The organism is Nocardia sputorum (assembly GCF_027924405.1).
Taxonomy (GTDB): Bacteria; Actinomycetota; Actinomycetes; order Mycobacteriales; family Mycobacteriaceae; genus Nocardia; species Nocardia sputorum.
In genome coordinates, this window is sequence record NZ_AP026978.1 from 3,194,219 (window position 1) to 3,250,358 (window position 56,140).

Annotated in this window: 55 protein-coding genes and 1 pseudogene (2 of these 56 cut by a window edge); 21 read left to right on the forward strand and 35 right to left on the reverse strand. The window is 67.9% G+C overall.

Annotated features, from left to right (window positions below):
* From QMG86_RS14615 to QMG86_RS14655, 9 genes are all read right to left on the reverse strand, one after another.
* Positions 1-133, reverse strand: partial view of a methyltransferase gene (locus QMG86_RS14615; RefSeq protein WP_281880138.1) — the beginning only. It extends 896 nt beyond the left edge of the window; the window shows 133 of its 1,029 coding nt (coding positions 1-133); its start codon is at positions 131-133; its stop codon lies beyond the left edge, outside the window.
* 46 nt (positions 134-179) lie between these two features.
* Positions 180-1,952 carry a GAF domain-containing sensor histidine kinase gene (locus QMG86_RS14620; protein WP_281880139.1) on the reverse strand — a complete coding sequence of 591 codons (1,773 nt, stop codon included), beginning with the start codon at positions 1,950-1,952 and terminating at the stop codon, positions 180-182.
* Between the two features lie 145 nt (positions 1,953-2,097).
* Positions 2,098-2,754, reverse strand: a complete 657-nt coding sequence (locus QMG86_RS14625) for a response regulator (RefSeq protein ID WP_281880141.1) — start codon at positions 2,752-2,754, stop codon at positions 2,098-2,100.
* A gap of 192 nt (positions 2,755-2,946) precedes the next feature.
* Positions 2,947-3,603 carry a DUF2267 domain-containing protein gene (locus tag QMG86_RS14630; RefSeq protein ID WP_281880144.1) on the reverse strand — a complete coding sequence of 219 codons (657 nt, stop codon included), beginning with the start codon at positions 3,601-3,603 and terminating at the stop codon, positions 2,947-2,949.
* 164 nt (positions 3,604-3,767) lie between these two features.
* On the reverse strand, positions 3,768-4,775 hold the full coding sequence (locus QMG86_RS14635) for an Acg family FMN-binding oxidoreductase (RefSeq protein WP_281880145.1): 1,008 nt from the start codon (positions 4,773-4,775) through the stop codon (positions 3,768-3,770).
* Complete coding sequence (locus QMG86_RS14640; protein ID WP_281880146.1) at positions 4,772-5,182, reverse strand: hypothetical protein; 411 nt, start codon at positions 5,180-5,182, stop codon at positions 4,772-4,774. The genes QMG86_RS14635 and QMG86_RS14640 overlap by 4 nt, the downstream gene beginning before the upstream one ends.
* Before the next feature lie 88 nt (positions 5,183-5,270).
* Positions 5,271-6,266 (reverse strand): Acg family FMN-binding oxidoreductase, encoded by a 996-nt coding sequence (locus QMG86_RS14645; protein ID WP_281880147.1) that lies wholly within the window; start codon positions 6,264-6,266, stop codon positions 5,271-5,273.
* 10 nt (positions 6,267-6,276) lie between these two features.
* Complete coding sequence (locus QMG86_RS14650; protein ID WP_281880148.1) at positions 6,277-6,633, reverse strand: hypothetical protein; 357 nt, start codon at positions 6,631-6,633, stop codon at positions 6,277-6,279.
* A gap of 82 nt (positions 6,634-6,715) precedes the next feature.
* Positions 6,716-7,852 carry an epoxide hydrolase family protein gene (locus tag QMG86_RS14655; protein WP_281880150.1) on the reverse strand — a complete coding sequence of 379 codons (1,137 nt, stop codon included), beginning with the start codon at positions 7,850-7,852 and terminating at the stop codon, positions 6,716-6,718.
* A 62-nt stretch (positions 7,853-7,914) separates the two neighbouring features.
* Here QMG86_RS14655 and QMG86_RS14660 point away from each other — a divergent pair, with 62 nt between their 5' ends.
* The gene (locus QMG86_RS14660) at positions 7,915-8,886 is read left to right on the forward strand and encodes a helix-turn-helix transcriptional regulator (protein WP_281880152.1); all 972 of its coding nucleotides are present in this window, start codon (positions 7,915-7,917) and stop codon (positions 8,884-8,886) included.
* A gap of 14 nt (positions 8,887-8,900) precedes the next feature.
* On the opposite strand, the gene QMG86_RS14665 is transcribed toward QMG86_RS14660, so the two are convergent.
* A complete protein-coding gene (locus QMG86_RS14665) occupies positions 8,901-9,155 on the reverse strand; it encodes a VOC family protein (protein ID WP_281880153.1) in 255 nt (84 codons plus the stop codon).
* A gap of 575 nt (positions 9,156-9,730) precedes the next feature.
* Entirely contained in the window at positions 9,731-10,567 is an 837-nt protein-coding gene (locus QMG86_RS14670; RefSeq protein WP_281880155.1) for an MBL fold metallo-hydrolase, read from the reverse strand.
* A gap of 271 nt (positions 10,568-10,838) precedes the next feature.
* Here QMG86_RS14670 and phoU point away from each other — a divergent pair, with 271 nt between their 5' ends.
* Positions 10,839-11,504 (forward strand): phosphate signaling complex protein PhoU, encoded by a 666-nt coding sequence (phoU, locus tag QMG86_RS14675; protein WP_281880156.1) that lies wholly within the window; start codon positions 10,839-10,841, stop codon positions 11,502-11,504.
* 195 nt (positions 11,505-11,699) lie between these two features.
* Here phoU and katG read toward each other — a convergent pair whose 3' ends face one another.
* The 5 genes from katG to QMG86_RS14700 all read right to left on the reverse strand — a co-directional run bounded on the left by katG (position 11,700) and on the right by QMG86_RS14700 (position 17,755).
* Positions 11,700-13,931, reverse strand: a complete 2,232-nt coding sequence (katG, locus tag QMG86_RS14680; protein WP_281880157.1) for a catalase/peroxidase HPI — start codon at positions 13,929-13,931, stop codon at positions 11,700-11,702.
* A 36-nt stretch (positions 13,932-13,967) separates the two neighbouring features.
* Positions 13,968-14,411 carry a Fur family transcriptional regulator gene (locus tag QMG86_RS14685; RefSeq protein ID WP_281880158.1) on the reverse strand — a complete coding sequence of 148 codons (444 nt, stop codon included), beginning with the start codon at positions 14,409-14,411 and terminating at the stop codon, positions 13,968-13,970.
* Positions 14,412-14,859: 448 nt separating this feature from the next.
* The gene (locus QMG86_RS14690) at positions 14,860-16,029 is read right to left on the reverse strand and encodes a zinc-dependent alcohol dehydrogenase (protein WP_281880159.1); all 1,170 of its coding nucleotides are present in this window, start codon (positions 16,027-16,029) and stop codon (positions 14,860-14,862) included.
* Between the two features lie 12 nt (positions 16,030-16,041).
* Positions 16,042-16,563, reverse strand: coding sequence for an SRPBCC family protein (locus tag QMG86_RS14695; RefSeq protein WP_281880160.1), 522 nt, complete (start codon positions 16,561-16,563; stop codon positions 16,042-16,044).
* Between the two features lie 430 nt (positions 16,564-16,993).
* Positions 16,994-17,755, reverse strand: coding sequence for an enoyl-CoA hydratase (locus QMG86_RS14700; protein ID WP_281880162.1), 762 nt, complete (start codon positions 17,753-17,755; stop codon positions 16,994-16,996).
* A gap of 231 nt (positions 17,756-17,986) precedes the next feature.
* Between QMG86_RS14700 and gabD2 the strand changes: the two are divergent.
* The 3 genes and pseudogenes from gabD2 to QMG86_RS14715 all read left to right on the forward strand — a co-directional run.
* A pseudogene (gene gabD2 / locus QMG86_RS33715) lies at positions 17,987-18,184 on the forward strand (succinic semialdehyde dehydrogenase); the annotation flags it as partial.
* Between the two features lie 73 nt (positions 18,185-18,257).
* Positions 18,258-18,941, forward strand: a complete 684-nt coding sequence (locus QMG86_RS14710; protein WP_281880164.1) for a type 1 glutamine amidotransferase domain-containing protein — start codon at positions 18,258-18,260, stop codon at positions 18,939-18,941.
* Positions 18,942-19,283: 342 nt separating this feature from the next.
* On the forward strand, positions 19,284-20,243 hold the full coding sequence (locus tag QMG86_RS14715; RefSeq protein ID WP_434085685.1) for an ABC transporter substrate-binding protein: 960 nt from the start codon (positions 19,284-19,286) through the stop codon (positions 20,241-20,243).
* 13 nt (positions 20,244-20,256) lie between these two features.
* Here the strand turns inward: QMG86_RS14715 and QMG86_RS14720 are convergent, their stop codons facing one another.
* Positions 20,257-21,495 carry an MFS transporter gene (locus QMG86_RS14720; protein WP_281880167.1) on the reverse strand — a complete coding sequence of 413 codons (1,239 nt, stop codon included), beginning with the start codon at positions 21,493-21,495 and terminating at the stop codon, positions 20,257-20,259.
* Between the two features lie 257 nt (positions 21,496-21,752).
* A complete protein-coding gene (locus QMG86_RS14725; RefSeq protein ID WP_281880169.1) occupies positions 21,753-22,409 on the reverse strand; it encodes a hypothetical protein in 657 nt (218 codons plus the stop codon).
* Between the two features lie 18 nt (positions 22,410-22,427).
* Between QMG86_RS14725 and QMG86_RS14730 the strand changes: the two genes are divergently transcribed.
* On the forward strand, positions 22,428-22,676 hold the full coding sequence (locus tag QMG86_RS14730; RefSeq protein ID WP_281880170.1) for a hypothetical protein: 249 nt from the start codon (positions 22,428-22,430) through the stop codon (positions 22,674-22,676).
* Between the two features lie 21 nt (positions 22,677-22,697).
* On the opposite strand, the gene QMG86_RS14735 is transcribed toward QMG86_RS14730, so the two are convergent.
* Positions 22,698-25,496, reverse strand: coding sequence for an ATP-binding protein (locus QMG86_RS14735; protein WP_281880171.1), 2,799 nt, complete (start codon positions 25,494-25,496; stop codon positions 22,698-22,700).
* 216 nt (positions 25,497-25,712) lie between these two features.
* On the opposite strand from QMG86_RS14735, the gene QMG86_RS14740 reads away from it, so the two are divergent.
* Positions 25,713-26,069 carry a VOC family protein gene (locus QMG86_RS14740; RefSeq protein ID WP_281880172.1) on the forward strand — a complete coding sequence of 119 codons (357 nt, stop codon included), beginning with the start codon at positions 25,713-25,715 and terminating at the stop codon, positions 26,067-26,069.
* A 48-nt stretch (positions 26,070-26,117) separates the two neighbouring features.
* Positions 26,118-26,591 (forward strand): iron chaperone, encoded by a 474-nt coding sequence (locus QMG86_RS14745; RefSeq protein WP_281880173.1) that lies wholly within the window; start codon positions 26,118-26,120, stop codon positions 26,589-26,591.
* Between the two features lie 162 nt (positions 26,592-26,753).
* Here QMG86_RS14745 and QMG86_RS14750 read toward each other — a convergent pair whose 3' ends face one another.
* The 5 genes from QMG86_RS14750 to QMG86_RS14770 form a co-directional block, all read right to left on the reverse strand.
* Positions 26,754-28,022, reverse strand: coding sequence for a dihydrolipoamide acetyltransferase family protein (locus tag QMG86_RS14750; protein WP_281880174.1), 1,269 nt, complete (start codon positions 28,020-28,022; stop codon positions 26,754-26,756).
* A gap of 19 nt (positions 28,023-28,041) precedes the next feature.
* Positions 28,042-29,025, reverse strand: coding sequence for an alpha-ketoacid dehydrogenase subunit beta (locus QMG86_RS14755; protein ID WP_281880175.1), 984 nt, complete (start codon positions 29,023-29,025; stop codon positions 28,042-28,044).
* A 19-nt stretch (positions 29,026-29,044) separates the two neighbouring features.
* Positions 29,045-30,190, reverse strand: a complete 1,146-nt coding sequence (gene pdhA, locus QMG86_RS14760) for a pyruvate dehydrogenase (acetyl-transferring) E1 component subunit alpha (protein ID WP_281880177.1) — start codon at positions 30,188-30,190, stop codon at positions 29,045-29,047.
* A gap of 11 nt (positions 30,191-30,201) precedes the next feature.
* Complete coding sequence (lpdA, locus tag QMG86_RS14765) at positions 30,202-31,653, reverse strand: dihydrolipoyl dehydrogenase (protein WP_281880179.1); 1,452 nt, start codon at positions 31,651-31,653, stop codon at positions 30,202-30,204.
* Between the two features lie 167 nt (positions 31,654-31,820).
* Entirely contained in the window at positions 31,821-33,017 is a 1,197-nt protein-coding gene (locus tag QMG86_RS14770; protein ID WP_281880180.1) for a PucR family transcriptional regulator, read from the reverse strand.
* 310 nt (positions 33,018-33,327) lie between these two features.
* Here QMG86_RS14770 and QMG86_RS14775 point away from each other — a divergent pair, with 310 nt between their 5' ends.
* The 5 genes from QMG86_RS14775 (at position 33,328) to QMG86_RS14795 (ending at position 37,308) form a co-directional block, all read left to right on the forward strand.
* Positions 33,328-33,726 (forward strand): TOBE domain-containing protein, encoded by a 399-nt coding sequence (locus QMG86_RS14775; protein ID WP_281880181.1) that lies wholly within the window; start codon positions 33,328-33,330, stop codon positions 33,724-33,726.
* 5 nt (positions 33,727-33,731) lie between these two features.
* Positions 33,732-34,514 (forward strand): molybdate ABC transporter substrate-binding protein, encoded by a 783-nt coding sequence (gene modA / locus QMG86_RS14780; RefSeq protein ID WP_281880182.1) that lies wholly within the window; start codon positions 33,732-33,734, stop codon positions 34,512-34,514.
* 50 nt (positions 34,515-34,564) lie between these two features.
* Positions 34,565-35,323 carry a molybdate ABC transporter permease subunit gene (gene modB, locus QMG86_RS14785; RefSeq protein ID WP_281880964.1) on the forward strand — a complete coding sequence of 253 codons (759 nt, stop codon included), beginning with the start codon at positions 34,565-34,567 and terminating at the stop codon, positions 35,321-35,323.
* A complete protein-coding gene (locus QMG86_RS14790) occupies positions 35,320-36,369 on the forward strand; it encodes an ABC transporter ATP-binding protein (protein WP_281880183.1) in 1,050 nt (349 codons plus the stop codon). Before modB ends, QMG86_RS14790 begins: the two co-directional genes overlap by 4 nt.
* A 120-nt stretch (positions 36,370-36,489) precedes the next feature.
* Positions 36,490-37,308, forward strand: a complete 819-nt coding sequence (locus tag QMG86_RS14795; RefSeq protein ID WP_281880184.1) for a class II glutamine amidotransferase — start codon at positions 36,490-36,492, stop codon at positions 37,306-37,308.
* Between the two features lie 127 nt (positions 37,309-37,435).
* Here the strand turns inward: QMG86_RS14795 and QMG86_RS14800 are convergent, their stop codons facing one another.
* Positions 37,436-37,690 (reverse strand): hypothetical protein, encoded by a 255-nt coding sequence (locus tag QMG86_RS14800; RefSeq protein WP_281880185.1) that lies wholly within the window; start codon positions 37,688-37,690, stop codon positions 37,436-37,438.
* Here QMG86_RS14800 and QMG86_RS14805 point away from each other — a divergent pair.
* The gene (locus QMG86_RS14805) at positions 37,683-38,894 is read left to right on the forward strand and encodes a glycosyltransferase 87 family protein (RefSeq protein ID WP_281880187.1); all 1,212 of its coding nucleotides are present in this window, start codon (positions 37,683-37,685) and stop codon (positions 38,892-38,894) included. The genes QMG86_RS14800 and QMG86_RS14805 overlap by 8 nt on opposite strands.
* Before the next feature lie 108 nt (positions 38,895-39,002).
* Here QMG86_RS14805 and QMG86_RS14810 read toward each other — a convergent pair whose 3' ends face one another.
* Entirely contained in the window at positions 39,003-40,109 is a 1,107-nt protein-coding gene (locus QMG86_RS14810; RefSeq protein ID WP_281880188.1) for a class II histone deacetylase, read from the reverse strand.
* A 261-nt stretch (positions 40,110-40,370) separates the two neighbouring features.
* Between QMG86_RS14810 and QMG86_RS14815 the strand changes: the two genes are divergently transcribed.
* Entirely contained in the window at positions 40,371-41,207 is an 837-nt protein-coding gene (locus QMG86_RS14815) for a glutamate ABC transporter substrate-binding protein (RefSeq protein WP_281880966.1), read from the forward strand.
* 99 nt (positions 41,208-41,306) lie between these two features.
* Here the strand turns inward: QMG86_RS14815 and QMG86_RS14820 are convergent, their stop codons facing one another.
* From QMG86_RS14820 to rox, 4 genes are all read right to left on the reverse strand, one after another.
* Entirely contained in the window at positions 41,307-42,110 is an 804-nt protein-coding gene (locus QMG86_RS14820; RefSeq protein ID WP_281880189.1) for a MerR family transcriptional regulator, read from the reverse strand.
* Entirely contained in the window at positions 42,103-42,639 is a 537-nt protein-coding gene (locus tag QMG86_RS14825) for a VOC family protein (RefSeq protein WP_281880190.1), read from the reverse strand. Before QMG86_RS14825 ends, QMG86_RS14820 begins: the two co-directional genes overlap by 8 nt.
* A 188-nt stretch (positions 42,640-42,827) precedes the next feature.
* The gene (locus QMG86_RS14830; RefSeq protein WP_281880191.1) at positions 42,828-43,223 is read right to left on the reverse strand and encodes a nuclear transport factor 2 family protein; all 396 of its coding nucleotides are present in this window, start codon (positions 43,221-43,223) and stop codon (positions 42,828-42,830) included.
* Positions 43,224-43,429: 206 nt separating this feature from the next.
* Positions 43,430-44,866 carry a rifampin monooxygenase gene (gene rox, locus QMG86_RS14835; RefSeq protein WP_281880193.1) on the reverse strand — a complete coding sequence of 479 codons (1,437 nt, stop codon included), beginning with the start codon at positions 44,864-44,866 and terminating at the stop codon, positions 43,430-43,432.
* A 592-nt stretch (positions 44,867-45,458) separates the two neighbouring features.
* Between rox and QMG86_RS14840 the strand changes: the two genes are divergently transcribed.
* On the forward strand, positions 45,459-46,871 hold the full coding sequence (locus QMG86_RS14840) for an outer membrane protein assembly factor BamB family protein (protein ID WP_281880195.1): 1,413 nt from the start codon (positions 45,459-45,461) through the stop codon (positions 46,869-46,871).
* A gap of 154 nt (positions 46,872-47,025) precedes the next feature.
* A complete protein-coding gene (locus tag QMG86_RS14845; protein ID WP_281880197.1) occupies positions 47,026-47,493 on the forward strand; it encodes a hypothetical protein in 468 nt (155 codons plus the stop codon).
* 81 nt (positions 47,494-47,574) lie between these two features.
* Here the strand turns inward: QMG86_RS14845 and QMG86_RS14850 are convergent, their stop codons facing one another.
* Together QMG86_RS14850 and QMG86_RS14855 are read right to left on the reverse strand one after the other, a co-directional pair.
* On the reverse strand, positions 47,575-48,033 hold the full coding sequence (locus QMG86_RS14850) for a hypothetical protein (protein WP_281880198.1): 459 nt from the start codon (positions 48,031-48,033) through the stop codon (positions 47,575-47,577).
* A 351-nt stretch (positions 48,034-48,384) separates the two neighbouring features.
* Complete coding sequence (locus QMG86_RS14855; RefSeq protein WP_281880199.1) at positions 48,385-49,512, reverse strand: NADH:flavin oxidoreductase; 1,128 nt, start codon at positions 49,510-49,512, stop codon at positions 48,385-48,387.
* A 99-nt stretch (positions 49,513-49,611) separates the two neighbouring features.
* Here QMG86_RS14855 and QMG86_RS14860 point away from each other — a divergent pair, with 99 nt between their 5' ends.
* Both QMG86_RS14860 and QMG86_RS14865 read left to right on the forward strand, forming a co-directional pair.
* Positions 49,612-50,079: a MarR family winged helix-turn-helix transcriptional regulator gene (locus QMG86_RS14860; protein WP_281880200.1), complete on the forward strand. Its 468-nt coding sequence runs from the start codon at positions 49,612-49,614 to the stop codon at positions 50,077-50,079.
* 68 nt (positions 50,080-50,147) lie between these two features.
* Positions 50,148-50,516 carry a hypothetical protein gene (locus QMG86_RS14865; RefSeq protein WP_281880201.1) on the forward strand — a complete coding sequence of 123 codons (369 nt, stop codon included), beginning with the start codon at positions 50,148-50,150 and terminating at the stop codon, positions 50,514-50,516.
* A gap of 116 nt (positions 50,517-50,632) precedes the next feature.
* Here the strand turns inward: QMG86_RS14865 and QMG86_RS14870 are convergent, their stop codons facing one another.
* Together QMG86_RS14870 and QMG86_RS14875 are read right to left on the reverse strand one after the other, a co-directional pair.
* Positions 50,633-51,232 carry a hypothetical protein gene (locus QMG86_RS14870; protein WP_281880202.1) on the reverse strand — a complete coding sequence of 200 codons (600 nt, stop codon included), beginning with the start codon at positions 51,230-51,232 and terminating at the stop codon, positions 50,633-50,635.
* Between the two features lie 47 nt (positions 51,233-51,279).
* Positions 51,280-52,215 carry a hypothetical protein gene (locus QMG86_RS14875; protein WP_281880204.1) on the reverse strand — a complete coding sequence of 312 codons (936 nt, stop codon included), beginning with the start codon at positions 52,213-52,215 and terminating at the stop codon, positions 51,280-51,282.
* Between the two features lie 976 nt (positions 52,216-53,191).
* On the opposite strand from QMG86_RS14875, the gene QMG86_RS14880 reads away from it, so the two are divergent.
* Positions 53,192-54,871: an RDD family protein gene (locus QMG86_RS14880; RefSeq protein ID WP_281880967.1), complete on the forward strand. Its 1,680-nt coding sequence runs from the start codon at positions 53,192-53,194 to the stop codon at positions 54,869-54,871.
* Between the two features lie 209 nt (positions 54,872-55,080).
* Here the strand turns inward: QMG86_RS14880 and QMG86_RS14885 are convergent, their stop codons facing one another.
* Entirely contained in the window at positions 55,081-55,773 is a 693-nt protein-coding gene (locus QMG86_RS14885; RefSeq protein ID WP_281880206.1) for an NAD(P)H oxidoreductase, read from the reverse strand.
* A gap of 130 nt (positions 55,774-55,903) precedes the next feature.
* Between QMG86_RS14885 and QMG86_RS14890 the strand changes: the two genes are divergently transcribed.
* Positions 55,904-56,140: the beginning of an AraC family transcriptional regulator gene (locus QMG86_RS14890; protein WP_281880207.1), read on the forward strand. 699 nt of this gene lie beyond the right edge of the window; the window shows 237 of its 936 coding nt (coding positions 1-237); the start codon lies at positions 55,904-55,906; its stop codon lies beyond the right edge, outside the window.

Sequence of the window (56,140 nt, forward strand, 5' to 3'; positions counted from 1 at the left end):
CACCCGTGGTCTGTCTCCCCGCGGCGATGTGGTCGGCGAGCCGCAACGTCGCCGCCACCCGGATCGCCATCGGGGTCACGAGGTCGGCTGCAGCCCACAGCGCCCCACCCCATTCGACCGACTCCTCCGCCATGGCGTCTCCTCGCTCGACGACAGCTGGTCCTGACTGGGCTTCGCGGTCAGCGCAACGGCACTTGCCAGCACAGCCTGGTGCCCGCGGGGCTCCCGTCCGGCCCGGTAGCGGCAGCGACGGTGAAGGTTCCCGCCGCCTGTTCGGCACGCCGGGCCAGATTCGTCAGACCGCTCGGGGTGATGTCGGTGGGCACACCGCATCCGTCGTCTTCCACGACGACGGTGAGATCATCGGCCACCGTGACGTCGATCGAGACGGCCTCGGCGCCGGAGTGGCGCACGGCGTTGCTGACCGCTTCGCGGACGACGGCTTCGGCGTGGTCGGCCAGTTCCGGTTCGATCACCGAGAGCGGTCCGCTGATGCGCACGGAGGTGCGGATGTCGCTGGGAGCGGTTTGCTGACGGATGGCTTCCTCGATGCGTCGGCGTACTCCCGTGCTGTGGCCGTCGCCGCCGTGCAGGTCGAAGATCGAGGTCCGGATCTCCTGGACGACATCTTGCAGGTCGTTGATCGCTTCGGTGACGCGTTCGCGCACTTCGGGGACGCGGGTGCGGGGGACGGCGCCCTGCAGGCTCAGCCCGACGGCGAACAGGCGCTGGATGACGTGGTCGTGCAGGTCGCGGGCGATGCGGTCGCGGTCGGAGAGGATGTCCAGTTCCCGCATGCGCCGTTGCGCGTCGGCCAGCTGCATCGCCAGCGCCGCCTGGTCGGTGAAGGCGGCGGTCAACGCGAGGATCTCGTCGTCGTAGGGAGCCGACTCGGTCGCGCGCAACGCCACCAGCACGCCCACGGTCGAGTCGGAGGTCCGCATCGGCAGCACAAGGGCGGGCCCGGCATCGGGGAAGATCTTGCCGAGATCGGCGCGGCGCGCGTCGTCCACCCGCTGGGGCGAACGCTGCCGGAAAGCCTGGCCGATCGTGGTATCGCCCAACGGGAGCTGGAGCAGCCCTTGGTCATGCGGAGCGCCCGCGGCGTGCGTGACCAGCAGTTCGGTGATCTCTTCGGGCGGGCTCTCGGGATCCGGGACGACCGCGAGCAAGGTCCGCTCGGACCCGGTGAGCCGCTGAGTGGCCTCGACCAGGTGGGTCAGGACGCGGCCGGAGGCGGTGCCTGCGAGGAATTCGGTGGTGATGTCGCGAGTGGCTTCGATCCAGGCCTGGCGGGTGCGGGCGGATTCGTAGAGGTGGGCGTTGTCGATGGCGATGCCGGCAGCGGCGGCCAGGGCGCGCACGATGACTTCGTCGTCCTCGGTGAACGGCTGCCCGCCTGCTTTCTCGGTGAGATACAGGTTGCCGAAGACCTCGTCGCGGATACGGACGGGCACGCCGAGGAAGGTTCGCATCGGTGGGTGATGAGCGGGGAATCCGACCGAGGAGGGGTGATCGGCGAGGTTGTCGAGCCGGATCGGTTTGGGCTGGCTGAACAACAACCCGAGCACGCCGTGGCCTTGGGGCAGGTCCCCGATCTGCTCGCGGGTGGGTTCGTCGATGCCCTCGTAGATGAATTGGGTGAGCTGCTGGTCGTGGCCCCGCACGCCGAGGGCGCCGTAGCGGGCGTCGACCAGGGAGATCGCGGTGTGCACGATGGTGCGCAGGGTGCGGTCCAGGTCGAGGCCGGAGGTGACGGTGAGCATGGCCTCGATCAGGCCGTCCATCCGGTCGCGGGCGTCGATGATCTGCTCGATGCGATCCTTGACCTCGCCGAGCAGTTCGCGCAGCCGCAATTGCGAGAGCGTATCGCGCACGGAATAGGCATCGGCCGACGCGTAATCAGTCGTCTCCGCTGCTACCGGAACGTCGTCAGCGCGACTGCTCGCCATGGGTCCAGAATATTTCACCTGGTTCCGGAAATGAACGCCGGCGGGAAGCGGAAGAATACGCGGCGTTTCTCGGCATCGAAGTGGCCCGGAACAAAACACGGACCGGTCCGGCCCCGCGCGAAATCGTCCCGACCGTGGCCGACGGTCAGAAGTCGAGGGTGGAGCCGGACGGCCGGGACCGCAGTTTGGACGCGTAGACCGCAGCCTGTGTGCGCCGCTCCAGGCCGAGCTTGGCCAGCAGGCGGGATACGTAGTTCTTCACCGTCTTCTCGGCGAGGAACATGCGCTGAGCGATCTGGCGGTTGGTCAGTCCTTCGCCGAGCAGGTCGAGAAGTTTGCGTTCCTGGTCGGTGAGCGCGGCCAGCGGCCCGTCGTGGTGGGTGTTGGCACGCAACCGCTGCATCAAGGCGGCGGCTGCGCGGTTGTCCAGCAGCGAACGCCCTGCGCCGACCTCCTTGATGGCTTCGGCCAGCTCCATGCCCTTGATGTCCTTGACCACATAGCCGCTGGCTCCGGCGAGGATCGCGTCCAGCATCGCCTGTTCGTCGGTGAACGAGGTGAGAATCAGGCAGCGCAGATCATCGAGCCTGGACAGCAGTTCCCGGCACAATTCGATGCCGTTGCCGTCGGGCAGGCGCACGTCGAGAACGGCGACGTCCGGTCGGAGCGCGGGGATGCGGGCGAGGGCTTGGGCGACATTCCCGGCTTCGCCGACCACGGAGAGTTCCGGGTCGCCGGAGAGCAGGTCGGCGAGGCCGCGGCGGACGATCTCGTGATCGTCGACCAGAAACACCGTGATCATCGAGTGTCCAATCCGGGAGCAGGTGTGGAGTCGACACTACGTACCGGGCGGGTCGCCCGGTACGGACCAAAGTCCTTTCCCGCGCCCGCCGCGGGTTCGCGCGGGCGTGGTCACCTTACCGGCGCGAAGCCGCGGAGAGCTGGACGTGCGGCGCGCCGGGGACGCCGTCGGACCGAGACCGGCAGCGATCGGTCAGGGCGTCGTCGCGTCGGAGCGGGTGAGTCCTTCTCCGATGAGGATCCGGTGGACTTGCTGGGCGGCCGATACCTGCGCGGAGTCGGGTGGCGCGCCACCGGAAAGTCCTTCGAGGCTGTGCGCCAGGACCGCCACCGCGTCGGTGAGTGCCTGGAGCCGGGCGTCGACCTCGTCGAGACGAGAAGATTCCGGTTGCGTGACCGGCGCCGCGTCCTGCAACGTCCCCGCGAGGTCGCTTCCGCGCAGCACCGCGCGCAGATCCTCCGGCAGCAGCGCGAACACGTGATCGAGTTGCCCGGGCGAGAACAGATCGGCCAGCGCATCGGTCACCGCGCCGGCCAGGGCGTAGGCCTCGTCCCGGGACACGCCCGCTTCCCGCGCGAACTGATCGAGGAACGAGGGCACGTCGTGCGCGACGGGCACGTGCGCGGGCACCCAGCCCTCGTAGAAGATCCCGCGCAGCAGTTCGGGCAGCTGGGCGCTCAGGTGCGCGGCCGCGTTGACGCCGATGCGGTCACGCACGGTGTGCAGCCACGCCCGTAGGGCACGGTGCGCGAACGCCCGGTCTTCGGTGGCGAGTCCGTCGCTCAAAGTGCGCAGCCACTCGTGCGCGGTGTGCACCGCGGGTGCGAGAGGGTCGCGGTGGTAGCTCATGACGTGTGCCTTTCACGGATGGATCGCGGTTGATATCGACGAGACTTCTCGTCCGGCCCCGGACCGGTGAGAGGCGTCGTACCCGCACCGACGGGACCATGGTCACACCGAGGCCGATCACGTCGGCGCGGGCCTTGCCGGGTACCGCCGCAGTGGCAGCGGGTTCAGTGGGAGCCCGTGACCGTGAAGATTTCCGTCACCGGTCGGCGGGGGGTCGGCGGGATCGTGTCCGTGTCGTCGGGTGCGGAGCCGACCCGGAGGAGTACCTGCGAGATCGCCGGCCGGGGAACGAGGCTGCTGAGCAACCCACGGGTGGTGGGCAGTTCGGTGACGTGGGTCAGCGCGCAGGTCGCCAGCCCCGCGGCGGTGCATTCCAGCAGCACGGCCGACAATGCTTCGCCGGTGCGCAGCCACTGCGTCACAGAGTCCGCTTCGGTGGCGAGCACCACCAGCCGCGCGTGATCGTCGAGTCGGGCGCGTCGCATCGCATGCGGGGCCGGGGGAAACGCGCGTGCGACTCCGACTCGGGCGAGTTCCGCGTCCGACACCAGCGCGGAGGCGGGGACGCCGTCGGGTGCCTCCGAATGCCCTGCCCACCATTCCAATTCGGTTTGATAGAGCAGGTCGTGACGGCGTAGTGCGCCGACTTGCTGGGAGGCGGCGGCGAGCCGGGGCCGGGCGCTGTCGTCCAGCACGCTGAGTTCCACCTCGTGCGGGGAGGTCAGCATCCGCAGCCGGGGGAGAAGGTCGGCGAAGCCTTCCGGTTCGGTCATCGGCAGCCGATCGGTGCGGCGCCGGTTGATGACGAGTGCCCGGGTGTGGATGGCCTCGGGTGGGTCGGGCCAGTGCCGGAATTCGATCACCGCGAGATGATCGGGTCGCTGCCGGTCGGGTACGCGCGTCGTGTCGGTGTGCCAACCCTGGTCCGCGAAGGCGGTGCGCGCGTGATGCAGCACGGCTCCGCAGCTGATCACCAATTGGCGGCCGTGCGGGTCGGTGGAGGGCAGCAGGCGATCCGCGTCGGTGTAGAGATGCAGGCGCCTGCCGTCGAACACCCAGCGCCACGGCTGGGTGTTGTGGACCGAAGGCGCCCGGCAGGCGAGACGCAGCGCAGCCAGGAGGTCTCGGTGCCCGGGGACCGAGACAGCGGGTGCTTCATCGTTCGCGGTCATGCTCCCAGCCTTCGCGGGCCGGCGCCGCGAGAATACGGGCGTTCCGCCCGGGATACGAGGTCCTTGGTCCCTCTCGCGTCCGTCATGGCTTCGCCGGGCCGGGCCGGTGCGGTCGCCGCCGTGGTGTTCTTCATGGCGCCCTCCTCGTCGGTCTCCGGCACACGGGCACGCAGCATCGCCAACCCCCACCACAACAGCCGGACCGCGAGAGCGGAGTAGATCACGACAGCGAAGTACACCAGGCCCGCGCCGTAGTCGCGGGCCCAGTCGGGAAGCATCACGACCAGCGCCACGAGCATCCCGAGCAACATGATCGAAGCGAGCACCACCGCGGGAACCGCCAGGGGCACGGCCTCCGGGTCCGTTGCTCCGTCCGGCGGCCATCGGGGAATGAGACGCGGTGGCATAGAGCACAGCTTGCTCGAGCAGCGTGGCCGACGGGAGGGTACTGCTGCCCGGAAAGCGTGTGCCGAACGTCCCGATGCCGGTGGGACCTCAGTCCGCGCGCTCCGCGGACTCGGGCATGTCCAGGATCTCATCGAGCGCGCGGCGCGGCGTCTGAGGAGCGTGTTCCGCGGTCGCGGGTGTCGAGCCGACACGAACCAATACTTGGGGGACCTCGGAGCCCGCGAGCAGCGTGCGGACGGCGGCGCGGCTCTGCGGGACTTCGGTGAGGTGGGTGAGCGGGCAGGTCGCGTATCCCGCGAGGGTGCATTCCAAGAGCACCGTGGAGAGCACCTCGCCGCAGCGCACCAGGTCGTCGGCGGTGTCGTCGCCGGTGGACAGGACGAGGACGACCGAATGGTCGTCGGCGACCTCCGCACGCCGGTCGCCGGTGACGGTGGGGAACTTGCGGCCCACGCTCACGCGCTGCCGTTCCTGCTCGGAGATCAGAGCTTCCTCGGGGATCCCTGCGTCGGCGATGACGTGCCCTGTCCACCATTGCAGTTCGGCGTGGTAGCCAGGGTCGTAGCGGCGCAGGGACGCGCTCATCTCGGATGCCCGGGCCAGCGTGGGGCGGCTGTCGTCGTGCAGCACGGTCAAGGTGGCGTCGGCGGGGTCGAAGGTGCTGCGCAACACGGTTTCGAAATCAGACCATCCGGTGGGCGCCGCGAACGGCAACCGGTCGGTGTGCCTGCGCAGGATGGCATCGGCGCGGGCACGGTCCCCCTCGGTCACGAAGCCGGCCGGTTGGAACGTGATGGTGGCCAGATGAGTGCGACGGTTCGGATCCGGGAAGCGGGCGACGACGATCCGCCAGCCTGCGGCGGCCATGGCCGCGCGGAGATGGCCCAGTGCGATGCCGCAGCTGATCAGCATCTGGCGCCCGGCGGTGTCGGTCGCCGGGAGCCTGCGTTCGGGCACGGCGAACAGCCGTAGCGCGTGGCCGTCGAAGGTCCAGTGCCAGGGCTGGCTGTTGTGCAGCGACGGCGCCCGGCCGGCGAGGAGGACGGCCTTCTCGATGGTGTCTCCGGTGGGTAGCTCGTTCATATGGCCGACGTTAGGTGTCCGGCGCCGCGAGGAAAGGAGTCGTTGGTCCCCGATTCGTGTGGTCGAGACGACCGAAATAGTAGGAGAGCCCGAACGCCATCAGCGCGCCACCGGCCCCTGTCGCGACCTTCTCACCCGTCGTCCGCAGTCCGCCGCGCAACAGTGCGCTGCCGATCACGAGATTGATCGCACCCCACGCGACGTTAGCGGTCGGGGAGGACAGGCCGACCCCGGGCGGATTCGCGAACGGGGTGGGAAACCGTTCTCCGGCCAGGCCCTTGACGGCGTGCGGGACGGTGTTGACGAGCAGTCCTCCCGCCGCGAACCGTGCGAGCGTGCGTGTCGTGGAGCGAATTCCCGTGGGCATGTATCTCCTGGATGACGGCAGTAGCTCGGAGAATATCGGAGCTACTGCCGCCATCCTCGGGAAGAGCGCGCCGCCCGGCTTCCTACTTGCGGTATGCGCTGAACGTGGCGCGCAGATCGCCGATGATGAGGTCGGGTTCTTCCATGGCGGCGAAGTGGCCGCCCCGGTCGAATTCGGTCCAGCGCACGATGTTGTTGTTCTGTTCGGCGATGCGGCGCACGGGTGCGCCGATGTTGTGCGGCAGAACTGCTACGGCGACCGGAACGTCGGTGTAGGGCTCGGGCATGCCCCAGGTGGCGGCGCCCTCGTAGTAGTAGCGTGCCGAGGAGCCCGCGGTGCCGTTGAGCCAGTAGATCATGACGTTGGTCAGCATCGCGTCGCGGTCGACGGCGTCCTCGGGCGCGTTCGTGGAGTCGGTCCAGTCCTTGAATCGTTCGACGATCCAGGCCAATTGCGCGACCGGTGAATCGGTGAGCGCGTAGGACAGCGTCTGCGGGCGGGTGGCTTGCAGCATCGCGTACGCGCCGAGTTCGTACTCGTAGCGGCGGGCCAGCTCGACGGCACGCTGTTCGGCCGGATCGTCGGGGTCGGCGGTCTCGACGGTGGCCGAGGCCATATCCGTCAGGTGTACGGCGACGACGTGCTCGGCGTCGATCACCGCCAGTTCACGGGAAATGGCTGCGCCGGTGTCTTCACCGTGCGCGGCGTATCGGTCGTAGCCGAGGCGATCCATCAGCACCGCCCAGGCCCGGGCGGCCCGCGTGGTCGACCAGCCCACCGCGGGGCCGGACAACCCGTACCCGGGGATGGTCGGCACCACGACGTGAAAGGCGTCCTCGGCGTTGCCGCCGTGCGCCACCGGGTCGGTCAACGGCCCGATCACGTCGAGGAACTCCACGATCGAACCGGGCCATCCGTGCGTGAGCACCAGCGGCAACGCGTCGGGTTCAGCCGAACGGACGTGGATGAAATGCACGTCGTGACCGTCGATCTCGGTACGGAACTGCGGGAAGGAATTCAGCCGGGCCTCTTGGGCGCGCCAGTCGTAGGTGTTGCGCCAATAGTCGGCCAGCTCCCTGGTGTAGTCGAGCGGGATGCCCTGGGCCCAGCCCACTCCGGGAGCCGAATCGGGCCAGCGGGTGGCATCGAGCCGTCGATTCAAATCGTCGAGCTGCTCTTGGGGGACGTCGATCCGGAAGGGAGTGATCTCTGTGCTCATGGAAATCACCCTAGAATCCAGTTAGGACAACTTCCGCCCTAGCTTTCGGGCAGAATTTCAGTGTGTTGGAAACCTCGGCCCGACTGCTCGAACTGCTGTCCCTATTGCAGACACCCCGCGACTGGACCGGCGCGGAACTCGCCGAACGCCTGCGGGTCGATGTGCGGACGGTCCGCCGCGACATCGGGAAGCTGCGCACCCTCGGCTATCCCGTGCACGCGGTCGCGGGCGCAGCCGGATATCGGTTGGGCGCGGGAGCGCAGCTGCCGCCACTGCTGTTGACCGATGACGAGGCCGTCGCAGTCGTCCTCGGGCTGCGGACCGCGGCGGGCGGGACCATCGCGGGCATAGAGGAGAGTTCGCTGCGGGCGCTGGCCAAACTGGAGCGGATCCTTCCGACGAGGCTGCGCCACCGCGTCTCGGCGCTGCAGGCGGCCACGGTCAGCATGCCGGCCGGAACCCCGGCGGTGGACCCGGACGTGCTGACCGCTATCGCCGCCGCGATCCGCGACCACGAACAGCTCCGCTTCGACTACCGCACGCACAGCGGCACCGAGATCCGCCGGGCGGCGGAACCGCATCGGCTCGTGCACACCGGACGGCACTGGTACCTGGTCGGCTGGGATGTCGACCGGGCCGATTGGCGCACTTACCGGGTGGACCGCCTGCGTCCGCGCATCCCGAACGGCCCGCGGTTCGCTCCGCGCGAGGCGCCGGAGCCGGGCCTGTCCGATTTCGTCTCCCACGGCGTCAGCACCGCTCCCTACCGGTACCGGGCACGCGTCACCCTCGACGTACCCGCAACCGTGGCGGCCGCGCGCATCGCACCCACCGTCGGCCTCGTCGAGGCGATCGACGACGGGCACTGTCTGCTGCACACCGGCTCGAACTCGCTCGACGAATTGGCCGTTTATATAGGTCTTTTCGGCTTCGGATTCCGAGTCCACGAACCACCCGAACTCATCGACCACCTGCGCGCCCTGGCGGACCGCGTCGCCGAGGCCGTCTCTTCCGAAGATCGGCGATCGCACTAGGCAGTGCCTCGCCTTCAGGGAACGGCGGTGAACAGCTCGTAGCTGTGGCCGTCGGGGTCGCGAACGTAGATCCCGCGCCCGCCTGCCAGGTGGTTGATTCGACGGTCCCATCCGCGTTCCGGGCCGGAGCCGTACTCGACGGCGGGCCACTTCGTCAGCCGCCCCAGCACGGCGTCGAAGGTGTCGTCGTCGACGAGGAAGGCGTAATGACCGGGCTCGACCTGTCCACGGTCGTCGAAGTCGAACGTGAGATCGTCGTTGACTCGCACGGGCACGAACGGTCCGCTCGGAGCGGATACCGCCAGCCCCATCAGCTCGGCGAAAGAGTTGCCGAGGAGTGCTTGTCGGTCGCCGGGACGATCGTGTGATTGAGAACGATGGACATCGCCGCCTCCTGTGTAGCGCGCCGGGAAGGGCCACTTGTATCCCCCGGGCCACGGCCGGTTCCGCAGTGGCGGGCTCCGGCGATGTGGTCGACGGTGGCCCGGCGCTCTTCCGGCTGGTCCGTTTCTGGTCGCGCCGCTGGAGCAGCCAGGCATGCACGGGAGCTTCCCGGGCATCGGACGGAGAATCGCGGCGCGTGCAGCACATCCAGGTCGTGGAAGCCGTCGCCGCCGGGCTGCGGTCGAGCGCTGAGGCCACCGTCACCCGGGCGCGATCTTTCGGCAGCTGACCTACTCCGAGAACGCTCTCGCCCTCGGATCAGTCGCCGCACCGGCACTTGCGGTGCGCGCGGATGTTCGAAACGCTGCCGTAGGCCGGGCCGTCGGGCGTTTCGCCATACCTCGAGCACCAGGTGCGGTACCTCTGAAACCTTCGCCGAATTCGCGGGCCCCGCCGGATTTCAGCGTGGCGCCCATCTCTTCGCCGCAGCGTGGTCGTGTGTGGGAACGACCTCGATCCCCGGGGGCAGACGGTGCAGGCGGTGGATGGCGGCGAAGGCGGCGGATCGATCGTGATCGACGAGAAGCCCTGGCAGCGGCGGCTTCTGACGGAGCAGCGCGATCTGCTCCCGGCGCCAGACCGCGTCGCCTGCCAGCAGCACGTAGCCGCCGTCCTGCACGGCGAGCACGAGCCCGATGCTGCCCGGGGTGTGTCCGGCGAGGTCCACCGCCAGGACCGAGCCGTCACCGAACAGATCGTGGCTCCGGGCGAAACTCAGCACGGGGGGACCGTCGAGGTCGAAGCAGGGCATCGGCCGTGCGCCGATCGACTCGGCGACTCCCATGGGGGCCGTCGCGGGGTTCGTTGCCCATTCCAGTTCGGCCGTGGCGACCCGCAGCGCGAGTGATTCCGGTAGATCGAGCAGGCCGGCCACGTGGTCCCAGTGGATGTGCGTCGCGATCGCGAAGTCGATGCCCTCGACGGCGACGGCCGACATCGCCAGGGAATCCGCCAGGCCGACAAGCGCGTCCGGAGGAGCGACGAGCCCGCGATACGGGCGGCGCAGCTGCGGCAGGACCCGGGCGTGCACGTCGGTGCACATCGATGGATCGACCACGAAGCGAGCCTGTGGATGTTCGACCAGGAAACTGGTCATCGCGATCGCCACCGTGGACGGCCGCAGCGCTCCTTCGATCACTCCGTAGGCCGGGACCGGGCGCACGCCGTGGACCAGCGCGGTCAACCGGACCCTGGCCCGCGCCGGGGGCAGGTCCGCGTCTGTGATCGAATCGAGCAACTGTGTGTCGTGGCGGCGTGGGCGCAACGTACGCCACGGCATCGACACCCCGGCAGCGCAACACGACCACCATGTCTCGGCGGCCCCGGTCCGCGCCGTCAATGGTCCGGCAGATGGCAATCCCACATTCGCCCCTTCCGGCCCGACAGCGACACGGTCGACGAACAGCTTACTGAGGCAACGTGCTATCGACGGCGCGGCGGCCGGCCGCGCTGCTGTCGGCCCCCGCGAGCCTGCAGCGCGCTGCCCCGATGCGCGCGATGATGGAAGGGTGCGCACCCGCTATCACGATCACCTCGAGCAGCTGGCCGATCAACTGCGGGTGATGTGCGCACGCAATCGCGAAGCCATCGCGATGGCCACCGACGCTCTTCTCGGCGCGGACCTGGAACTGGCCGAGCGCACCATCGACTACTGCGCCGAAACCGTCGCGATGCGCGAGGACACCGAGCATGCCGCGATGACGCTCCTGGCGCTCGAAGCCCCTGTCGCGGGAGAACTCCGGCGGGTGGTGACCGCGCTGCAAATGGTCGACGATCTCACCCGCATGAGCGCACTGACCGAGCACATCGCCCGCGCCGCGCGGCGCAGGCATCCCGCCGACGCGGTCCCCGAACCGGTCCGAGATCTGGTGACCCACATGGGGGAGACCGCGGTCGACCTGGCGGATGCCGCGGTCGGCGTGCTGACCACCGCCGACCCCGGCGACGCCGCGGATCTCGACGCGCGCGACGACACCATGGACGACCTGCACCGCGACCTGCTCGCGGCGATCCTCGCCGACGAATGGGACAACGGCACCGCCGCGGCCGTGGACGTCACCCTGCTGGGTCGCTACTACGAACGTTTCGCCGACCATGCCGTAGAGGTCGGCCGCCGCACTCTCTATATGACCACCGGTCACCGCCCCGGCGACACACCCGCGCACTCCGGTTAGGTCGGGTCCCAGCTCTCTCGGCAACCGTGACCGCCCGCCCCGCAAGCCCGCGGCCCGGTACACGCTGATCACCCGCTACGGGGCAGATCACACGCCGGACCCGATGTGCCTGCCCACAGCCACCCGCCGATCGGCTGCGCATAAAGAAGTCCAGGCCGGCCCTTCAGGGCCGGCCTGGACTCCCATCGATGCCGATCAGGCGAGATCGAACCGATCGTTCTCGACCACCTTGACCCACGCGGCGACGAAGTCGTTCACGAACTTCGCCCCGGCGTCGTCCTGCGCGTAGACCTCGGCCACCGCGCGCAGCACCGAGTGCGACCCGAAGATGAGGTCGTTGGCGGTGGCGGTCCACTTGGCGGCGCCGGAGGCCCGGTCGAACCCTTCGTAGACGTTCTCCGCCGACTCCGACGGCTTCCACTCGGTGTTCTGGTCGAGCAGGTTGACGAAGAAGTCGTTCGTCAGCACGCCCGGCCGGTCGGTGAACACACCGTGGTCGGTGCCGCCGTAGTTGGCGCCCAAGGCGCGCAGGCCGCCGATGAGCACCGTCAGCTCCGGAGCGGTCACGTCCAGCATGTACGCCCGGTCGAGCAGCAGGCGCTCCAGCGGAGCCTTCTCGCCGGTCCGCACGTAGTTACGGAACCCGTCGGCCCGCGGTTCGAGAACCGCGAAGGACTCGACGTCGGTGTTCTCCTGAGTCGCGTCCGTCCGCCCGGGCGAGAACGGCACCGTGATCTGGTGACCGGCGTCCTTGGCCGCCTTCTCGACCGCCGCGGAACCGGCCAGGATGATCAGGTCGGCCAGCGAGACCTTCTTGCCGCCGGAGGCCGAACCGTTGAAGTCCTGCTGGATCTGCTCCAGCACGGGCAGCACCTTCGCCAGCTCGTCCGGCTCGTTGACTTCCCAGTTCTTCTGCGGCTCGAGGCGGATCCGAGCGCCGTTGGCGCCGCCGCGCTTGTCGGTGCTGCGGTAGCTCGCCGCCGCGGCCCACGCGGTCTTGACCAGCTGCGCCACCGACAGGCCGGACTCCAGCACCCTGCTCTTGAGCGCCGCGACGTCGGACTCGTCGATCAATTCGTGATCGACCTCGGGAACGGGATCCTGCCACAGCTGCGGCTCGGGGACCCACGGACCCAGGTAACGGGTGATCGGGCCCATGTCGCGGTGCAGCAGCTTGTACCACGCCTTGGCGAACGCCTCGGCCAGTTCCTCGGGGTGCTCCAGCCAGCGGCGGGTGATCTCGCCGTAGATCGGGTCCTCGCGCAGCGCCAAGTCGGTGGTGAGCATCGTGGGCGTCCGTGCGGGCCCATCGAACGGGTCGGGAATGGTGCCCGCGCCCGCGCCGTCCTTCGGCTTCCACTGCCATGCCCCGGCGGGGCTCTTGGTCAGCTCCCACTCGTAGCCGTAGAGGTTCTGCAGGAAGCCGTTGCCCCATTTGGTCGGGGTGGACGTCCAGACGACCTCGAGACCGCTGGTGATGGCGTCCTTCCCCTTGCCCGAGCCGTAGGCGCTCTTCCAGCCGAGGCCCTGCTGCTCGATGGGTGCGCCTTCGGGCTCGGGGCCGACCAGGCCGGCATCGCCGGCACCGTGGGTTTTTCCGAAACTGTGGCCGCCGACGATCAGCGCGGCGGTCTCTTCGTCGTTCATCGCCATGCGGCCGAACGTCTCACGGATGTCGCGCGCCGCGGCCACCGGATCCGGGCGGCCATTGGGCCCTTCCGGGTTCACATAGATCAGGCCCATCTGGACGGCGCCGAGGGGGCCCGCCAGTTCGCGGTCACCGCTGTAGCGCTCGTCGCCGAGCCAGGTGTCCTCCGGACCCCAGAAGACCTCTTCCGGCTCCCAGATGTCCGGGCGGCCGAAGCCGAAGCCGAAGGTTTGGAAGCCCATCGACTCCAAGGCCACGTTGCCGGCGAACACCAGCAGGTCGGCCCACGAGATCTTGTTGCCGTACTTCTGCTTGACCGGCCACAGCAGGCGGCGCGCCTTGTCCAGGTTGGCGTTGTCCGGCCAGCTGTTCAGCGGCGCGAAACGTTGCGCACCCTGACCGCCGCCGCCGCGGCCGTCGGCGATGCGGTAGGTGCCCGCGGCGTGCCAGCTCATCCGGATGAACAGGCCGCCGTAGTGGCCGTAGTCGGCGGGCCACCAGTCCTGCGAGTTGGTCATGATTGCCGCGACGTCCGCCTTGAGGGCGTCGACGTCGAGCTTCTTGAACTCTTCGGGGTAGTTGAAATCCTCACCCAGCGGGTTGGACTTGGACGAATGGGCGTGCAGCACCGAGACATCGATCTGCTCCGGCCACCAGTCCTTGTTGCTGCGGGGGCGATGGTCCGTCTTCGCGGTGGGGGACGGGATCGCCGGGTTCTCGCTCTCGCTCGCGCTGTGCGTCTGGGTGTCAGGATTGGGTGGGCGGCTATCGGATGACACAGCATTCCTTCCTGAAATGAGTGATGTGGGCTGCGATCACGGATGTGATCGGGAAGCTTGTCTTTCCACACAGTCGGGGCACAGGCCCCAATAGATGACCTCGGCCTCGTCGATCGAGAACCCGCTGTCGTCGGACGCGGTCAAACAGGGGGCGTCGCCGATGGCGCAGTCGACATCGGCGATCACCCCGCACGCCCGGCATACGACGTGGTGGTGATTGTCGCCGACCCGCGATTCGTAGCGGGCGACCGATCCGGACGGCTGGATACGCCGGACGAGGCCGGTGGCGGTGAGCGCGTTCAACGAGTCGTACACCGTTTGATGGGACACCTCGGGCAGCTCGGAGCGCACGGCGCGGATGATCGACTCCGTGTCGGCGTGCGGATGATCGTGCACCGCGCTCAGCACCGCGACCCGGGGGCGGGTCACTCGCAGGGCAACTCCTCGCAGCATCTGCTGGAAGTCCGAGGCCGTTGGCATGCACGGAAGTCTCGTCCGTTTTCTGGAACGAGTCAAGAGTTTGTTTCGAAGTCGCGATACCCGTTGTGCGGCGCCGGGCGACTGCCGCGCAGCGTACCCAGGGACGCCTTACGCCCGGGCGCGTTTGCGGAGATTCGATCTTGCCGCCGCTGCACGTAGTTGCCGGACCGGACGGGCGCCAAGAACTGCTCCCCGGGAGGAGCGCTGCGGTGCGGCGTCGGTCAAGGACGGGGGTCGCTGCGGGTCCACCGCCGGCTTTCCCGCCCCCCGGCAGCGGCACAGCGGCGACAGGTCACGATCACGTGGCCGGACGTGTCGGCCAACCACAGCGCCTCGCTCCACGGGACGTGCGGGAAGCGGGCCAGCCGAGCCCGGGAAAGGGGCACACCGCACAATCCGTCCCGCCATGTACGGTTGGTGCCCCGCTCTTCCCGCCCGGAACCCGGCATCAGGGCCGGAACACCGAACGGATGCACCCTTCTTTTTTGTGCTTGAAGATGTCGTAGCCATATACCGCATCGGTGAGCGGCATGTCGTGGGTGATCAGATAGGAGGGGTCGAGGTCGCCCTGCTGAATGTAATCGAACATCCGGGGCACGAACCGCTGGCCGGATTGCTGCGCGGTGCGAATGGTAAGGCCTTTGTTGGTCACCACGCCCATGGGGAATTTGTCGGTCAAACCGTAGATGCCGAGCACCGATACGACGCCGCCTTTCCGGCACGCGAGAATCGCTTCGCGCAGTGGGGTCGCGCGGTCGGATTCGAGCCGGAGCAGCTGTTTGGCTCGATCGTAGAGCTGCTGGATTCCGGTGCCGTGTCCTTCCATCCCGACGGCATCGATGCAGGCGTCAGGACCGCGGCCGCCGGTGCTCTCGCGCAGGGTCTCCTGGACGCTGTCGACCGCGGTGTAGTTGATCGTTTCCGCACCGAACTGCTCACTCGCCATGCTCAGCCGCTCGGGGAAACGGTCGATGACGAAAACGCGGTCGGCGCCGAGCAGGCGGGCGGTGTGTCCGGCCATCAGGCCGACGCCGCCGCTGCCCCAGACCGCGACGGTGTCACCCGGGTGGATGTCACAGAATTCGGCGCCCATCAAGCCCGTCGGCACCGCATCGGACAAGAACAATGCCTGTTCGTCGGTAACGCCTTCCGGAATCTGGAAACAGTTCACGTCACCGAACGGGACACGGACATATTGCGCGTGGGACCCCTGATAGCCGCCGAAGGGGTGGGTGTAACCGTAGATGCCGCCGGTCGGGTAACCGAAGAGCGGTTGTTGCAGGGCGCTGTTGGGATTGGTCGTGTCGCAGAGCGAATACAGTTCGTGGTCGCAGTACCAGCACGAGGCGCATCCGATGAACGACGGGACGACGACGCGGTCGCCCACCTTTGTCGAAGTGACTTCGGCGCCGATTTCGACGACCTCGCCCATGAACTCGTGTCCGAAGACATCACCTTCCCGCATTCCCGGCAGATAGCCGTCGATGAAATGCAGGTCGGAACCGCAGGTGGTGGTCAGACGGACCTGCACGATGACATCGTGCGGATTGACCAGACCCGGGTCGGGGACGGTTTCCACGGCGAGGTCGTTGACGCCGTTCCAGCAGAGCGCATGCATGTCGCCTCCTGTTCACCGAGCGGAAGAACGCGCGCTCGGATTGTGGGCCAGGGTGGGGATCTCGCCGGTCTGCAGGCGGGCTCGGGCCCGGTAGAGAGCGGTGAACATCGCCGCACCGGTCAGCAGATCGGGCAGCGGGGTGCGCGCCCGCATCGTCACCTCCGTCCCGAGGTCCTGCGGCGCGTCCCGGAAGCACAGCTCGATCTCGAGGCCTTCGGCGGACGGTGCGTCTTCCCCGGCCGAGCCGACGAACCGGAGGTGCCCCTCCTCCTCGCGCAGCGTGGTCTTCCAGGTTGTGCGGCCGTCGGTGCCCGACTGCAACGTCCACTCGTAGGTCGAGGGTTCCGTCGCCCGCACCTCGGCGACGTCGCCCAGCACCTCGGACAGCTTCGCCGGGTCGCGCCAGAATTGCTCGACTTCGGCCCGCGGACGGGCGATGGTCACCGTTTGACTGCTCGAGTAGCTGCTCGCCGACTCGATCACCCGTCCCACCAGATCGCTCAGCAGGTGTTTGGTGTCATCGATGTAGTGCATGAGCCCTCCTCTCGCTCTCCGTCGTCGCAGGGCCTCGCGCGCTCGAAAAGCGCCGTGCCCTGCGCTTGCGCGGACACGGAGTATCGGTCGCAGAGGAAACGCCGCTGCGCAAGTCCTATGCGGTCTCGGAGCGGCTACCCCCGGCTGCCGACGCCAAACCGCATTCGCGGCAAGCGTCGAATCCGGGAGCATGCGACGCCACTACACCGCGTCGAGACCGATGAGGCTTCGAGCCGACCGATAGCGGCAGGACCTGCCGCTCCGGCGAACACGTCAGGAGCCTGATCGTGGCACCACTCCGGGCGTCGGCCGACCTCGCGGGCTGCGCGGCGTGCAGGGGCAAGCGCCGGTCGCCGTATGGGTGCTTCGCACCGTTGCGTTCGGGGCGCCGATCGCGGGTGTGCGCGCGATCAGACGATTCGGTTGCCGATCACCGAGGACGGCCGATTTGGGCCTTCTTCGCCGCCAGCCGCGCGGTGAACTCGGGAGATTCGAGGGACGCGACCTGTGGCACGATCTCGGCGTCGACGGCGGCGGCGTGGGCGTCCAGGTTCGCGGTGTGACGCATGGTGCGCTTGGTGGTGATGAGCAGGTCGCGCGGCGCCTCGGCGGCGCCCGCGGCGAAATCGAGCGCTCCGGCGAGCAGCGCATCGTGATCGCCGTCGATCACCCGGTGCGCCAATCCGGCGTCGAGCGCGGCCTCGGCGTCGAGGATCTCCCCGAACAGCGTCATCGCGGCGGCCCGTTGCGGCCCTACGGCGCGTTGCAGCATCCACGTCATTCCGCCGCCGGGATGGAGGCCGAGCCGCAGGAACCGCGCGTCGAACCGGGCGCGGGGCCCGGCGATCCGGACGTCGGCGGCCAGCGCCAGATTGAGTCCCGCGCCGACCGCGGCACCGCCGACCGCGGCGATGGTGGGCAGTGCACAGCGCGCGACCGCCAGGAATCCGTCGTAGATCACCCGCAGACCCTCCTCGCGGGCCGCGCCGAGCGCGCTCAGATCGGCGCCCGCGCAGAACGCGGGCGGGGTTCCGGTGACGACTACGGCGTGCACGCCGGTATCGCGCTCGGCCTCGGCCACCGCGGCGGCGAGTTGCCGGGACAGCGCCGGTGTCAACGCGTTGCGCCGATCCGGATCGTGCACGGTGATGACCGCGACCTTGTCCCGCCGCTCACTCCTGATCTCCGCCATGACCGGATGGTAACCGTCTCAGCTCGGCCGATCGGTTCACGGCGGCACGGTTGTCGAGCCAGGAGCGGTAGCGGCGTAGCGCGTGCGCCGGGCCGGCGCCGAGGCGGCGAAGCTGTTGCCGCGCGCCACCTGTTCGGCATGGGGTTCGCTGACCACCTCCGCGCAGCGCGAGACGGTCACCGCGCACGTGGCCGACACTGTCGCCAAGGATGCGACCGCGCTCGCATCGACGCTCCCATGGGCGGCATGGGCGACTCCGGACGCGGTCGCAGGCACGGCGCCGACAGGCTGCTGAAGTACACCGAGCCCCGGAGCGTCGCGCAGCAGCGCCTGCAAGGTTTCAGCCCACCGCGCGGTGTCACTCATGACCGGTGGTCCCGGATCCGCACCGTCGCACTCCAGACCCTGCGACGAGTGGGCGCACACTGAATCGACCGAGTGCGCACCGGCGATGAGACCACGTGAAGAAGTAGAACCAACGACGCACGAAGGAAGATCACGCATGACCAAGCGCATCTTGAACGTCGTCACCAACGTCGGCCATTACGACGACCCGTCCCACCCGACCGGACTGTGGTTGTCCGAGCTCACCCATGCCTGGCATGTCTTCGAAGAGCACGGATTCGAGCAGACCATCGTCAGTCCGGCGGGCGGCCGCTGTCCCTTGGAACCACGGTCGCTGAAGTTCCCCAGCTACGACAAGACCGCGAAGGCGTGGCGGGCCGATCCGGCGCGGATGGCGCTGCTGGAGAACACCGCGAGCCCCGACCGGATCGACTCCGCCGACTACGACGCCATCTACTTCACCGGCGGGCATGCGGTGATGTACGACTTCCCCGACAGCGAGGGCCTGCAGCGCATCACCCGAGAGATCTACGAACGCGGCGGCATCGTCGCCTCGGTCTGCCACGGCTACTGCGGCTTGCTCAATACGAAGCTCTCCGACGGCACCTACCTCGTCGCCGGACGCAAGCTCACCGGGTTCGCCTGGCAGGAGGAAGTCCTCGCGCGAGTGGACAAGCTGGTGCCCTACAACGTCGAGGACGAGGTGCAGAAGCGCGGCGCGCTCTACGAGAAGGCCAAGCTGCCGTTCGTCCCCTACGCCGTGGTCGACGCGAATCTCGTGACCGGGCAGAACCCCGGATCAGCCAAAAAGACCGCGAAGAAAGTCGCCTCTCTCCTGTGACTCCGCATAGCCGCCCGGCCCACCTGTGGCCCATGCGGACGGTGCCGGCAACGGACCGCCCGGCGGATTCTGTCGCGGAGCCGGACCAACCGCCGGTAGGCGGGCAGTCACTTCATAGGACCTCTTCGATTCGCACCGAGTCGAACGGTTGCTGCCTATAGGGCAGAAAGGTGCCGGCGAGCCTTTCGGATCGTGCCGAGGACAACCCTCGACACGAAATTGCGCATGCTCAACGATCGCTGGACTGCGACGCGCCGGTGCGTTGCTGATCTATGAGGGAGAGTGAGCGTGAAAGCGCGCAGCAGATTTCTAGTAGGCGCGATAGTCGCGACCACCGTGGCGATGCTCCTGAGCGCATGCGGCGGAGGGGAGGTCCGGAAGTCCGGCGGCGTGCCGGTTCTGCGATATCAGGGCTGGGCCTCGCAAGTCGTCATTCCGGAACTCGCGGAGGAGCTCGGCTTCTTCGACGGCAAAATCAAGCTGGAATGGCAGGGCAACACCATCAGCGGCCCGCAGGACATCCAGTCGGCGGCCACCGGGCAGGTCGACTTCGGCGGCGCGTTCGGGGGAGCGGTGGCCAAGCTGGCACAGGGTGGTGCGCCGATCACGGCGGTGGTGAACTACTACGGATCCGACGAGAAGACCTTCACCGGGTTCTACGTTCCCGAGAACAGCCCGATCAGAACTCCGAAGGATCTGCTGGACAAGAAGATCGGGGTGAACACACTGGGTGGTCAGTCCGAGGCGGATATCCACACCGCGCTGAAGAAGGTCGGTTTCACCGACCAGCAGATCAAATCGGTTCAGCTGGTGGTGTTGCCCCCGCCGAATACCGAGGACGCCGTCCGGCGCGGGCAGGTCGACGTCGCGGCGTTGAGCGGGCAGTTCCAGCAGCGTGCGATCGCTAATGGCGGACTGCGCCCGGTGTTCACCGATTACGAGGAGTTCGGCCCGTTCAACGGCGGGCAGTACGTTTTCCGCAACGACTTCATCGCCAAGAATCCCGACAGCGTCCGGGCGTTCGTCGACGGGGTCGCCAAGGCCATCGAATGGCAGAAGACGACTCCCCGTGACCAGGTCATCGCGAAGTTCACCGAGATCATCGAGAAGCGCAAGCGTTCGGGCGAGGACGCTTCGTCGGTGAAGTACTGGCTGTCGGTCGGCGTCCCCGCCACCAACGGCGTGATCGTCGATGCCGACTTCCTGCGCTGGGAGGACTGGCTGCGGGATACCGGTGCGATCAACGGCGCGTTCGAGCCGTCGAAGTTCTACACGAACAAGTACAACCCCTACGCGAAGTAGTGCGTGAGACAGATCAGGCTCCGCTGCCGCGAGAGCCTGATCTGTGTCCAGGCCATGGGATATATATCGGGATGTATCGAGCCATAACCCCGGCCCCGAGCGCAGATACGCCGCCGATGGTCAGGACCGCTACGGCCAGTGGACTGATCGCTGTCAGTCCACTGATCGCCAACGGCCCGACGAAATAGCCGCCGTCATGGGTGAGCCGCCACGCCGCGAGGAACTCGGCACGGCCGACGGCCGGCGCGATGTCGGCGCCGATGGTCATGATGACCCCGTTGCCTATTCCGTTGCCGATCCCCATGACAATGGCCGCGATGCTGAGCGTCAGCGCCGAATGCGTCAGCGGCACAGCGATATACCCGAGTGCCAGAATAACCAGCGAAGGCACCGCGACGAATCGCCTGCCGAAGCGGTCCATCAAATGGCCGGCCGGATAGGCGCACACCACATCGAGCCCCGCCCCGATACCGAAGATCAGACTCGCGGTGGCGGCGTCGATTCCGAGGTGATCGGCCCACAGGGGCAGCACCGCCTCCCGCGACGAACGCGCCGCACCCATCAACAACGAACCGCTGCCCAATGTCAGCAACAGTCGATGATGGGAGCGGACGATTCCGGCAAGAGACAGCGGAGGGAGCGGATTCACTCCGGCTGCCGAACTCTCCGGGTCCGGCAGCCGGGCCATCAGCCATCCGGCGACCACGATCGCGATCACCTGGACCACGAAGCCGCCGCGTGTGCCGAAGCCGATGATCGCGGCCGCCCCGAGAAACGGTCCAGCGAAGAAGCCCAGGCGCATGGCTCCGCCGAACAGCGACATCGCGCGCGCTCTTCGCTCGAAGGGAACGACCTCGGACAAATAACTCATCCGGGCGAGTCCCCACACCGCGTTGGACAATCCGGCAATTGCCAGACCGATGCACAAGACCGGCACGGTCGGCGCGAACAAGCACAACAGCACCCCGATCGCACCCGCGGCGCTGGCGGCGATGATCGATATCCGCTCGCCGAGCCGGGCAACGATCTGTCCGGCGGGAATATCGCCCAGGATCTGGCCGAGGCCGACCAGCGCGACGGTCAGGCCTGCGACGGCCGACGACGCGCCCAGGTCGAGGGCGGTGAGCGCCATGACCGGCGCCGCGGCTCCCATGCCGATCCCGTACGCCGCCGCGGGTACGTAGACGGTGAACAACAATGGTCGAAGCGAAGCAATTTCGACCGAAGTCTCATCCTGCCGCGATGCGGTCATATGCGAACTCGGATATTCGCGGCCAGAACTGTGCCGCATTTCGGGTCATGCCGAGGACTCATCGAGACCCGAAAGTATTGGGCGTCAAAGCTTCACAACCTTCAGAGATAGGATGATGGGACCACATGGTCCGCAACTGTACGGATATCCTTATCGCTGCCACATTGTGAAAATCGGCGTGATTCCAACCGGAGACCGCCGGAACAGCTCGGGAGAGCTGTTCTCCGGTCCCTTTCCTCGCCGTGCGAACCCCGGTATCAGGAATCCGTCCGAGGCGGCGTCCGGACGGCGATTTCGCCACTCAGTGTGTAGTCGCCGGACAGCCGCAGCCCGTCTCCGCTCCAGAATCGGCCTGGGTCGTACCAATCCGGGCTGCGGTGCTGGGGCAGCAGTCCCATGGCTTGATAGGTGGCGGCGACGATTTCGGCGCAGTACGCGTTCTCCAGTTCCCGTGCGGCCGATCGGTCCCTCGTGCGGCGGGGGAGACGTGCGCGGCCGCGTAGCCAGCGTCCCGCCATGCCCGCGGTGGAGGGGAACGGGGTGCCGTCGAACCGGGCGATGGCGCGCAGCACGCTGTCCTCCATCTCTCGCCCGGCAGGAGGGTTCAGCTGCCGCAACCATGCCTGCTGACCGTAGCGGTGGGCCCACACCAGCACGGCGTCGCGCAGGTTGTGCAACTGGGCGCCGCGGTGCGCGGTTCCCGACCACATGTCGGGTAAGGATCGTCCGAGTTCCGCGTGCCAGATCAGCGCGGGCAGATCGTCGATCACGACGGACATCCCCACATGGTTCACCGGACTGTTGGTCGTCATGCGGATCACCCGGTCGGCCGTGGAATGTCCACGGAACAGCCAGATGTCGCCCGTTCTGGTGACCTCGACCGCACGGTCGAGACTGATGCCCGTCCCCGTCATGGTCGTAGCCTATGCGGTATGAGGTGGTGGAAGGCAGTGGGATTGGCGGGTGTGGCCGGTGTGGTTGCCACCGGTGTCGTGGTGGTGCGCGCGGAGCGCCGCCGCCGTGCCTACACCCCGGACCAAGTGCGCGAACAACTGCACGCGCGGTTCGCCCAGGTGACTCCGGAGACCGTCGAATCCGCCGCTGCGCAACCGCGGGGCGCGTTCGCTGTCCGTGGGCTGGTCGGCCGCTTGTTCCGTCGCCGGGCACGGCAGCGGAAGTAGCTGCGCCGCTGCGTCGAGGCCCTACAAGGCGATGCGAGCCATCGGGGCGAAGCCGAGATCGGCGAGCGCGGCCGCGCCGCGGTCGGCATGGTCGCCGCCGGCCAGCACCCTGGTCCGCGCCGCCTGGTAGGGGCAACCGGCTGCCTCGAACGCATCCGCCGTGGCGAGCAGCCGTTCGTGGTCCGCGGAGAGCAGTGCTTCGGCTCGCTCCACGATGGCGCCTGCGATGGGGTTTCCGGCGACGACGGTCCGGGCCTCGGCCAAGCGCTCGACGGCATCGGAGGCCCCCGCGAGCACACCGGCTTCGGCCCGCAGCGCCACATACCAGTGCAGCCAGATCCAGGTGACCCATCGCCACACCTCCCGCGGCTCGGTCGCCATCCGTTCGAGCGCCTCGTGCACCTGCCCACGGTGGAGCAGGGCGAGCGCGTCGAAGACGGCGCCGTACCCGTGCGTGCGCGCTGGTGACGTACCGAGCCCACGAACGAGCGCGTCCCATTCGCCGCGAGCTTCGTGGTCGCCACGGAGGTCGTGAATCATCGCCACACCTGCCACCGCCGGACCGAGGCCGGACTTGGCGGGGTCGCCGATCCGTTGCCACGCCTCGAGGAAACGGACGCTCTGGGTGCGAACGTCATCGACGTTGCCCGCCAGCGCGTCGGTCACCAGCAGCCAGCTCGTCGCACGATGTCCGACCTCGGCCAGCAAGGGATGATCCGCGAGCTGTTGTGCCCATCGGCGGGCGCCCCGCAGGTCCCCGGCGCCGAGTTCGGCCTCGGCGGCCTCGCCGAGCGCGTCGATCAGCTCAGGGGTGCCGACCGGAGTATTCGGGGTGGACTCCAGCAGCGCCATTCGCCGCCGTGCGATGGCCGCGGCGGTGAAGGTGTCGCCGGCCAGGCTGTGGGCGCCCGCGAGTGTGTCGAGTGCGGCGGACTCGGCAAGCGGATCGCGTGTGCGGTGCGCGAGTTCGACCGCACGCTCGGCACATGCCACGGTCGCCGGCACGCGGTCGCCGGACGAGTGCTGGTCGGTGAGCGCATCGGTGAGCGCCCGCCCGGCATCGGCCAGGGCCACAGCGGCTATAGCCGCCGGGTGGTCACCGGCGAGTTGCCGCGCCTCGGTGATGAGTGCGACCGCTTCCTCCGGTGGCAGGGGACGGACGAACTTGCCGGCGAACCGGTATGCGTTGGCGGCGGCGGTCGCCAGGTCGCGGGCCGCGCCGGCGGAATCACCGGACCGGAGGGCGGCCTCCGCGGCCGCGCGGTGGAGGCGATGCATGTCGTCGCCCCGCATCTGGCATCCGGCCGCGGCCGCGGCGTGCCGGAACAGCACGGCGGCGATGGCCGGGTCCTCCGCGAGCGCGGCCGCCTGCTCGTAGCGCATCTGGGACTCGCCGATCAGATTCCGGGTGAAGCACAGTTGCGCCATGTGCTGGGCCAGGCGGGACGCATCCGCGCGCCGCTCCGGCCGGTCGGCCGCCCACGCCATCGCGGCGCGGAAATCGTCGGCCACCGCGTCGAATCGCGGCCGCCACTCCGCGCGTACCACCGTCAGATCAGCGGCCACGGCCAGGCACCAGCTCAGGTGACGGGACCGGATATCGGCGAGCTCACCGGCTTCGGTGAGCTGCTCCGTTCCGTACTGACGAATGGTTTCCAGCGCCCGGTATTCGGTACCGTCCGGGCCCGCCGTCACCGCCAGCAGGCTCTGCTCGGCGAGCCGGGCCAGTCCGTCGGCGACAACGCCTTTCCCGGTCGCGGCCACCTGCGCGGCGGCCGCGACGGTGAACGACGTCTTGAACACCGACACCCGCCGCAGCAGCGCGCGATCGTCCGGCTCCAGCAGAGCGTGGCTCCAGTCCAAGGCCGCTCGCACCGAGCGGTGCCGCTCCTCGGTGCGCGAGCCCCCGGCCAGCATCCGAAGTTGATCGGAGAGCCCGGCTTCGAGGCCGTCCAGCCCGAGTGTGGTCCAGCGGGCGGCGGCCAGTTCGATCGCCAGCGCGACGCCGTCCAGCCGCGCGCAGAACGCGGCCACCTGGTCGCGCAGCGCGTTGTTCGGCGGCCAGCCGCCCGCCTCCGCGCGCTGCATGAACAACTCGACCGCATCCGACGCACCCTCGCCGGCCAGCGACATCGGTGGGACCGTGTACGCCCGTTCGAACGGCACCATCAGCCGCGCCCGGCTGGTCGCGAGCACCGTCACGCCGGGGCACGTCGCGAGCAACCGTTCGAGGAACGGCGCCACTCCGTCTCGCACATGCTCGCAGTTGTCCAGCACGAGCAAGACCTGCCGGTCGGCCAGCGCGGCAGGCACCGATTCGTCCATCGCGCGGCCGGGCTGCTCCCCGAGTCCGAGGGCGAGGGCGACCGTGCCTGCGACCGCGCAGGTGTCGGGGCTGGTGACGGGGACCAGGTCGACGAACCACACGCCGTCGGAATACTCGCCGGCCAGCTCCGCGGCGACCGTCAGCGCGAGCCGGGTCTTGCCGACTCCGCCGGGACCCACCGCGGTCACCTGCCGGTGTTTCCTGATCATTTCGGTGAGCTCGGCTCGCTCCCGGCCGCGGCCGACGAACGTGGTCAGCGGGGTCGGCAGCACCGGCGCCGGCTGTGACCGGTCGGGGCGAGCCGGAGCGGCCGCGCGCTGGGCCAGCGCCCGCCGATCCGGAACCTCCAGCTTGCGCAGCAGCGAGGAGACATGACTTTCGACGGTGCGCACGGAGATGAACAGACGCGCACCGATCTCCGCGTTGCTGAGATGTTCCCCCACCAGCGTCAGCACCTCGGCTTCCCGAGCCGAGATCTCCACCGTCGCCGCCATGGCACCGATTCTGCCGTATTCCCGTCGCGCTCAGACTGTGCGGTCGGTTCTGCCCTGGGGATATTGCCGTGGACGATCCGTGCGTCGATCCGTGGCCGGTTCCGTGGTCGCCACGGATGTGGATCGGTGGCGCCGGAGGAGATGCTGTGAGCACGTCCGGTTCACCTCGGCAGACGAGGACGGGGACCACCTGACCGACGACTCGAAGGAGTGATCGTGCCCAACTCTCCCACGCAGGGAATCAAGACCGTGCTGCATCCCGTGTCGGACCTGGCGGCGGCCAAGACGCTGTTCACCGCCCTGCTCGGCGTGGCGCCGCAGACCGACACGTCCTACTACGTCGGCTTCGACGCCGAAGGCCAGCACATCGGGCTGGTACCGGACGGCGGGCCGCAAGGGATGACGGCGCCGGTGGCCTACTGGCACGTGCCGGACATCGAGGCGAAGCTCGCGGAGGTGACCGCGGCGGGCGCCACCGTGACCGAGCCCGCGCACGACGTCGGCGGCGGCCGCCTGGTGGCCACTGTCACCGACACCGACGGCAACGTCCTCGGGCTCATCCAGGACCGCTGAGCGCCGAACTCCACCCCCTCATCCGAACGCCACGAAGGAAACCAGCTCATGACCGCGCAGAAGACCACCGTACGCACCAGCGCCAAGACCAAGGCCTCCGTCGGATTCACCGACGAGGAACGAGCCGCGATGAAAGAGCACGCCGCAGAGCTGAAGACGGCCGCGCGCCGGGGCTCGCGGGCGGCGAAGGCGGACGGGGAGAACGACGTGCTCGCGAAGATCGCCGGGATGTCGGAATCCGACCGTGTCATGGCGGAGCGGCTGCACGCCGTCGTCAAAGCCAGCGCTCCGGACCTGTCCCCGAAACTCTGGTACGGCATGCCCGCGTACGCCAAGGACGGCAAGGTCGTCTGCTTCTTCCAGAGTGCGGCGAAGTTCAAATCGCGCTACGCCACCTTCGGTTTCAACGACATCGCCAACCTCGACGACGGCACCATGTGGCCGACGACTTTCGCCCTGACGAAGCTGACCGCGGCCGACGAGGCGAGGATCGGCGATCTGGTGAAGAAGGCGGTGAGCTGACCACCGCGCCCGCCACTGCCGCAGCGCTGTTCGGTTCCACACTCTCACGCCTGGATGGAACCGAACTTGCGTGCCGCGCGTCCTACTGAGTAGCTATGGAAGAGGGCGATCGCTGCGGTGCGGCGTTCGCTGGAACCGCGGCGGGCGAACGGTCGGCCGACGTCAGGTCACGATGCGGAGGGGATGTTCGAGCAGCTCTTTCAGCTGCTGCAGGAACTGCGCGGCCACGGCACCGTCGATGACGCGGTGGTCGGCGGACATGGTGACGCGCAGGATCTTCCGGGTCACCACATGGCCGTCGTCCAGGCGCAGTTCGTCGGTGGCGGCCCCGACGGCCAGGATGGCGGCCTCCGGCGGGTTGATCACGGCGGTGAAGTGCTCGATACCGAACATTCCCAGGTTGGAGATGGTGAAGGTGCCGCCGCTCATTTCGTCGGCGCGCAACTTGCGCTCGCGGGCGCGTTCGGCTTTCTCACGACTTTCGGCGGCGATCTGCGACACGCTCTTTCGATCCGCGTCGCGCAACACCGGGACGAGGAGCCCTGCGGGCGTCGCGACCGCCATGCCGAGGTGAACGCCATGGTGCCGCAAGAGCTTCTCACCCGCGAACGAGACATTGACCGAAGGATTGCTCCGCAGCGTCACGGCGACGGCTTTGATCAGCAGATCGTTCACGCTGACCTTCGTGCCGGTCGGTGCCAGGGTGTCGTTCACCTGGGCACGGAACCCGAACAGCTCGGTCACATCGATCGCGGCGGTTAGATAGATGTGCGGAGCCTGCTGTTTGCTCTCGGTGAGTCGCGTGGCCGACACCCGTTGGATGCCGGTCAGCGGAACTTCCTCGTAGTCGCCCTGGGCCGAAGCCGAGAATTTCGCCGTGGGAGCGGGGGCGGCTGGGGTCGGTAGGTCGACTTGGGCTGCGCGGTGGGCGGACTCGACGTCCTGGCGAATGACACGTCCGCCCGGACCGGTGCCCACCACGCGCGAGATGTCGACACCGAGTTCGTCGGCGATCTTGCGCGCCAGCGGCGACGACTTCTTCCGGTCCGCCGTTCCGCGGGAGTCGGCGACGGATTCGCGGACGGGGGCAGCCGCAACCGCACGAGTATCCGGCACGGCCCCGTTATCGCGGGCAGCCTGCGCGATGACGGCCGGGGCGGGTGCGCTAACGCTCGAGCCGTTCGCGGCGGCTCCACTGCCGTCGCCGATGAGCCCGATGGGCGTCCCGATCGGCACCCGCGCACCCTCTGCGGCGAGGATCTGCTCGAGCACGCCGTCGTCGTAGGCCTCCAGTTCCATGAGGGCCTTGTCGGTTTCGATCTCCGCGAGGACTTCGCCTCGCTCGACCGGCTCGCCCACCTGCTTGAGCCAGGAGACGATGACGCCTTCCTCCATGGTGTCGGAGAGGCGGGGCATGGTGATTTCGGGCATGTATGCGTCCTCTGGTGTCTCAGCGCCGCTTGCCGACGGCCGTGAGGGTTTCCACGGCGGCGGTGTACAGCGAATCGGCCGACGGCAGGGCGAGCCGTTCGAGCGGCTTGGCGTAGGGGAGCGGCACTTCGGCCATGGCCACCCGGCGCACCGGGGCGTCCAGATAGTCGAAGGCGCCGTCGGAGATGGAGGCGGCGACCTCTGCGCCGATACCGTAGGTGAGCCAGTCGTCCTCGCCGATCACGGCGCAGCCGGTCTTGCGGACGGACTCGACGAGGGTGGCGCGGTCCAGCGGACGAAGGCTGCGCAGGTCGACGACCTCGGCCGAGAAACCGTCGGCGGCGAGGCGTTCGGCGACCTCCGAGCACACCGTGGCCATACGGGAGTAGCCGATCAGCGTGATGTCGGAGCCGGTCCGCGTAACCGCGGCCTTGCCGATCTGCGCGGCCGGAAGATCCTCCGGCACTTCGCCTTTGGTGTTGTAGAGCGAGAGGTTTTCCAGGAACAGCACCGGATCGTCGTCTTCGATGGCGGCCTTGAGCAGCGCTCGCGCGTCGGCCGGGGTGCTCGGCGCGACCACTTTCAAGCCTGGCACGAACGCGTAGTACAGCTCCACGTTCTGCGAATGCGTCGCGCCGAGCTGTTGGCCGCCGCCGCCCGGGGTGCGGATGACCATCGGCACGCTGGTCTGGCCGCCGAACATGCCGTAGATCTTCGCGGCGTGGTTGACGATCTGATCCAGCGCCAGCAGCGAGAAGTTGATCGTCATGATCTCGACGACCGGACGCAGGCCGAGCATGGCGGCACCGATGGCGGCGCCGACGAAGCCCTCTTCGGCGATGGGAGTGTCGCGTACCCGCTTCTCGCCGAATTCGGCCAGCAGTCCGGCGGTGATCTTGTAGGAGCCTTCGAAGACGCCGATCTCCTCCCCGATGAGGAAGACATCGTCGTCGCGCCGCATCTCCTCGCGGAGGGTTTCGCGCAGCGCTTCACGATAGGTCATGACAGCCACGGTGAGGTCCTTAAGCGGTGAAGAGCGGGTCGGCGGGCAGGCGGCGCGAGTCGCCGGCCACGGGCGTCGCGTAGGTGAAGTCGAACAGGCTCGACGGCTCGGGATGCGGGCTGGCGTCGGCGAATTCCACCGCCGCGGCGACCCCGGCGGCCACCTCGGCGTCGAGCGCGGCCACGGACTGATCGTCCAGCACACCGGCGGCCAGCAGTGCGTCACGCCAGCGGTCGACGGGATCGTTGCTCCGGGCGGTCGCCACCGCTTCCTCGGTGCGATATTTCGCCGGGTCGACCACGGAATGACCCTTGAGACGGTGACTGACCGCCTCGAGCAGCGCGGGTTTGCGCTCCCGCCGCGCGGTTTCGATCAGCTCACCGGCCATCTCGCGGACGGCGAGGACATCGGTGCCGTCCACGCGCTCGCCACGCATGCGGTAGGAGGCGGCGCGCTTCCACAGATCCGGTTCCGCGGAGGAGCGTTCGACCGTGGTGCCCATCCCGGTCTGGTTGTTGATCACCAGGAACACCACCGGCAGGTTCCACAGGGCCGCGATGTTCAGCGACTCGTGGAAGGCACCGATGTTCGTCGTGCCCTCGCCCATCTGGCACACCACCACGTCGTCGCCGCCGCGGTAGTCGATGGCCAGCGCCGCGCCGACGGCCAGCGGAACCTGGCCGCCCACGATGGCATAACCGCCGAGCATGCGGGTCGCGGTGTCGTACATGTGCATGGAACCGCCCCAGCCCTTCGAGGTGCCGGTGGAACGGCCGTACAGTTCCGCCATGACCCGGCCGGGCTCGATGCCTTTGGCCAGCGCGTAGCCGTGCTCGCGGTAGTTGGTGAACAGATAGTCGGTGGGGCGCATGGCCGCGCCGAGCCCGACCACGGTGGCCTCTTCACCCAGGTTGAGATGGCAGTATCCGCCGATCTTGGCTTGCTGGTAGCTCTGCGCGGTGCGCTCCTCGAAGCGGCGCACGAACAGCATGTCGCGGTAGAGCCCGCGTAGCGTATCGGGATCCTCGGCAGCGAGGCGTGCGTCGGCCTGATCCATCGAGGTTTGCGCGGGGCCGCCGTTCGTCCGGCTCGGTGCGGGGGACTGTATGGCCTCGGGCCGCGTCGTCTTGCGGCTCGTTTTGCGAGAGGTGGTGCTGGTGGTCACGGCGGGTCTCCTCAACGCTTCCTGGGCGCGATGTGCACGGGCAGTCCGAGTCCGGCCAGGGCCGCCTCCATGCCGATCTCGCCGAGGGTCGGGTGGGCGTGGATGGTGTCGGCGAGTTCGTCGAGGGTCGCCTCCAGCGAGATGGCCAGTGCGCCTTCGGCGATCAGGTCACTGGCCGACGGGCCGATGATGTGCACGCCGAGCACTTCGCGATGCCGCCGTCCGGCAACGATCTTGACGAAGCCCTCGGTGTCGCCGAAGGTCTGGGCCCGGCCGAGTGCCGCGAAGGGGAAACGCGCGGTGACGACGTCGTGCCCGGCGGCGCGGGCCTTCGCCTCGGTGAGCCCGACGCCGGCGATCTCGGGGTGGGTGAAGGTGGCGGCGGGGATCGCGGTGTAGTCGATGCGCGCCGGCTGACCGGCGATCGCATCGGCGGCTGTGAGCCCCTGATGCGAGGCGACGTGCGCGAGCAGGGCGCGTCCGGTGACGTCTCCGATGGCGTAGACGTGCTCGACTCCGGTACGCAGTTGCTCGTCGACGGGGATGAAACCGCGAGTGTCGGTGCTGATTCCGGCGATGTCCAAGCCGAGGTCGGCGGTGTTGGGACGGCGTCCGACGCCGACCAGCACCACGTCCGCGTCGAGTTCCCGAGCGTGCTCGCCTGCCACGGTCACCCGCAACGCGTCGGTCTGCGCGATCGACTCGACCGTGGAACCGGTGAGCACGGTGATGCCCCGCTTGGTGAACGACCGCCCCAGGGCGGCGCCCACCTCGGCGTCCTCCAGCGGGACCAGGGTGTCCTGCATCTCGACGATGGTGACCTGGGAGCCGAAACCGGCGAACAGGCTGGCCCATTCCGCGCCGACCGCGCTGCCGCCGATGACGACCAGTCGTGCGGGCACCTCGGTCAGCCCGAAGGCGCCGTCGGAGGTGATGACGCCCGGCAGGTCCGCGCCCGGAATCGGCAACCGCGCCGGCACCGATCCCGTCGCGATGATCACATCCTTCGCGCTGATCGTGCGGGTGGCGGTCGCGGTCGGTGCGGCGGCATAGCGGGGGCCGCCGGGGAAGATCGGTGATCGACCCGTCTCGAACACTTCGACACCGGTCGGGCCGGTGAAGCGGGCGTGCCCCTCGATCACCGTGACACCGTTCGCGGCGAGCAGGCTCGCCACACCGTCGGTGAGTTGCTTGACGATGCCGTCTTTGCGCTGGCGCACCGCGGCGAAGTCATAGCGCACGTTGTCGGCGTAGACGCCGAAATCCGCTGCGCTGGTGAGGGTCTGGAAGATCTCCGCCGAGCGCAGCATCGCTTTGGTCGGGATGCAGCCCCAGTTCAGGCAGACTCCGCCCGGACGCTCCTTCTCCACCAAGCCGACGCGCAGGCCGCGTTGGGCCGCGCGGATGGCCGCGACATATCCGCCCGGCCCGCCGCCGACCACCAGTAGATCGAAATCCGGCACTCGTGGTGCTCCTCGTCCTCGATGATTGGATCCTCCGCCGGTTGTGGGGTGGATCATCGCTATCGAGTGTTGCCGCAGCGGAGTGCACAAACAATCGCCACGAAGCCCAGCAGTGCGGTTTCCGAATTGGGCGCTGCGCCCAATCGGGCAACGTAGCCGCGACGGGATCAGGCTCTGTCCGGTTCCTCGGCGAGGTCGAGCGCGGCCAGCGCCAGGGACAGTTCCACATAGTTGCGCTGGCCTTCGAGCGGGCGGTCGAGCAGGGTCGAGACGCGGTGGAGCCGATTGATGACGGTGTTGCGGTGGCAGTGCAGTCGCGCCGCGGCATGGGCCGCGGAGCAGTCGTGCGCCAGCCAGGCCGCCAGGGTGTCCAGCAGAGTCGTGCGTTCGGTGGCGGGCAGGGCCAGGACCGGCCCGAGGGTATGCGCGACCAGCATGTCGGTGAGATCGGTCGAGCGCAGGAGCAGCGCGTGCTGGAAGCGCTGGTGCAGCGGCACGAGTCCGGTCGCGTCCCGGGGCAAGGTCTGCAGTGTGAGCAGTGCCCAGCCGTGCGCGGTGCCGACCTGCGCGAGCCCGCTCACCGTGGGGGAGGCGCCCGCTCGTCCGCGGATGCGGGGTTCGATACGTCGTAACACCGCGGCCACGTCGTGGCGCTCGACTGCTATCAGCCCCACCGTCGAGTCGACGCGATCGTGCCACACGGACCGGATACCGACTGCGGCCAACGCGGCTTCCGTGCCGGTGTGTACCGCCTCTCCGCCACCGTCGACAACGACGACGAGGTAGGCGCTGGCGACCGGAAGGTTCAGCTCACGGGCGGCACGCGTGGCGAAGGTCGTGTCGTGGGCGCGGCCGGCGAGCAGATCCTCGAGCAGAGCGTGGCGGCGGCGTTCGTCGCTGCGCAGCTGTTCGAGTTCGGTATTGCGGTAGGAGGTGACCAGCGACGAGGACAGGCCATCGATCGCCGCCCACAACGCGGTGCCGACCGCACGAATCTCGCCGGGAGCGAGTTCGTCCGCCTTGTCCAGCAGGACCTCCCACACGATTCGGCCGCCCAGCCGGAAGGTGCGCAGCATGGCTTCGAGCGGCACGCCCTGTTCGGCGCGGCGGCGGCCGATGGACGCGGCGACTTCGTCGTCGAACGCGGTCGTCGGAGTACCCAGCAGGTCGAGGATGCGGGTCACGTATCGGCGGCAGCCGTCGACCAGGTCGGCACGGGCGACCGTCGAGTAGTCGGTCCACTCCGGGTTGTCGGTGAAGATCTCCGCTATCAGCCGGTCGGTCAGAGCCGGAATCTCCGCACGGCAGGCGGCGACCAACTCCTGCGTGCACGTCTCCGGGATCGCCTTCTTCGATGTCGACATGTCGCTCGGGGCCCTTCTCGTCGGCCGTACCCACGACTGCGGGGCGGCGGCATAGTCACGACCGTATCGCCGGCGGGAGGCGGCATCCACGGCGGTATCCGTGGGAACTACCTGCTCATAGCGGAATGCTCAGCGTCCTTCCGGGCCCGGGTCGACGGCCACCGCACTATCGCGCCGATGTGCCTTCCCCGCTCATGGGCGGCCGGCGCACTGCGGAGACCTCCGCCCGGTGAGCGTTCGGTGACGGATGGGCAATACGCGGTTCGAGTCCCGCTTCTACATCCGTGGATGCGGCAATATGCTCTATCTTGTGTCGAATCTACGGATCAGTGAAGCGGCCGAGTTGCTGGGAGTCAGCGACGACACGGTACGTCGATGGATCGATCAGGGCCGTCTCACCGCGACGCAACTCGACAACGGCCGCAAAGGAGTCAGCGGCCGCGAGCTCGCCCAATTTCTGCGGGCCAATGCCGAGGCGCCCGCACCCGGTACGACGGTCGCCGCGTCAGCGCGCAACCGGATGCGCGGAATCGTGACCCGGGTCGTGAAGGACACCGTGATGGCGCAGGTGGAGATGCAGGCCGGACCATTCCGGCTGGTGTCGCTGCTGAGCCGGGAATCGGTCGACGAACTCGGTCTGGAAGTCGGCAGCGTCGCTGTCGCGTCGGTGAAGTCCACGCACGTCGTCGTGGAGATACCGGAAAGTTGACGAGGATGGCAATTCGTAAGTGGTGTGTCGCGGTCGCGACCGTGCTGGTTGTCGTGACCGCGGCGGCCTGCGGTTCGGACGACGCGACCGAGCACGCCGACGGACGTCAGGTGTCGGGCACGGTGACCGTGTTCGCCGCGGCCTCGCTCACCGAGACGTTCGGGGAGCTCGGCAAGCAGTTCGAGGCCGCGCACCCGGGCGTCGAGGTGGTCTACAGCTTCGGGGCGAGTTCCGCCCTTGCGCAACAGATCATCCAAGGCGCACCGGCCGACGTGTTCGCCTCGGCCGCTCCGAAGAACATGCAGCAGGTCCGCGACAAGGGCGAGGTCGCCACCGCGCCGGTGACTTTCGTGCGCAACCGGCTCCAGATCGCGGTGCCGAAGGGCAATCCGGGACGCATCACGGGGCTGACCGATTTCGGCAAGACGGAGCCCAAATTCGCGTTGTGCGCGGAGCAGGTACCCTGCGGCGCCGCTGCCGCGAAGGTCTTCGAGACCGCGGGCATCACCCCGCAACCCGACACCCGCGAGCAGGACGTCAAGGCGGTGCTGACCAAGGTCACGCTCGGGGAAGTCGACGCCGCGCTGGTGTACCGCACCGACGTCGAGGCCGCGGGCGACAAGGTCGAGGGCATGGCCTTCCCGGAATCGGCCGCGGCGATCAACGACTACCCGGTCGCGCCACTGGCGCACGCGCCGAACGCGACGGCTGCCGCGGCCTTCGTCGACTTCGTGACCTCGGAGAAGGCCAAGCCGGTCTTCGTCGCGGCGGGATTCGACACCCCGTGATCGCGCCCTCGCGGCGGCGTGCGGTACTCGGACGGCGACCGGTCGCGCTGATGCTGCCCGCCGTCTGCGGGCTGGCGTTCCTCCTCGTGCCTTTGATCGGACTGCTGTGGCGAGCGCCGTGGGCGACCATGCCGGATCGGCTGTTCAGTGCCGAGATCGGCCGAGCGCTGCGGCTCTCCTTGGTGTGCGCGACCGCGGCCACGGCGATCTGCCTGGTTCTGGGCATTCCCTTGGCCTGGGTGCTCGCGCGCGCCGCACTGCCGGGGCGCGGGCTGATCCGCGCTTTGGTCACCGTGCCGCTGGTGTTGCCGCCGGTGGTCGGCGGTGTCGCGCTGCTGCTCGTGCTCGGCCGGCGTGGGCTGATCGGACAGTGGCTCTACGAATGGGCGGGTGTCTCCCTGCCGTTCACCACGGCCGGGGTGATCGTGGCCGAAGCGTTCGTGGCCATGCCCTTCCTGGTGATCTCCGTCGAAGGAGCGCTGCGGGCAGCCGATCCCCGCTTCGAGGAAGCGGCCGCCACGCTCGGCGCCACCCGCTGGTACGCGTTTCGCCGGGTGACGCTGCCTTCGGTCCTGCCCGGCGTGGTGGCGGGCGCGGTGCTGTGCTGGGCGCGTGCGCTCGGCGAGTTCGGCGCCACGATCACGTTCGCGGGCAACTTCCCCGGCCGCACCACCACCATGCCGCTGGCGGTCTACCTCGCGCTGGAGACCGACCCGGATGCCGCGATCGTGCTGAGCCTGGTGCTGCTGGCCGTCTCGGTCGCCGTGCTGGTCGCGTTGCGCGAACGCTGGATCCGGGGGGCGATATGAGTTTGGCGGCCGATCTGCGCATCCAGCGCGGACGTTTCGCGCTCGAGTTGCCGCTGGATGCCGCTCCTGGCGAAGTGGTGGCCTTGCTCGGGCCCAACGGGGCGGGGAAGACCACGGCGTTGCGTGCCCTGGCGGGGCTGATCGCACTCACCGGCGGGCACATCCGGTTGGATGGCGTCACCTGGGACGCGCCACCGTCGACGTTCGTGCCCGCCGAACGCAGGCAGGTCGGCGTCGTGTTCCAGGACTATCTCCTGTTCGGGCATCTGTCGGCGTTGGAGAACGTCGCCTTCGGCCTGCGCGCCCGCGGATATCGCCGCGCCGCCGCACGGGAGCGTGCCACCCGATGGCTCGCGCGTGTCGGACTGGCTGATTACGCGCACCGCAAGCCCCGGGCGCTGTCGGGCGGGCAGGCGCAGCGGGTGGCGCTGGCTCGTGCGCTGGCCATCGAACCACAACTGTTGCTGCTCGACGAACCGCTCGCCGCGCTGGACGCGGGCACCAGAGTCCAAGTGCGCTCGGACCTCGCTCACCACCTGCGCGATTATCCCGGCCACACCGTTCTCGTCACCCATGACCCGCTCGACGCCATGGTCCTCGCCGACCGGCTGGTCATCCTGGAGGACGGCGCGATCGTCCAGCAAGGTCCGCCCGCGCAGGTGGCGGCGCGGCCACGCTCGGACTACGTGGCCACCCTGATGGGCCTCAATCTCTACCGCGGCACCGCCCGTGGCATGAGCGTCGATCTGGACGGTGGCGGCAGCATCACCCTCGCCGAACCCACGCAGGGGCGTGTCCACGTGGCGTTCGGCCCCACCGCGGTGAGCCTGCACCCGCGACAACCTGCCGGCAGCCCCCGCAACAGCTGGCCGGTCATCATCACCGGGATCGAGCAGCACGCGCACATCATGCGCATTCGTCTCGACGGGGCGCCACCCGTCCTCGCCGACATCACACCGGCCACGGTGGCCGAATTGCACCTGCATCCTGGGCAGCGGCTGTGGGCCGCGGTGAAGGCCACCGAAACCCGCGCGTATCCGGCATGACATGTCAGCGGGTCGACGCGGTGTCGAGTCCGCGAGGACGGCAGGCGACCGGTCGCCGAGTGCCGAGATTTTCCAGCCGAACCACGGCCACTCTGCTTGAATCGATATATGTGCAGGTGGATGGCTTATTCCGGGGAGCCGATCCTGGCCGAGGACCTTTTGTTCCGGCCGGTGCACTCGTTGATCGATCAGAGCCTGCACTCCCAGCTGGGTGCGACGACCACGAACGGTGACGGCTTCGGCATCGGATGGTATGGCGAAGGTCCGCGGCCCGCGGTGTTCAAGGACATCGAACCGGCGTGGAACGACCGCAACCTGCGGGAGGTCGCGGCGCAGGTGCGCACGCCGCTGTTCTTCGCGCACGTGCGCGCGTCGACCGGAACCGCTGTGCAACGCAGTAACTGTCACCCGTTCCGGCACGGACACTGGTTGTGGATGCACAACGGATCCGTGCTCGGTTTCCACCAGTTCAAGCGCGATCTGATGACGGCGGTCGAGCCGGCTTTGTTCGCCGACATCGAGGGTTCGACGGATTCCGAAGTGCTCTTCTTCCTGGCGCTCACCTTCGGGCTGGTCGAGGACCCGTTCACCGCGGTCGCCCGCGCGGTCGGCTTCGTCGAAGACGTCGGTCGCGCGTACCAGGTCGATGCCCCGGTACAGATGACGGTCGCGACCACCGACGGCGACTCGATGTGGTTCTTCCGGTACTCCACCGAACGGCGGTCGCGCTCGCTGTTCTACTCCAACGACGTCGCGAAGGTGCGTGCGCTGCATCCGGAGGTTGAAGCGCTGCGCGAGCTGGGTGAGGAGGCTCGCTTCGTGGTTTCCGAGCCGCTGCGCGACCTGCCGGGGGCGTGGAACGAGGTCGAGGAGTCGTCGGCCGGTGTCGTCCGCCTCGGCCACGACGAAACGCGCCCGTTCCAGCCGATCGCCCCCTGACACCCGGGGTGTTCGGCCGCCTTGTACGCCGCTCCGCAGCCGTCGATGAAGTCGGCGCGCATGCGTGGCGCTGACCATCTGCGCGCTGTCGCGTTCTCCGAAGTGATTTTCGACGGGCACCGTGGTGTCACAGCCATTCGCCCGAATGACGGGGACGACCGACGGCGGTGCGGTCCCAGGGGGCGGCAGCGGGGTCCGGGGTCCGGTCGCACACTTCCCAGTGGAAGAAGGCGAATCCGATTGCCGGATCACAGGTTTGGTCGGCAGGGCCGCAGGCCGGACGGATGTGGCGACGGTTAGGCTGCCTTGTGCGCGGACTGTCGTCGGTATCGAGATTGTGGTCGGTGTGGGCGGTCACCCGAATACTGATGGTGGTGTTCACGGGAGTGACCGCACTGCCGCACAGCATTTGGGACGCTTCGGCCGCGGACTTGACGCTCTACCGGGAATGGGCCGAGCTCATCGTGGAACAGAACGTCTTCCCCCTGGACGACGAGCGGTGGCAGTACCCGCCCGGAGCGGGCGCGTTGCTGGCGGTGCCTTGGCTGCTCGGCGGCGGATTCGGTTACAACTGGTTGTTCTTCGCGCTGGTCGGCGCGGCGGACGCGAGCGTCCTCGGCTTGCTGATCCGGGCCGCGCGGGGTGACGACTCGGCCACGGCGCAGGCCGGGCCGTGGATATGGACCGTCGGCGTGGCGTTGCTGGGACGGGTCTGTTACGGCCGATTCGATCTGATCGTGGCGGCGGCCGCGGTGGCGGCACTGCTGTGGTCGACGCGCCGCCCCGCCGCGGCAGGCGCGGCCGCTGCCGCGGGCGTGCTGCTGAAAATGTGGCCGGTGGTGGTCGTGCTGGGATTGCGTCGGCGGGCGCTCACGCACGTAAGTGCGGCGACGATCGGTGTCGGTGCGGCGGCGGCCGTGGCACTGACAGCATGGGCCCCCGGTGCGTGGTCATTTCTGGAGTTCCAGTCGAAGCGCGGACTGCAGATCGAGTCTGTCGCTGTCACACCACTTTTGATTGCCCGGTTGACGCACAGCGGTTGGGCCATCGTGCATCGATACGGGGCTGACGAGTTGACCGGGCCCGCGGTGTCGGCCGTGGCTCGGGGGTGCGTGGCCGCCACGATCCTCGGCGGCACGGTGTTGCTGGTCATCTGGTGGCGTATGCGGCCTCCGGCAGCGGATCTGGCGTTGGCCGCGGTGTTGATCGCCTTGCTGACCAGCCGGGTGCTCAGCCCGCAATACCTGGTCTGGGCGGTGGCGGTGGCCGCGGTCTGCGCGCTCGACCCGCGTACCACGCAACGGCCTGTGCTGCTGATGGTGCTGGCGACTGCGCTGGTGAGCCAAGTGGAATTCCCGTTCGTCTATGACCGGGTGGCCACCGGAAGCTGGCCGGGAGTACTGGTCCTGACAGTGCGCAACAGCCTGCTGCTCGGCGCGACTGTGTGGTCGGTTGCACGGCTGTGCCGCAACACGTCTGGGCAATCCGGCGAAAGCATGAAATCACGAGCCACTTCCACGCGGACGGCCGCCGCTCCCCATGTCGAGAGCGTTCGCGAGAGTAATGCGCTTCCGGCCGGCGGCTGACGACATGAAGGACTCGGCGCAGTCGAGCCGACCGGCGCAGCCGTCGACGTACCGCAGATTCCCTGCCTTCCGGCGTGGCACAGTCGCGGCCGCAGGTGCCCTATCGGATCAGAGCTCGGCGACCAGGCCCGCTGCGGCTTCGATCGCGGCGGCCTCGTGATCGAGTAGGACGTCGCCGCCCTGCGTCGTGACGATCGGCGTGTACGGGTCGTCCACGAATTCCTCGCCGAGCAACTCGCGCAGCACCGCGAGCCCGCAGAACGGAACGTAGTGCGGGCTGTAGCCACCTTCTTGCACGAAGGCGACACGGCCCGAGCACGTTTCGTCCGCGATCTCCAGCATCCGCCTGGTCAGGTGCCGGAAGCCGCCGCTGGTGACCATCTGCCGCGCCAGCGGATCGAGGATGCTCGCGTCGAAGCCCGATGCCACGAGGATCAATTCAGGCGTGAAGGTGCGCAACGCCGGCTCGACCACTCGGTCGATCGCATGCAGATACGCGGCGTCACCGCTGCCCGGGGGAAGCGGCACATTGATCGCGTAGCCGTATCCGTCGCCCGCGCCACGCTCCTCCCGGTAACCGGATTCGGGCGGGAAACACAGGTGCTGGTGGATCGAAATGGTCAGCACCGAGGGGTCCTCGTACCAGATGTCCTGAGTGCCGTTGCCATGGTGGACGTCCCAGTCGACCACGGCGATGCGCCGCACGCCGAGGACTTCTTTCGCGTAGGCGGCGGCGATGGAGACATTGTTGAAGATGCAGAAGCCCATGCCGGTAGCACGGGTCGCGTGGTGCCCCGGCGGATTCACCAGCGCGTAACCATTGTCGACCGTACCGTCGAGCACCCGCTGGACGAGCGCGATCGCTCCGCCTGCCGAAAGCGCCGCGATCTCGTAGCCGCCCCTGCCGAAGGACGAGACGCCGTCGCCGGCGTCCCCGCCTTTCGGTTGCAGACTCTCGGCCTTGATCCGCTCCAGATGTTGCGCCGTGTGCACCCGCAGTATGTCGGTCTCGGTAGCGGGTACCGCTTCGATCTGATGCAACTTCTCCAGCAGGCCGGATACCGCCACCAATTCGTGGAACCGCCGCTTGGTATCGGGATGCGCGAGGTGATGGCCGATCGGCTGGAGGCCGGCCGTGGCGTCGGACGGGAACAGGCTTCCGCTACCCGTGTCGGCCCACCCGTAGAGGGTGTTCCACACGTATCCAGTTGTCATGGAGATCTCCTAGCAGTTGGCGGACCGCCACACCGTCCGCCTGGTCCGATCTTGGTCTCGGGCGTGACCGCGCCCATTACAAGCACAGCGGCGACCACGCCGCAACCCGAGAAATCGCCACCTGCGGCGGCGCGGAAAAGCTTTCCACTGGCGGGGAGGCTCTCGGTCGGGGCGCTGGGAGTTTCCGGGAAAGATGACGTGTCGTCAGCACCCGGAGGCCGGCCCGGCCTGGCAGCTCAGCGTGAGAGGGAACCGAATTCGATGAGGATGAACCGAACACTTCGCCTCGCCATCGGGGCGATCGCCGTCGCCCTCGTCGCGACCGCTTGCGGTGGCGGCAGCGACGCCGCGACCACCGAAGATCATGTGCGCGAAGGCAAGCTGACCATCGGCATCAAGTTCGACCAGCCCGGTCTGGGCTTCCGCGAGGCGGACGGCTCGTTCCAAGGCTACGACGTGGAGATCGCCAAGTATGTGGCAGGCAAGCTCGGCGTCCCACCTGCCGGCATCACCTTCAAGGAAACGCCGACGGCGCAACGCGAGACGATGATCATGAACGGCGACGTGGACTTCATCGTGGCCACCTACTCGATCACCGACGAACGCAAGAAGAAAGTCGATTTCGCCGGACCGTACTTCGTGTCCGGGCAGGCCCTGCTGGTCAAGAACGAGACCACCGATATCACCGGTGTCGAGTCGCTAACCGGTAACAAGAAGCTCTGCTCGGTCAAAGGCTCCACTCCCGCGCAATACGTCAAGGACCACTACGCCAAAGACGTTCAGCTGGTCGAACTGGACAACTACTCGCAGTGCATCCAAGCTCTGCGCAGCGGCGCGGTCGACGTGGTGACCACTGACGACATCATCCTCGCGGGCTTCGCGGGCCAGGTATCGGGCGAACTGAAGCTGGTCGGCGACACGTTCACCACCGAGAAATACGGCATCGGCCTGAGAAAGGGCGATCAGCAGACCCGCGCCAAGATCAATGACGCGATCGAGCAGATGATCGCCGACGGTTCGTGGCAGAAGGCGTTCGAGAACACGATCGGCCCGCTCCGCGACTCGACTCTGACGCCACCGTCGGTCGATCGATACTGATGCGCCCGCACGCGCGGGTGGCTCGGCAGAAGGCGGGTCCCACGCGACGCGGTGCGCGGGGGGAGGCATCCCACGGGTACGGGATTCCGGACCCGCGCTCTAGTCCCAGGTCGCGGTGTCGGGGTCGATGCCGTGGGCGCGCGCGCCGGCGTCGATGATGCGACGAAACCACGTGGCGAGGCCGGCGCGGATGCCGTCGTAGTGGGCAGCGAATGCCGGATCGGCCTCGAACCTGCGGCCGAGACAGACCTGCATCTGCCTGGTGAGGGGAAAGTACGAAGCGAAAACCTCGCGGTGCCGCTCGACGAGTCGATTCGCTTCCGGGCTACCAGGGGTGACGCCGGCGTCCATCGCCTCCCCGAGGTCGCGATCGAGGCAGGCGATCTCGTCGGCGATGGCCTGCCATTCCTCCGGACCGCGCGAGGCTGAGCGTTCGGCGTACTGCAACCACTGCGTCGTGTCTCCGTAGCGCTCACGCGCTTGGGCGGGCCAGTCCGGGTTCCACCGGGGGCCGAAGATCGCGGCCTGCTGCTGAGCGCTCAGCAGCAGGCCGCGCTCGTGGGCGTCGATCATCCGATCCACTCCGGCGCCGAGTTGCTGGAGGCGGTCGATCCGTTCGTCGATCTGGGTGCGCTGGGCGCGCAACGCGCCGGGCACGTCTGCGGTCGGATCGTCCAAGATGGCCTGGATATCGTCCAGGCCGAGACCGATCTCACGGTAGACGACGATACGGTGTAGGCGTTCCAGATCATCAGCGGTGTACAGCCGGTATCCGGCGGCCGTGCGCAGCGACGGGCGCGCCAGACCGATCTCATCCCAGTGGTGCAGCGCGCGGACTGTCACGCCCAGACGCGTCGAGACCTGACCGACGGTCACACCATCGGCGTCGGTGGCATCAGGCATGCTCACCATTGTCGCCGCCATCGACGCCCGGCGCGGTGATCCCGATGGCCGCGAGATTCCGCGCCTCCTGACTTGCCGGGTCGAAGGGCTTCGCCGCAGTGAGAACGATCCGCGCGTTCTCCGGGGTGATCACCACGACGTCGCGGGTGTTCCAAGGAGTATCCCGTGGGCCGTCGACCGAGTTCGGGCGCAACGCGCGACAGGCCTCGACAAGGGAATCGACCTGGCCGAGCACGCACGCGAAGCTGAAGCTGATCGCAGGCGCCTGCTCCGGAACGCTCTCCGCCGCGACGAGAAGTACGTCCTGGAAGGCCCACCGGCGCAGATGCACGAGCCTGCCGGGGATGCCGAACAGTTCGAAGAACCCGAGCCCACGGACCCAGAAGTCCACCGACGCCGCCAAATCGCTCGTGGGGATCGTCACGAACGCCGGCATTCCATAGATTCCTCGGAACGGCTCCGGCGCAACGGCATCCGGGCCGGGTGTGGGTACGGGACTCATCTCGAAGGCGTTGTAGTAATCGCTCATAGACCCCACCCTTCAGCCTCACGCCACGTGAGGGTCAAGCGGAATCCGTGAGTTCGTTCGCGGCTCGTGCAGTGCGTCCGGCCGACGGACCCGGACCGCGCTGGGTGCGACTCCGCCTCGTTATCCCCGGCTCTGCGATGTCGTCGTAGAACGGCTCCGAGAGGCATGCCAAGCGTCCGGGGGAGCGGTCAATCCTTGCGGATCCAGGCGGGCATGATCCGTGTCGCGCTGATTCGCCAGCCTGCCGGCGTCCGCACCGCAGTGCAGGCCTGCCGGAGGCCTCCAGTCTGATGGGGCGGCTGACCGTCGCGGTAGTAGTACACGATCGAATTCGACGAGACATCGGCCCGGTCGCCGTCGAGGTTCACCAGCAGGTCGGTGGTCGTGTGCTGAGTATGTTGCCCTTCGACCTCGGCCCGGCGCATATAGTCGACGACTTTGTCGATGCCGCGGACTTGAATGCGCGGCGAATCGACCTCCACATCATCGGTGAAGACGGTGCCGGCATCCTCCCACCGCTGCTCGTCGAGCAGACGGGCGAAGCGGCTGAACAGATCGGCGATCTCGATGCGGTCGGCGATCACGGTACTCGTGGACATGAAACCCCTATTCATTGGAGACTCCAACATTGGCCTCGCCAACTATACACATAGTAGTTGGCCGTGCCAACGATCCGGGTTGCTCCTGGAAGCACGGATGACCGCGAACGAGTTGGCCGCCGAGTCAGGTGGCAGCGCAGGCCCACCGATGGGCGTCTACCGCTTCGGCGAGGTGAAGGCGCGGTACCGGCTCATGACGATGCGGCGGCCCCGAACCACTTCGGCAGATGATTGCGCAGATCCTGCTGGTCGTCGCCGACCCACGCCACGTGGCCGTCCGGTCGCAGCAGCACAGCGGGCACGTCGAACTCCTCGCTGACGTCGACGACGTGGTCCACCCGATCGGCCCAACCCGCCACCGACAGCAGGCCGGTCCGGTCGAGCAGCAGCCCGCGACCGCCGTGCATCAGCTCGTAGAGGCGCCCTCGCTTCAAGCTCACGTCCCGCATCCGCCGTCCGAGCAGGTCGTGTCCCTCGCCGAAGTCGTAGCGGACCCCGACGGCGGTGATGATCTCGGTGATGTACCGGTTCACCTCTTCGAAGTCCATCAGCGTCGAGAACAGTTCGCGCAGTGCGGTCGCGCCCGGATCGGTGCCCATCAGCGTCATCTGCGCGCGGGTGTTCTCCAACACGCGGGCGCCCACCGGGTGCCGTTCGGCGTGATAGCTGTCCAGCAGTCCCTCCGGCGCCCAGCCGTCGACCTCGGCGGCCAATTTCCAGCCGAGATTGAACGCGTCCTGAACGCCGATGTTGAGTCCCTGCCCGCCGGTCGGCGGGTGGATGTGGGCGGCGTCGCCGGCCAGCAGCACCCGGCCGACGCGGTAACGCTCGGCCTGCCGGGTGGCGTCGCCGAAACGGGTCAACCAGCGCGGTGAGTGCACCCCGAAATCAGTGCCCGCGGTCGCCCGCAGCTGCCGCTTGAACTCCTCGAGGGTCGGAGCGCTCGCGCGCTCTTCCGCCACTCCGGCGGCCGGCACGATGACGCGGTACAACCCCTCACCGTCGTCGACGCGCACGGCGCCGAACCGCTTCTGCGTCTTGTTGATCTCCGCGACGATGGCGGCGGCCACGGCCGGGTCCTCGGTCATCTCCATGACGCCCAGCAGCGTCTCGACCTTGGAAGGCTCGCCGGGGAAATCGACGCCGAGCAGCCTGCGCACCGTGCTGCGACCACCGTCGCAGCCGACGAGGTAGCGCGAGCGCAGATGCGCGCCGTCGGCCAGTTCGACGGTCACCCCGTCCTCGTCCTGGCTCAACCCCACCACTTCGCAGCCGCGCCGGATCTCGGCACCGAGTTCTCGGGCGCGCTCGTCGAGCAGCCGCTCGGTGACCGGCTGCGGAGTGGCGAGCCCGTACGCGTGAGCGGTGTCCAACCGCTCCGGCCACGGCTTGATGATGCCGCCGAAGAGACCACCGACCTGGAACTTCTCGCTCACCGCGAGGAACCGGTCCAGCAGCCCGCGCTGGTCCATGATCTCGACGCTGCGGACGTGCAAGCCCTGGCCGCGGGACTGCCCGCTCGGCTCCGCCTCTTTCTCCAGCACGAGGGTGTGCACATCGTGCAGCCGCAATTCGCCGGCCAGCATCAAGCCGGTCGGCCCGCCGCCGACAACGATCACGTCGATCACAAAATCTCCTTTGCCTCTTCGCCGGCAGACGGCGCGGTTCGGCGGCGCGCACCCGAACTTGCCCGCCGAGTACCTGCCACACCGCGCGTCTCACGGGCGGTTCGTCATCCCGCGAGACGCGCCCGCCGCCGAAACGCCCGCGCGTCGCGAGAGCTTGATTTCCGCAGGTTCTGACTTCGGCTGGAGATTCTGCAGCACACCCGGGGCCTTGCCGCAAGGCCCCGGGTGCGTTATATGGTGAGAGTGGGCCTGAGTTTGCGCGGGAGCGGCGGACATCAGCGCCGCACCGGCCAACAGAGTGCCGGCGACGATGTGGCGATCCACCCGGACCAACTCAAACCCGTTATCCTTCAGTTGGTTTCGGCCACGAAGATGACCTCGGTGGCTGAATCGAGTGCCGAGCCCCGCCCGCGATCGGACCGGCACTGGTGGACATCCACCTGGACAAGGACGAATCGCACCGGCTGGCAAGAACTACGGAACCATCCGTGCCCCGGGTCGTGCTCGCGATCGTCACCCTCGAGGACGGCTCATACTTTGCCTATCCACGCCGTCCAGTGCCTGGTCCTGGTAGATGCACGAGGAGACCCGTATGAACAAGGCCGCTGAATGGCTCACTGATCAGGGCAAGCGCAAGTTCTGGATTCCCGTGTTGATCGTGGTTGTGGTGGCGAGTATCGGCGCGGTCGTGTGGGTGAACCGATCGCCCGTGCACCCACCGCAGGTATCGGGCGCCCACGGCCGGTTCCTGATTTCGCAGCGGCTCGACTCCGCTCCGGTGCCGCAGTGGACTTTGCGCGCCGCCGACCTGTCCGGCGAGCCCGGCGCGGTCTTGCTGGCAGCGCCGCAGAACCTGCACCGCTACTACGGCTACGGCTCCCCGGTGGACGCCGGGACGATGATCGTGGCGGCGACCGCGGTGCCCGGCGCCCCTGGGCCGGGTGAAAACGCTGGACTCACCGTCGGACCGGTGCGGATGCACGGCATTGATCCGGATACCGGCCACGTGCGATGGACGACCGAGGCCGGTGAACTCCTCGGTTGCCGTGAGCAGGTTTTCGACGGGCAGCTCGCCTGCCGCGGCGCGCATCGAGTGTTGATCATCGAGGCTGCGACGGGGGCGGTACTCGGAGACCACACGACGGACTTCGAGGTCACAGACGTGGCGGTGCGAGACGGCGTAGTTTCGGTGGCCGGCCGAACCGCCGATTGGATGACCGCTGTCCTCATGCGAGGAACCGTTTCCGATCTCGGCGCGACGTGGCAGCGAACGTACCCGACGCCTGTTCCCGGCGACCCGGTCACGCCCAGGATCGACGTGCTCGCGCGGGACTACTTCCTCGACGGGCACGACCACGGCGTGCGCGTCCACGATCTGCGTACCGGCGAGTTGCTGTTCACCGGACCCGTTGTCCACACCTTCGAGGGCGGCATCGTCGCGTCCCAGGTGATCGAACGCGGCTGGAGCGCGGGAAGGGTCACGCTCGTCGGTCGCAGTGGCCATCCGATTACCGAGGTCGGCAACGCCAGCTCCGTGTTCGACTGGTATCCGGCCGCGACGGCGACGCCGCCGCCGATTCTCACCGGCGAGAGCGCCTACGAGCGAACGACAGGCCGCGTCCTGTGGACCAATGCGCAGATCGGCATCGACGAACCCATCGGGCGCAAGAGCGCGATAGCAGGGGTAGTGGACAACACCGTGATCGTCCGATCGCTCGACGGATCAGAGCTGGCCGGCCTCGACCTCACCGACGGGCACCGCATCTGGCAACAGCCGACGCCGTTCCCGAACCCCGCACGCTACGACGGCATAACCGACGCAAGCCACCTCATCCTGACCGACGGAACCACCGTGCACGCGATCGACGCCGCGGATGGTTCGACTTCCTGGTCGATGCCGTTACCGCCCAGCGGTAGGCCCAACTTCCGCTCGGCGGTCAAGGCACTGGGTGGCCGTATGGTCACGGTGACCGCGCAGGAATTCACCGGATACGCTCCGGCATGATGTGACCGCACCATGCGGATGGGCCGGATGCCGAAGTGGACTCCAGACGGCGGCATGCCCAGGTTCGGCTCGCGCGCCGTCTTGGCCCGGCGATAGAAATCCGTCTCTGCTCCGACCCGTTCCAGGACCCCGGCCCGAACTGAGGAGTCGACAAGTGAGCGACCTCGACCCGGCGTTCGATGACGACGAGCATCAGCGCTACGCCCGCTACCGCCAGGAACTGTCACGTGTTCTCCCGGAGTCCGAAAGCGACATGGTTCGTGTCGTCCTCGGTGATCCGGATACGGCGATGGCCGAGGCCGCCGTGGTCGGCCACCTCGACCGGCGGGCCACGGAACTGCTCACCGCCCCCGCATTCCCCGAGTGGGCGCACACTATCGGCCAAGTGATCGGCGAGCGCGAGTTTGTCGTCCGCAGGCTTCGCGAATGGGCTCTGCTCAGATCGATCCGCACGGGCGAGGAGTGGACTGCCGACCAGGTCTGCGGGGCCTCCGACTGGTTTCAGCGCAAAGCCGTCGACCTCACCACGTCACCCGCTGTCCTCGCCCTGCTCGCGGACAAGGGAAGAACTCGTCGGGTGCGCGCTGCGGCTGCCCGCCGCATGGTTGGAACGACCCGGTAGCCGACGAGCGGGAAGAGGGCGGCGGCGAAACGACAGACGCGGCGCCGGCCTCGCGGAGAGTCAGTGTCCCAGCGGGTCCGTCTACCGTGGTGAATCGGGATCACCGTTACAACCGCTGTCGGGCTTGTCTTCGGTGCCTTCGCCTGCACTTTTTCCGATTCGCCGCGGTTTGACCATGCGCCGGCGGCCGCCGGCCGGAGCGTCGTCACCAGCTCGTTTCCGCCGCAACGCCTCGAGATCGATGACACTCCCATCAGGCTCGGCACTGCCCAGATCTTCCTTGGAAGCGGGGTGCCGCGCCGCGCCCGGGTCGACCGGCCACCACCCTGTCTCCCGCTGCAGTTCCGATCGGAGTACGGGCTTGGTCGGTGCGGGGTCATAGAGGGACCGACCTTCCGAGCGCCAAGTCTTGTGGAGACGCTCGCCGGCTTCTTCCGCCACGCGCCGCGGGCGCCGCGGTAGTCGGGTGACTTTTGACGTGTCGTCTCCTGCTCCGGGAATCTCCACAGCCTTCATTCCTTCTTCCAGCGTCTTGCGCAACCGTTCCAGCTCGTCGAACTTCTTCCGCCGGGCCCTGGCAAGGACTCCGTCCCGGCAGCTTCCCGCTCCGACATCGAGCTAGGAGCCGACAAATGGCACCGCAGCCGTCGACGCCATGACCGCTGGTACGCCGAGTCGATGTTCGAGCTCATTGCTGATTGCGTCGGTCACCTCCGCATTCTCCCTCAGTAGGTAAACACATGAGCACCGGAGCCAGGCGCGCACCACCGCGAGAGTTGCGGCAGGTATACCGGACTGTCACGTCTGCACCACCCTAGGCTGTCACTCCGACGCGGAGGTCTTCGCCATGTCAGCTCGCCACGCCGTCACCAACGTCCATGGTCAGTACACCTAGCTCAGCGTCTTCAGGGCCGCCGCGTCGTACGGCTTCAGCTCATCGATTCGCCCCGCCAGGACCTTGGACGCCCACTCGGGGTCCTGGAGCAAGGCGCGACCGACGGCGACCAAGTCGAACTCGTCGCGCTCCAGGCGATCCAGGAGGTTGTCGAGGCTGCCGAGCTGGGCGCCCTCGCCTGTGAAGGCACGGAGAAAGTCGCCGTCGAGGCCGACCGAGCCGACGGTGATGGTGGGCTTGCCGGTGAGCTTCTTGGTCCAGCCTGCCAGGTTCAGGTCCGAGCCGTCGAACTCCGGGCGCCAGTAGCGACGGGTGGAGGCGTGGAAGGCGTCTACGCCGGCCGCGGTGAGCGGAGCCAGGATCGCCTCCAGCTCCTGCGGCGTCTCGGCGAGCCGCGCACCGTAGGCCTCCTGCTTCCACTGCGAGTAACGGAAGATCACCGGGAAGTCAGGCGAGACGGCCGCACGAACCGCGGCCACGACCTCGGCCGCGAACCTCGTACGGGCCACGGGATCACCACCGTAGACATCGTCACGGCGGTTCGTCCGCGCCCACAGGAACTGGTCGAGGAGATAGCCGTGCGCACCGTGCAGTTCGACGCCGTCGAAGCCGATGCGCTCGGCGGCCGCCGCGGCCTCGGCGAAGGCGCCGATGACGTCGTCCAGATCACTGCGCGTCATCGTGTTGCCGAGACCTTCGGTGCCGTCGACGCGAATACCGGAGGGGCCGATGGCAGGCGCGTCCGGGTAGGGCGCGTCGCCCTGGTTGCGGACCATGCCGATGTGCCACAGCTGCGGCACGATCGTGCCGCCCGCCGCGTGTACGTCCTCGGCGACCTTCGCCCAGCCCGCCAACTGCTCTTCCCCGTGGAACCGTGGCACACGATCGCTCTGTCCGGCGGACGCGTGCCCGACGTAGGTGCCCTCGGTGACGATCAATCCCACGCCGGCGGCGGCGCGGCGGGCGTAGTACGACCGCACGTCGTCACCGGGAATGCCACCAGGGGAGAACATGCGCGTCATCGGCGCCATCACGATGCGGTTCGGGACGGTCAGGCCGTTCAGCGTGACGGGCCGGGACAGGATCTCGGCCGTACGAGAGGCGTCGGACGCGGTAACGATCACTGGGTACTCCTGGTTCGATGGTTGAGAACTTCAAGCAATGGCCACACGCTAGGGGTAAATATTTGAGATAGTCAAGTTTCTCCGGATAGGCTGGCTGCCATGGCAGAAGCTCCCCGCGTCGACACGGCCCAGCTCATGGAGCTGCTCTCGGTGTCGCTCGGCGTCTACTACGGCGACTTCACCGTCGCGGCGGCGAGTGAGAACCTCACGGCGAGCCAGGGCAAGGCGCTGACCGTGCTGCGCCGGGGGCCCGTCGCGATGCGCGCCCTAGCCGAGACCTTGGCCTGCGACGCCTCCAACGTCACCGGGATCATCAACCGGCTGGAGAAGCGTGGCCTCGTGCGACGGGAGGTCAACGAATCCGATCGGCGCGTGACCAATCTCGTGATCACGTCCGAGGGTGAGCAGGTAGTCGATACGATTCGGGCGAGAATGCGCGCCACCCGAGACGGCCTGGACAGACTCGGCGACCAGGACCGGGATCGCCTGTACGCACTGCTGGAACGGGTTTTCGTCGCCCGGCCCAGCACCCGATCGGACTTACCTACGTCGGTCGCCGGTCGATAGCGCCAACCACTCCGGTCACACCGCCCGCACCGTCCGGCACATGATGTAGCTCGAGAACGAGGAGGTTGATGAGTAGCACACCGGATCCGCCCCGAGCGTTGACCGACCTGGAAATCAGCGTCGTCACCAGGCTGCTGTCGTCGAACGCCCCCGGCGCCTCCGAATATCTGACGCAGGTGCCGTACTCACAGGTCGTCGCAACGTGGGGTGTCGGTTCACCTAGTGTCGATCTGGCGGTGCGCCCCGGTGCCGTGCAAGCATCCGGTTCGCCGGACGGCATCTTCGCCGACGGAGCGGTCACCGACCGCAACGGAGCACCGATCGGCGAGGTCATTCTGTGGGTCGAGAACGGCTGGCTCAGCGGAATCGAGTACGCCTGGTATACGGACCAACCCCCTGACGCGCTGCCCGAGCCCGGTCGGATCGAGCTTCTGTAGCGCGAGCTGATGATGGGGCGAACCATCCTCGGACCGTGGCGGTTCCGCTTCTTCGGTAACCCGGTGCCCGGGCGTGCCCAGCAGGGCGGCACCGGCTCGAGGGGCCCCATCCGACCTCACCTGGGCTCGTCCCGCCTGACGGAGGCGAGGAGGGTTCGCACCACCGGTGGGCCGCCCTCGGGGACCGCGATCGGGGGATCGAGAAGTTGTCCGGCCAGCCAGCAGACCTGGATGGCGTCGATACCCGCGATGCTCCACGCACAGCACACCCCGCCGAACGCCTCGGTGAGGCCGACGAACATGTCCCGCAGATTGTCCGAACGGTAGAACATGAGCGCCATCGACCAGTTCGTGGCGGAGAAGGACAGGCAGGCGTAGTCGGGATCGCGCTCGGCCCGGGGCGAGACGATCAGGCGTATCGAGCCGATCCGCGCGAATCCCCGGCTGTCGAACTCGATCGGGTGTTGCCGTCGTTCTCGGAGGTCGTCGAGGTAGTGCTGCAGGTCCTCGTCGACGGACCCCGCGCTGCCGTGGAGGAACAGATCGAGAGCGAGGGCGCTCCGACTGCCGAAGGGCACGGGCTCCGGATCGGCCGGGGCCACCGCAATGCTCAGCGGCGTGTTGTCGTTCGACAGGGGTCGCGTCCCCGTGAGAGGACCGTCCGTCGTGTCGAGATCACTGGAAGGAAGGTAGATCTCGTACCAGGTGTCGTTCATTCGCGCCCTTCGGTCCGGTCCAGCGGGTGGCGTCGTATGACAACTGATCAAGGATGACGGGCGATGTCGATTCGAATGTTGTCGCTGGTATTGATGATGAATACGCGATCGCGCTTGGCTTTCCAGTCATAAGGGATCAAGAAATAGCGATCGGGCGTCCGAACCAGCAGCGTCAGGCCGCTGTAGACGTATCGGAATTTCTCGTCGGGCACGGTGATCGGGTCGACGCGGGAGGCGCCGCCTTCGATGGCGAGCCGGTCGACGCTGAACAACAACACCAGCGGGCGGTCGGCGAAGTGGGTGGTCTCAGCGGTGCGAGCATCCTGGCTCGCCTGTGCCGCGGCATAGCCGCCGACCGACCACATGACTCCGAGCAAGCCGATGGCCAGTAGAGCCAGCACGGTCACCCACGGCAAGTCCGTTGTGCGATCGCGTCGGCGTCGGCGGGGGCCGAGTTGGACGGGATGCCACATCCGAAGCGCAATCGCGTAGCCGAGCAATGCCGCGCCGGAGATCAGCATGAGCGGCAGATAGTGACTCATCGCCGCCGGCAACCGCTCACGAAGCAGGATTCCGATGGCAACTCCAGCCTGCAAGCCCACTCCGAGTATGACGACGAACAGGAACCAGCGGCGCAACGTGCGTCGTGGTCGCCGCGTTCGGACCGCGACGAGTATCGGGATCGGCCGAAGCCCGGCGAGCGCCACCGCGGCCAGCAGAGCCAGCAAGGCGGGCCAGTAAGCGCCGTTGATACTGCGCACGACGTAATCAGGAATCGAATAGCCGAGCATGCCCACGTCGATCCCGAAGTGCGCGAACCAGGTTCGCGTGTACACCTGTCCGAAGTAGTACAGCATCGCTGTCACGACCAGCGCTTGCGAGGTGATCGCACCCGCGGCCGACAACACGAGGCGGAGCCCGTGCGGAAGATCCGATTGCTGCTCGTCGGCGCGGGAGGTCTGCCCGAGATCGGTCGTGATCACCGACGCGGCTCCGGTGCGGAAGTCGGGGGAGGCGCGGTCTTGGTCGGCGTCGCGGTAGGTGTCCCGCTTTCGATGCCCACACCTGATCGGCTAGGCCCGGGGTCTACCCGCGGCGTCGTCGGGATGACACTGGAGACCGTAGTGCTCGGCAGGGGAGGCGTGTTCGCCGGTGGCACAGTCGGACCGACCGCTCCCTCCCCCTCGTTCTGCTGCGCCGCCGGAGGCGCCGCGGTAAGAGGAACAATTCTCCGTGTCGCATAGGCAGATGAGGTGGCTTCAGGGGCCGGGTCTCCTGGAGTCACGGACGCGGTCGATGTGCTCGCCCGCACGGTATTCGTGGGCGGAATATTCGGCGACTCCGGATCGGTTGCGCCGCAGGCGCAAAGGACACCGACACCTACCGCGCCGATCGCTGACAACACTGTGGTGACACGCATCCGACCCCCTCGCAGATCACCAGGTTGCCGAGAATCGTCCCATAGATCTCAAGTGGCACAAGATATCTTGGACCAATCGGCGTAGCTCGAGTTCGGTGGAGAGCAGGCTCGGCCGGGGTCGCGCCCGGCGTGGGCCGAGCGGGTCCGGCAAGGCGGTCGTCGGCTTGTGGAGACCGGCGCTCCGGCACCCGAGGGCCGGACTGCTGAACGCTAGGGAAAGATCCCTAACATCACAGTAGTCTGTTCGCATGGTGACGAAACGCCGTACTGGCACGGAGACGCGGGAGCATGTCCTCCAGGTCGGCCGAAACCTTCTCTATGGGCAAGGAATCAGGGCGACGGGTGTAGACCGCTGATCATGGAGGGTGTGTACACCACGGTGGCGGAATTCGGTGCCGAGGGGCCGGCTGCACGCGCCGAAGACCTGGTCCGCAGCCTGCTCGCAACCGACTGGCCCACCGATGTCCTACGACGACGAGTCGCCGGTCGCGGGGTATGCCGATCTTCGACAGCCATGAAGCGATAAGGAACCATGAGTGATGATTGCCGAACCGCCTCTCGGATCGGCCGAGCCCGCGTACCCGGTGTCGCACCGCTATGCCTCCTGGCCTGCGAGGTTCGTCGCTGCTGTTATCGATGGCATCTTCCTGTGCGTAGTGTCTGTCGTGGCGGTGGCCATGATGCGTTTCACCCATGGGGCGCTGGCTCCTTCACCTGAAGACCTTGCGGGCAACGGAGGCTCGCTCGGGTATGCCGAGGCGTTGCGGCGGACTCGCGGCATTACCGTGGTCTTGGTTCCGGTAACGCTGCTGTCGATTGCGGCCGCTGGTTTCTGGAACCTGGCATTCCGGCCCGGACGGACCGGGCAGAGTCTGGGCAAGCAGGCGGTGGGGTTGCGCCTGGTAGATGCGCGTTCAGGTGCGCCAGTCGGGGTCGGTCGTGCGTTCGTGCGTCAGGTCGCCCACGTCACCGACGCTCTGCCGTTCTGTCTGGGGTATTTGTGGCCGCTGTGGGACGCGCGAGGTCAGACTTTCGCAGACAAACTCTGCGGCACTGTCGTGCAGGCAGCACATCGGACCGCCGCGGCGGCCGATGCCGGGTCGACCGGCTTCCCGCCGCCGGTTGCCGCGCCGCCGGATTCCGACCGTGGCGCCGAAGTCTCGAGGCACAGCGGATTGCTCGTCGCGGCCTTCACCGCAGGTGCCGTGCTGACAGTAGTGGTCGTGGTGGGGGCGTTGCTCGTTGGCTCGAGTCACGATTCGTCCACGGGGCGAGCGCCTGGAAATGCGGCCGGAGCCTCGGAGCCGTCTGGCGTGGCTCGGCCCGGGGAGGTGGGCATACCCCGAGCCAATGACATCGCGGTGGCCCCGGACGGAAGCAAGATCTTCCTGGCCGGCCACAGAAGCAAGTCTCTGACGATCTTGAAGGTCGCGGACCTGTCCGTCGCGGCCACCGTGTCACTCCCGGACGAGCCGTGGCAACTCGTGGTCAGCCCTGATGGTACGCAGGTCTATGTCGCAACACTCAGTTCGGTGGTGGTCGTCGACACCGCGACGCACCGCATCGTCGGGACGGTGCCGGTCCGGCGGTCGTCAGTGGGAGACGTTGCTGTGTCTCGTGACGGTACCCGGGTGTACGTCACGGTGTACGTCACGGCCGCAGATGTCCGTCTCGCGGTCATCGACCCTCGAGCGTTGGCGGTGATCACCACCATCACCATCGAAGAGGATGGGACCGATTACCTCACCGACTTGGTCCCCGCACCCGATGGATCGAGGTTGTACGCCAGCGGACCACGAGGCTTGTCGATCATCGACACAGCTTCCAACTCCTATCTCGGTCTGATCCCGCAGTCATCCCCGGCCGACTCGCTCGCAGTGAGCCCGGATGGCGGAACGCTGCTCTCGATGCTGGGCGGCGACATCGAGTTCTACGACACGAGAAGTCGTGCTCCGCTCGGCGCGTACCATGTGTACCGCTTCGCTGAGGACATGGTGGTGACGCCCAATGGGCGGTACGCCTTTCTCGGCGGTCCGCTCAAATCGCGTGACACAACCCCTGCCGGTATCGACGTCATCGATCTTGTCACTCGTTCTCGGGTCGGCAGCCTCAGCACCGGTAGTCGGGTGAGAATGCTCGCTATGTCGCCGGACGCACACTGGGTCTACGCCGTCGGTGATGAACATCTGATGGTCATCGATGTCTCTGACTACCGCTGATGAGGTTGTGCGGCTGAGTAATCCACGCGTCGTGGCCAGTTGTGCGGCTTCCGCTTCCATCGGCCGTTGTGCTTTCGGTGAGATCGCGCCCCAGAAGTCGCGGTCCTTGCCACCGGGGCCGGTATGAGTGCCGAAACAGAGGCGGCGATCGCGGCTGGCGCCGTGCTCCGGATGGTCGGCGCCCAGTGCTGGGCGCCGACCATCCGGGGTCAGGCCGGAACCCGGTCGGCGGCGAGGAAATTTTCGACGAAGCCCAGCGCCCGGTCTTCGAAGCCCGCATAGTGTGCTTCGCGAACCGCGCCGGTGAGGGCTTCGTCGAGCATGAGATTGCCCGCGGCATCCAGGCGCTGCCGCTTTTCTTCCGCGCCGGGCAACAGTCCCACCGACGACTGTGTGAAGCCGCAGTAGTAGGCGATACCGTCGTTGAGTTGCGCGCCGAGCGCATCCTGCATGAGTTCGACGACCGCGTCGTCATCTGCCGCGCCGGCCAGACCCAGCCACAGTATCCGCTTGCCCGCGAGCCGAGGTTTGCTGCGGCCGTAGGCGAATCCGTAGTTCCACACGCGGTCGATCCAGCCCTTCAGAATCGCGGGGACCTGCATCCAGTACACCGGGAACACCGCGACGATCACGTCGGCTGCGAGGACGCGCCGCATATGGTCCTCGACCTCGGGGGAGTATGTCTTCTCACGGTTGCCCCAATCCGGGAGGTCGGCGGCGGTCATCCGGGGATCGAAATTCTCCGCGTGCAGGTCCAGCAGGTCGATCCGGTAGCCGGCCCCGGCGAGCCGCCGGGTGGCCAGTCCGGCGATATGGGCGGTCAGCGAATCGGGCCGGGGGTGTGCGACGACGACCAGCGCGGTGCGGGTGGTCGCGGTGTCTGCGGTCGGATTGTGTTGCACGGGGCCTCCCTTGCGCGTCCGAAGTTTCGGACGATCGGTTGTGTGGTCTGGTTTCATTCCACACCCCGGGCGATGGACGATCTATGGGTGAAAATCTACATTGGATAGGAGTTCGTCTACGCTTGCTGATGTGGATCCATTGAGCAAACTGCTGGGCGGTATCCGTGCCGAGGGAGCTGTGCTCACCACCGCGGTCCTGGAAGCGCCGTGGAGCATCCGGTTCGCCGACGAGGCGCCGCTGACCATGGTCACCGTGTTGCGCGGTGGGGGAACACTGCTGCTGCCGGGTGGTCTCGAGCGTCGGATCGCGGTGGGGGACACCGCGGTAGTGCGGGGCCCGGAGGCGTTCGTCCTTGTCGACCGCGCG

What these genes read in the sequence shown, in the direction of transcription:
- QMG86_RS14620 (WP_281880139.1), bottom strand. Translation starts at nt 1,952, where the DNA reads ATGGCGAGCAGTCGCGCTGACGACGTTCCGGTAGCAGCGGAGACGACT.
- QMG86_RS14625 (WP_281880141.1), bottom strand. Translation starts at nt 2,754, where the DNA reads ATGATCACGGTGTTTCTGGTCGACGATCACGAGATCGTCCGCCGCGGC.
- QMG86_RS14630 (WP_281880144.1), bottom strand. Translation starts at nt 3,603, where the DNA reads ATGAGCTACCACCGCGACCCTCTCGCACCCGCGGTGCACACCGCGCAC.
- QMG86_RS14635 (WP_281880145.1), bottom strand. Translation starts at nt 4,775, where the DNA reads ATGACCGCGAACGATGAAGCACCCGCTGTCTCGGTCCCCGGGCACCGA.
- QMG86_RS14640 (WP_281880146.1), bottom strand. Translation starts at nt 5,182, where the DNA reads ATGCCACCGCGTCTCATTCCCCGATGGCCGCCGGACGGAGCAACGGAC.
- QMG86_RS14645 (WP_281880147.1), bottom strand. Translation starts at nt 6,266, where the DNA reads ATGAACGAGCTACCCACCGGAGACACCATCGAGAAGGCCGTCCTCCTC.
- QMG86_RS14650 (WP_281880148.1), bottom strand. Translation starts at nt 6,633, where the DNA reads ATGCCCACGGGAATTCGCTCCACGACACGCACGCTCGCACGGTTCGCG.
- QMG86_RS14655 (WP_281880150.1), bottom strand. Translation starts at nt 7,852, where the DNA reads ATGAGCACAGAGATCACTCCCTTCCGGATCGACGTCCCCCAAGAGCAG.
- QMG86_RS14685 (WP_281880158.1), bottom strand. Translation starts at nt 14,411, where the DNA reads ATGCCAACGGCCTCGGACTTCCAGCAGATGCTGCGAGGAGTTGCCCTG.
- QMG86_RS14690 (WP_281880159.1), bottom strand. Translation starts at nt 16,029, where the DNA reads ATGCATGCGCTCTGCTGGAACGGCGTCAACGACCTCGCCGTGGAAACC.
- QMG86_RS14695 (WP_281880160.1), bottom strand. Translation starts at nt 16,563, where the DNA reads ATGCACTACATCGATGACACCAAACACCTGCTGAGCGATCTGGTGGGA.
- QMG86_RS14700 (WP_281880162.1), bottom strand. Translation starts at nt 17,755, where the DNA reads ATGGCGGAGATCAGGAGTGAGCGGCGGGACAAGGTCGCGGTCATCACC.
- QMG86_RS14710 (WP_281880164.1), top strand. Translation starts at nt 18,258, where the DNA reads ATGACCAAGCGCATCTTGAACGTCGTCACCAACGTCGGCCATTACGAC.
- QMG86_RS14715 (WP_434085685.1), top strand. Translation starts at nt 19,284, where the DNA reads ATGCTCCTGAGCGCATGCGGCGGAGGGGAGGTCCGGAAGTCCGGCGGC.
- QMG86_RS14720 (WP_281880167.1), bottom strand. Translation starts at nt 21,495, where the DNA reads ATGACCGCATCGCGGCAGGATGAGACTTCGGTCGAAATTGCTTCGCTT.
- QMG86_RS14725 (WP_281880169.1), bottom strand. Translation starts at nt 22,409, where the DNA reads ATGACGGGGACGGGCATCAGTCTCGACCGTGCGGTCGAGGTCACCAGA.
- QMG86_RS14730 (WP_281880170.1), top strand. Translation starts at nt 22,428, where the DNA reads ATGAGGTGGTGGAAGGCAGTGGGATTGGCGGGTGTGGCCGGTGTGGTT.
- QMG86_RS14735 (WP_281880171.1), bottom strand. Translation starts at nt 25,496, where the DNA reads ATGGCGGCGACGGTGGAGATCTCGGCTCGGGAAGCCGAGGTGCTGACG.
- QMG86_RS14745 (WP_281880173.1), top strand. Translation starts at nt 26,118, where the DNA reads ATGACCGCGCAGAAGACCACCGTACGCACCAGCGCCAAGACCAAGGCC.
- QMG86_RS14750 (WP_281880174.1), bottom strand. Translation starts at nt 28,022, where the DNA reads ATGCCCGAAATCACCATGCCCCGCCTCTCCGACACCATGGAGGAAGGC.
- QMG86_RS14755 (WP_281880175.1), bottom strand. Translation starts at nt 29,025, where the DNA reads ATGACCTATCGTGAAGCGCTGCGCGAAACCCTCCGCGAGGAGATGCGG.
- QMG86_RS14770 (WP_281880180.1), bottom strand. Translation starts at nt 33,017, where the DNA reads ATGTCGACATCGAAGAAGGCGATCCCGGAGACGTGCACGCAGGAGTTG.
- modA (WP_281880182.1), top strand. Translation starts at nt 33,732, where the DNA reads ATGGCAATTCGTAAGTGGTGTGTCGCGGTCGCGACCGTGCTGGTTGTC.
- modB (WP_281880964.1), top strand. Translation starts at nt 34,565, where the DNA reads ATGCTGCCCGCCGTCTGCGGGCTGGCGTTCCTCCTCGTGCCTTTGATC.
- QMG86_RS14790 (WP_281880183.1), top strand. Translation starts at nt 35,320, where the DNA reads ATGAGTTTGGCGGCCGATCTGCGCATCCAGCGCGGACGTTTCGCGCTC.
- QMG86_RS14795 (WP_281880184.1), top strand. Translation starts at nt 36,490, where the DNA reads ATGGCTTATTCCGGGGAGCCGATCCTGGCCGAGGACCTTTTGTTCCGG.
- QMG86_RS14810 (WP_281880188.1), bottom strand. Translation starts at nt 40,109, where the DNA reads ATGACAACTGGATACGTGTGGAACACCCTCTACGGGTGGGCCGACACG.
- QMG86_RS14815 (WP_281880966.1), top strand. Translation starts at nt 40,371, where the DNA reads ATGAGGATGAACCGAACACTTCGCCTCGCCATCGGGGCGATCGCCGTC.
- QMG86_RS14820 (WP_281880189.1), bottom strand. Translation starts at nt 42,110, where the DNA reads ATGCCTGATGCCACCGACGCCGATGGTGTGACCGTCGGTCAGGTCTCG.
- QMG86_RS14825 (WP_281880190.1), bottom strand. Translation starts at nt 42,639, where the DNA reads ATGAGCGATTACTACAACGCCTTCGAGATGAGTCCCGTACCCACACCC.
- QMG86_RS14840 (WP_281880195.1), top strand. Translation starts at nt 45,459, where the DNA reads ATGAACAAGGCCGCTGAATGGCTCACTGATCAGGGCAAGCGCAAGTTC.
- QMG86_RS14860 (WP_281880200.1), top strand. Translation starts at nt 49,612, where the DNA reads ATGGCAGAAGCTCCCCGCGTCGACACGGCCCAGCTCATGGAGCTGCTC.
- QMG86_RS14865 (WP_281880201.1), top strand. Translation starts at nt 50,148, where the DNA reads ATGAGTAGCACACCGGATCCGCCCCGAGCGTTGACCGACCTGGAAATC.
- QMG86_RS14870 (WP_281880202.1), bottom strand. Translation starts at nt 51,232, where the DNA reads ATGAACGACACCTGGTACGAGATCTACCTTCCTTCCAGTGATCTCGAC.
- QMG86_RS14880 (WP_281880967.1), top strand. Translation starts at nt 53,192, where the DNA reads ATGATTGCCGAACCGCCTCTCGGATCGGCCGAGCCCGCGTACCCGGTG.